Genomic DNA, 43,139 nt, shown 5'->3' with positions numbered 1-43,139 from the left:
TGAACGCGCTCAAGATCGCGTTCAGTGCCAGTGGGGGTTTTTTTTGTCCGCTGCCCTCCGCGCCAAAGGCGGGCTAGAATACCGCATGCGCATACTCATCATCGAAGACAATCCAGACATCCAGGCCAACCTGTTCGATTTCCTCGCGCCCCAGGGCCATGTGCTCGATTCGGCGGCGAGCGGCTACCAGGGACTCGCACTGGCGGCGTGCAATGAATATGATGTCGTCGTCTTGGACGTCATGCTTCCGGGGCTCAGCGGCCTGGAAGTCTGCCAGAAACTGCGCAGCAAACTGAACAATGCGACCCCGGTCCTGATGCTGACCGCGCGCGACACGCTGCAAGACAAGGTGGCCGGCTTCGACAGCGGTGCCGATGATTACCTGGTCAAACCATTTTCCATGATCGAGCTTGAAATCCGGCTCAAGGCCTTGGTGCGCCGCTCGCGCGGCAACAGCGCGGGCGCGGCGCTCCTGCGCGTCGGCGAATTGAGCTTTAATACCGAAACCTACGAAGTGGCGCGCGCGGGCCAGGCGATCGCGCTCACCAAGACCGGCTTTGTCATTCTCAAGTGTCTGATGCGCGAGGCCCCCAAACTGGTGTCGCGCGAGACGCTCGAGCAAGAGGTATGGGGTGACGACCGCCCCGACAGCGACGCCTTGCGCACCCATATCCATGCTTTGCGCCAGGCGTTGGACAAGCCTTTTTCCGTTCCCATGTTGCGCACCGTTTCCGGGGTCGGATTCAAACTGGTCAACACCCATGAGACGCGCTGAATCATTGCGCCGGCGCATCGTAGTTGCCTATCTCGCGTTCGCATCCGGGGCGTCGTTGCTGTTCGCCTTGATTGCCGTGGTGGCCGTCGAAGGGATCGAGGTGCATCTGGTCGACGACCGGCTCGCCGAAATCGCCGCCTGGGCATCGCCACGCCACGCGGGGCGGCTCCCGGTCGAGATGCCGACCGGTCTGAGCTTTCATCACGGCGATGCGATTCCGACCTCGTTGCGGCGCTTGCCGCCCGGCGTGCAGGAAGTCGCGGTCGACGGCATCAGATTGCGCGTCTTTGCCGGCAAGGATGGCGCTGGCGACTATGTGGTGGTCGACCACGAGAGCGATTACGAAAAGGTCGAGCTGGTCGTCTTTTCGCTGTTTGGGCTCGGGTTTTTGGGTTTCCTCGCCTTATCGATGCTCTTTGGCGGCTTTGTCGCGCACCGCGTCGTGACGCCGATCACAACCCTGGCCAGTGCCGTCCTCGCCGGTTCGGACGACCTGCCCTTGCTCGACAGCCATGACGAGCTCGGCGTGCTGTCGCGCGCCTTCGCCGCCCACACGCGCCAGTTGCGCGATGTATTGGAGCGCGAGCGCCTGTTCACGGGCGACGTCAGCCACGAATTGCGCACGCCGCTCACCGTCATCATCGGCGCCGCCGAAATACTGTTGGCGCGGCCGACCACGTCGCCGGCGGAACGGGCGCCGGCCGAGCGCATCCTGCGCGCCGCCAACGAGGCGGCCGAATGCGTCAGCATCCTGTTGCTCCTTGCGCGCTCGCCCGAGCTGATCGCGATGCCGCCGTTGTCGGCGAGTCAGGTATGCCAAGACGAGGTGCTGCGTTTCCAGGGTTTGGTGGTGGCAAAGCCGGTTGTGCTCGGCTTTGCGGGGGGCGACGACTTCACGGTGCACGCGCCGACCGAACTGTGCCGGGCGGTGGTGGGCAACCTGATCAGGAACGCTTGCCAATACACCGAGGCCGGCGCCGTTGTGGTCCGGCTCGGGCCGCGCACCATCGTGGTCGAGGACAGCGGACCCGGCCTGCCCGCGGAGGTCCGCGCCGCCTTGGCCGACGGCCAGCCCGGGCTGGCGCTGCGCGGTTCGGACGGAACCGGGCTCGGCCTGTCGCTGGTCAGGCGTATTTGCGATTTCCTTGGCGCCGTGTTGCTGCTAAGCAGCCGCGCCAGCGGTGAGAGCGTCATCGAAGTGCGCTTCCCGCAGGACTTAACAAAATCCTGACCGTTTCTTGACGAAAGGCTGCACCGCCCTTCGCTATGCTCGGTTCCGCGCGCCGCCATCCCGGTTGGCGCATTGCAACGGGAAACCCGGGTGACCTTCTCCACATTGCGGCGCATCGACGCGCGCCTCCTGACCTTGCTGGCAGCAACGTTCTTGCTGCTGTTCGATAACCTGAATTTTTGGAGCGCCCTCGTGCACGCGACCGGTGGCTTGGCGCTGCGGACCATGCCGCTGCTGCTTGGCACCTTCGTTGTGATCTTGCTCGTCTTCAACGCCGTCCTCACCCTGGTCAATTTTCGGTTTGTGATCAAACCGGTGCTGATCATCCTGTTCATGTTGAGCGCGGCGACCAGCTGTTTCATGAGCACCTACGGCACCCATATCGACAAGGCGATGGTGCAGAATTTATTCGAAACCGATGTGTTCGAAGCACGTGAACTCTTGAACTGGCAGTTGCTGCTCACGGTGTTGCTGCTTGGGGTGGTGCCCTCGCTGGCGGTCGCCTATTGTTCCCAGCCGACCTTCCCGCGCCTGCGGCGCGACTTGTTGGGCAAGGCCACGACGGTCGGCGTGTCGATCGTCATCGCGTCGGCCCTGTTGCTCATTTTTTTCAAGAGTCTCGCCCCCACCATCCGCGAGCACCGCGAATTGCGTTTCTTGTTGACTCCGACCAATTACATCCAGGCCGTGAACGGCTATCTGAAACAGATGGCGCGCCGTCCGCTCGCCGTGGCGCCGCTCGGCACAGATGCCATCAAGGGCGAACACTGGCGCGGCAGCCGGCGCCGCACGGCGACCATCATGGTGGTCGGCGAGACCGCGCGCGCGGATAATTTCTCGCTCAATGGTTACGCGCGCGAGACCAATCCGCTGCTGTCGCGGCAGCGCGACCTGATCAACTTTTCGCAGATGCAGTCGTGCGGAACGGCAACGGCGGTGTCGGTCCCATGCGTGTTCTCCGGTCTGGGGCGGGAACACTACACGGACACCAAGCCCCGCAGTCAACAAGGGTTGCTCGATGTAATCGCGCATGCGGGTTTCAGCGTGCTCTGGCGCGATAACAACTCCGGCTGCAAGGGGGCGTGCGACCGGGTCGCGCACGAGGACTGGTCGACGCCGACGCCGGGCGAGCCCTTGTGCGATGGCGATGAGTGCGATGACGAGCGCATGCTCACGAAATTGCCGGAGCTGATACGGGGCGGCGGGCAGGACATGCTGATCGTACTGCATCAGAAAGGCAGCCATGGTCCGGCCTATTGGCGGCGCTACCCGGGTGCGTTCAAGCACTTCGGACCGGTGTGCGAAACCAATGAACTGGACCAATGCTCGCGCGAATCGATCGTCGCGGCCTACGACAACACAATCCGGTACACGGACTATTTCCGCAGCAGGGCCATCGACACGCTCCGGCAAAGCGCGTCGCTGGACGATGTCGACACGGCGCTGGTGTATTTCTCGGACCATGGCGAGTCGCTGGGCTAGAACAATCTGTACTTGCATGGCGCGCCGTATTTCATCGCGCCGTCGGAGCAGCGCCACGCCCCTTTCATGCTGTGGCTCTCCGCCGGTTTCCGCGACCGTTTCGCCATTGACAATGACTGCCTCGCGGCCAGAAGCGGCCAGCAGTTTTCGCACGATAATGTGTTCCATTCGGTTCTCGGAATGCTGAACATAAACACCGCCGTCTACAACCCCGCGCTCGACATCTTCAATGCGTGCACGAATGGCCATTGAGGCGGCGGCGCAAGCGCCGGCTGCCGGCGCGCAGCGTTCAGCGATCTTGCTGCTGTGCCTGAGCCCGCTCGTGCTGATCGGACTCGACGCCTTCACCAACATTGACCTGATGCTGGCCGACGCCATGTTCGATCCTGCCGGGCGCGCTTTTCCGTGGCGCCACACATGGCTCGCCGAGCGGTTTGGCCATGATTTGTTGAAATTGCTGTTCACCGGCCTGGGCGTTCTCGCCATCGTGCTTGCCGTTGCGCTCGAGGCCTTGGCGGCCCGCAAGCGGTGGCGGCCGTGGTGGCGCCTGCGCATGCGCGTGGTGGCGCTGTCGGCCGTGTTGGTGCCGCTTGCGATCGGCGCGCTCAAACGCGCCAGCGCCTCGCATTGTCCGTGGGACCCGCGGCGCTACGGCGGCGCCGAATCGTATGTCCGCTTGCTCGATGCGCTGCCGCCGGGGGCGCAGGCAGGTCATTGCATGCCCGCCGGCCATGCATCGACGGCATTGTGGATGGTGTCGCTGTGCGTCGTTTTGCTCCCGCACCGGCCGCGCGCGGCACTGTCGATGGCGGGCGCCATGTTGATGCCCGGTATCGCCCTTGGATGGCTGCAGCAAATGCGCGGCGCCCATTTTCTGACGCATACGCTGTGGTCCGTGTGGATCGCTTGCGCGATTGCCTCGCTGCTCTATGCGCTGGTCGTCCGACGCGAGGAGCGGGGCGCTGTTCCGCTTGAAACAGCGCCCCGCCTGCGGCCTTGCCTCCCGCTCAAGAAGCGGGACTAGAACTAGAACTAGAACTTGAAGTTGCCGTCATTGCGTTCAAGAACCGTGCCGCAGCTTGCCGGCGTGGTCAGCTCGCGGTTGCCCGAAGGGGTTGCCTGATTGCCTTCCCAGACCGCGCTGGTGCCGTTCCACTTCGCGTACTTGTATTGCACGGTCGTGTTCACAGGCAAGGTCACCGTTCCGCTCCATGGGACGTTGGCGCCGCTGCCCTGGATCGTCAGCCCGAACCCACCCGCCGGGGCCCAGCTGCCCAGGGCGCCGGCATTGCCGACCACGCGCAGCGATTGCCCCGTCACCGTGGCGGCATTGGCCGTGGTGAAGCGGACCTGGCAGCCGGCAGTGGCCGTCGTCGTCACGCTCAGCGCGCCGCTCGCAGGCGAGGTGTTGCCCGCCGCATCGAAGGCCAGCACGGTGAAACTGTAGCTGGTCGACGCCGCCAGACCGGTGTCAGTAAAGCTGTTGGTGGCGCTCGAACCAACCTGCACCGCATTGCGCAGCACCCTGTAGCCGCTGACGCCGACATTGTCGGTCGACGCCGCCCAGCTCAGACCAAGCGCGCCCGACCCGACGTTATTGCTCGCCAGCGCCGTTGGCGTACTCGGTGGCAGGATATCGCCGCCGGTGCAGGGGTTGGTGGTGGTAAGCGCCGCGCCATTGACCGCGGAGATGCCTGTGCCCATCGCATAGTTGGCGCCCCCCTTGCTATCCCACGTGCCGGCATTGTTGTTGAACGCCGCCTGCAGGCCGCCCGCGGCACCAAGCGCGATCACTTTCGACTTCCACCCGGTGCAAGCCGTCTCCATCACAAGCCCCGGCACCACGGTCCAGTTGCCCCCGGTCGGCGCGTAGTGGATATTTACCGTCGCCCAGTTGGCGTTGTTCCTGTAGTAGACCGTTGCCGAGTTGCCACCGACGGGCGTGGTGGTTACCACCAGCGCCGCGCTGGCCGCCGAGGTGTTGCCGGCCGTATCCTGCGCCTTGACCGTGTAGTTGTAGCTGGTGCCGGCGGCCAAGCCGCTGTCGTTGAAGCTGCGCGCGGCCGTGCTGGCGATCGGCACGCCATTGCGCAATAGCTGGTAGCCCGCGACCCCGACATTGTCGGTCGATGCCGACCAGCTGATGCCGGCCGAGTTTGAGCCGACGGCCGACGCGATCAGGCCCGCCGGCACCGATGGCGCGACCGTATCGGGCTTGACGGGCGTTGTGACGGCGGCCGCGGCACTCATGCCCGAAATATTTCCCGCCGCATCGTATGCCTTGATGGCATAGCTGTAGCCCGTGGCGGGGGCCGCCGTGTTGTCGACGTGTCCGGTCCCATTGACGACGCTCGCGATCTGCACGTTGTTGCGGAAGACGTAGTAACCGGCGACGCGCACATTGTCGGTCGACGCATTCCACGACACCGAGACCGTGTTGGCGTCGATCGCGGCGGCCGCAACAGCCGTGGGAGCGGTCGGCGACTGCGTGTCGATGTCGCATGGGTTGACCCCGCTCGTGACGCCGCCGTTTTCAACGCTGGAGATGGTGCTGCCCAGCGCATAGTTCTTGCCCGCGTTGCTGTCCCAACTTCCGGAGCCGTTGTTGAAGGCGGCCTGGAGCCCGGTCGCACTGCCGAGGTTGACGCTATGCATGGCCCAGCCCGCGCATGCGATCGACATGGGCACGCCGGGAACGGCGGTCCAGGTGCCGCCGGTGGGCGAGAAGTGCATATTCGCCATGGACCATGCGGCCGGCAGCCGGTAGTAGACTTTTGCCACGTTGCCAGGTGCGGTCGTGGCCGCGGTGGACGCCGACTGCGCCGACACATTGCCCGCCGCATCGACCGCCTCGATGGTGTAGTTGTAGACGGTCGCCGGCGACAAGCCGGTGTCGCTGAAGCTGGTGACGGCACTGGTGCCGATCTTGACGCCGTTGCGCAGCACGTTGTATTGCGCGACGCCGTAGTTGTCGGTCGACGCGGTCCAGCCCAACACCAGCGAGCTCGATGTGAAGCCCGACGCGACGGGCTTGCCCGGCACCGTCGGCGGCATCGCATCTGGCGCGCGCGTGGTGATGCTAGCGCCCGTATTCCTTCCCGACTGGTTGCCGGCGGCATCGAACGCCAGCATCGTGTAGCTGTAGGCGGTGGAGGCCGACAGCGCCGAATCGGTGAAGCTGTTGGTCGTCGTGCTGCCGGCCAACACGTTGTCGCGGAACACCTTGTAGCCGGTCACCGCCACGTTGTCGGTTGACGCCGTCCATGCGAGCTTGACCGAGCGATCGGTCAGTTGCGAGGATGTCACGGGCCCGGGCGCGCTCGGCGGCGTCGAATCGACGACCAGGAAGGGATACACTCCTTGCACCGTGCCATTGGTGTTTTCCACGAAGCCCGAGCCGGTGGCGCTCGGCGAATACGTCCCCGCGCCAACATGCACTTGCTGGATCTCGCTCTTGGTGACATTGCCCTTGGCATCGGTCAGCTCGATGTAATAGTCGAGCAATTGGTTACGGTAGTTGGACAGGTAGGTGTAGTACAAATCGCCCGTCTCCTGCGCCGGCAACACGGCGAGCGTGTCACGCGTGGGCGCGTTCCAGGCGACGCCGTTCATGTCCGGCCGCAAGTCGCGCACCTGCATCGGATACGACTGCCACGCGCCGACATTGGCCGGCGTCACCGACAAACCGGGCTTGCCTACCATAGCCGCCGGATCGAAGACCTTGTAGGTGTCGTCGATGGCGCTGATGTTATTGCTGGCGTGAACGCGCACTTTGACCGTCGCGTTGGTTATGCCGGACAAGTCGTAGGCGTAGGTGTAGATCGCGAAATCATTGCTGTAGTGCTGCACGGTCCAGCCCTCGGCCTTCGAGGCATTCACCGAGCCCGGATTGTACGGATAGCGCTGCGGCCACCACATCGACGGTCCGGTCCGGTCCTGCGGCAGCCGCGCAGCCACATAGGGCTTGGAGAACGCCAACGAATTGTTGAAGGCGAGCGTGGGCTTGACCGAATCGTCCTTGTTTTCATCGTAGTAACCGAAACCCGAATCCATCGCCGGCAGCAAGAAATACCAGGCCAGCTCGGCCGGGTTGGCGCCGCCCGCGTAGTCGGCGCCGGCGTTGCCCTTGACCGGATACGACATCATCCACGGGTTGAGCTGGTTGCCCGGGTGGGTCACCTGGTTGTCTAGCGCGGTGGTCGGCGACCAATGTGCCGGGTGGGCGTCGAGCCAGATCTGTTCGGACGTCTTGGCGTAGTTCATCGACGCCTGCAGCAGTGCGAAATTGCGCTCGAGATAATGCCAGCCGTATTCGAACGAGACGGTGGCCCCCTCCTGCAAGCCCTTCAAATTGACCTTCGGGCTCAGGTTGGTGCCGTTGACGCGATTGAACTCGGCGAACTGTCCCTTCCAGATCAGGAACGGCAGGCGCCAGTGGTACCAGGTCGGGTCCGACGAGGAGTCGCGCGTGTCGACCCAGGAACCGTCTTGCACGTGTTGCACGTCGGTGGCGGGGATCGGCTTGGCCTTGAGGTACTCGTCGATGCCGAGGCAGTAGCCGTTGCCGGCGCAGGTTGTGCTGTGGCCGGCTTGCCAGGTCGACAGCGCGCCCGCGCGCCCGCTCGAATTGTCGCCGTCGTGCGCCACCACGAAGAACTGGCGCGGCTCGAGCGCGGCGTACGGGGCGATCTCGTCGACCGTGGTCGAGCCTTCCCAGCCCTCGAGCCACGAACCGTTCTGGCTCACCGGAATGCCGGCGATCTTGCTCACGGCGCCCGTGTGCGGATCGACATGGCGCACCCAGTGCGGGGTCGAGGCGAACGGGAATTTATTGACGATCACTTGCTGCTCGTGCGCCATCTGGGCCGCGACCCAGCTGCCGACGCTTGATGTGTTGCGCAGGTCGGCCCGGTTCGGCGGCGAGACGATGGTGTCGCCGGTCGCGTCGTAGGTGGCGTAGGGGTAGTCCTTGAGCGTGCGCGAAAAATGGTTATTGCCGAGCACCGACCACTGAACGCCAAGCTTGGCCAGCGTCGGAATGAGGCGGTCGGAAAACCCCAGTTCGGTGGGGAAGAAGCCCTTGGAGGAGACGAATTTGCTGCCCAGGAAATGCGGCTGTGCCAGCGTGACGTTCTGGTAGATCAGGTCTTTGAGAAAATAGTCGGCGCCCACCAGCGGCCCCATCGTATGGTGGCCCGTGAAGTGGACGGTGTCGAGCGTGCGCTGGTTGTTGACCGTCTTGAGCGTGCTGAAGGTGTCGGCCCAGCGCTGGCCCCAATTGCTGTCTGAATAGCCGGGCACGTTCTGCAGCGTCGTCAGGCTCTGCACATTGTTGATCACGGCGCCCGACATCGTCACATGCACCTGGCCCTTGGCGCCGGACCAGTTCTGCATCTCGTTGGCCACCTGCATCGGCCAGTATTGGTAGGCACCGGTCTTGGCATCGTGCGAGTAGTAGGCGACCAAGTCGTCGTGCGGCATGATGGCGCCGCCCAGCGAGGCGGGCAGGAAATAGCTGTAGCCGGATGGCGGATTCTGCTTTAGCGCGATGACCTCGCCGTCGTAGAGGTAGCGCACGGGCGCCCCAAGCGCGGTCGCGTTGTATTTGGCCATGACATCGACCGCATAGAAGGGCCAGAAATTGGGCATGTGGTTGTGATACAGGTGCGCGGCCGGGATCGGGCCGGCCCAGCCGGTGCTGCCGATGCCGCCGGCAAAAATGGCGGCTAGGCAAAGCGCCAGCGGCTTTTTACGAAAAACCATGTGAAACTCCTTTAAAGGCATGACCATCAGGGAACTACTCACGAAAAATTCGAAACAGCCGGACGCGCACCGATGGCCGCACAGGCGCCCGAAAAAAGGGCGCGACGGGGCCTCGCGGGCGAATGCGACTTGAAAAACGTGGGGGGTGTCTCCGTCCTGGCTGCCCTTTTCGGGTCTCTGGGCTGTGACGTATTATTACTACCACGGCGCGTGATCGGCGGGCGTCAAACGCGGTGTATAGTCGGATAACGTTACCTTCTCGATTCCTAAATGTCAACAATTGCATTGACTTAGTTGTAGTAATACTACTTTCGGCATGATTGTTTGGGTCTCGCCGCAGCGGGAAAGCGCCGCCCCAAGGCATGCATTGCGAGATGGAAAAAATGTTGGGGCGAAACGAAGGACTGCGGTGTCAAGGCGACTTGTCCGCCCTGTCGGCGCGCGCGGAAAAGCGGAAAAGCGGAAAAGCGGAAAAGCGGAAAAGCGGAAAAGCGGAAAAGTTGAATGGCAAGAAAGTGGTCGGCGTCCCGCGCGGCGGGGCGCCGACGGATGCTTACACGCCCCAGAGGATGTCGTGTCCACCGCTCTTAGCGGCGCGCATCATTTCCAGCAATGGATAGGCGCGCGTCGCAAAGGTGACCATTTCGGCCGCTTCGTGGTCGTTGTCATCGCCGTCCTCGCCGTGGTGGGCGTTGACGTCGCGCGTGACTTCTTCGGAGGCGGCGTGCTTGCGACTTTCGGCCACCTCGTGTTCGAGCAATGCGACAGCATGCGCGGCTTCGGCCGCCGTGATGACCCCACGGTGAAGGTCTTTATTGAGCAGCTCGAGAATGCGTTTCGCGTGTTCTTGGTACATCACGACTTCTGCGGCTGCCTTCGATCTGAACGTAATTAACATGGTAGCTCTCTGAATGTGTTGTTAGTGAAGAAACGATAGCACGAGTCGGCGCTTCAGTCATTTATTGCGTGTGTGCACCTTCACGCGGGACGCAGTCGAAGCAGGTAGCCGAGGCCGAGCATGCCGGCCAGGATCCCCGCGATTGCGCCGGCGACGAACAGGAACGGCATCGGCGCAAGCGCGCCGGTGGCGACGGCCAACACCAGATAGGCCAGGGCTGCCCAGCAGATATTGCCGACCAATTCGAACGCCGTGCACAGCACGTTTCCCTTGCCGCGCGCATTGAAACTGCCGCGCGCGGCGGGGCGCGCGAGCCAGTGGACGATCAGCGGCGCGCTGAGGCTGGCGCCGCCGGCGAGCAAAAACATCAGCGCGCTCGCCAGCGGCTGCGAAAGGCCGGTCCACAGGAGCGGCGGCACCATCAGGGCCAGCGAGGGAAGCGCCGCGGCCGCCAGCTTGGCGCGCCGGATCGTGCCCTGTCCGCAGGGGGCGGCGCGCAGCAAATCCGGCGCGTCTTCGGCCGCGATGGTGACCCATGCCAGCGCGGCGGCCAGCGAGCCGCACAGGAACGCGAGGCCGGCGGCCATGCCCACCAGCGCCGAGCTTCCTTTGACGATCAGCATGCCCCCCAGCGGGAGGATGAACAGCAGTTGCAGCAACACTTGCGAAATGAGCTGCGGGTCGCGCAGGATCAGGCGCATCTCCTTGCGCAGCACGATGCGCGTTAGGCTGGTGTCGAAGTGGAAGCGAAGTTCGCCGGCGGGCCGCTCGGACGCGCGCACGGTGCTGACGGCCTGTTGCAGGCCGCGCACGAAGAAGCCATGGGTCCAGCGCACCGTCAGAAGGAACATCGCCAAGGCGGCCATCACCAGGCATAGCAGCGGCAAGGGCGCGCCCAGAACGGCTTGCCCCGGGAGCCACGCCCAGCTCTCCGGCCCCAGCCAGCGGCCCGGCGCGAGCATGGGCTTTATGCGCGCCATCACGCCAGCGGTGGCGCTTCCAAACGCATCGGAAAACAACTGCGAAAACAAAAATACCATCGTGCCCGACAGCGCGCCGAGCACCTGCGCGACGACGCGCGTGCGCCGCACGCCAAGCGCGCGCACCAGCGCAAGCGTCAGCAGCATCGCGACGGATGCGCTGATCGCAGCCATGCCGATGATCGAAGGGTAGATCGCCAGCCAATGGAACTGGCCGAGCGCCAGGCCGGCGTTGGCAAACGGCGCGAGGAAAAACAGGAACAGGCCCGCCACCCCGCCCGCCACGGCGGCCAGCCGCGCCGTGAAGATGCTGCGCGAGGAAATCGGCGACGACAACAGCAGATCCAGATCGCCGCGTTCGAACAGGGCTTCGACGCTGAACTTGAGGGCGCCCGAGAGCATCAGCGTGAACAGGACGGCGAGCACGAGGGTGGCGACCATCGCCATCTGCGGCGCCAGCGTGCGCCCGCCGCCGCCGTTGAGGGGAAGCAGCATCGCGAAGGCGATGCCATGCAACAGCAGGGTCAGGACGCACCACACCGCAATATTGCGTTTGTTCATGTGGCGTCCGGCGGCGCCCTTGTTGAGGGTCGCATTGAGCCCGTAAAGAAAGATCCGGAACTCGTGCCAGAGCAGCCAAAGCGCGCCGCCCGGTGCCAGCGTCATGGCTGCCCAGTCAGGTGCAGGAACACGTCCTCGAGCGTGCCGCCGTCGGATTGCTCGCGCAACTGCGCCAGCGTGCCCTGCGCAATCAGGCGGCCGTGCTGGATGATGCCGATGCGCTGGGCCAGCCGCTCCGCCACCTCCAGGATATGGGTGGTCAGGATCACGGTGCCGCCGTCCTTGACGTGCGCGAGCAGCAAGTCCTTGACCTGGCGCGCTGCGGCGGCGTCGAGGCCGGTGAGCGGCTCGTCGAGGATCAGCAATTGCGGCGCGTGGATCAGGGCGCCCGCGAGCGCGAGCTTTTGTTTCATCCCGCGTGAAAAGCCCTCGGTCAGCTCGTGCGCGTGCCGGCTCAGGTCGAGCCAGTCGAGCAGTTCGCGCGCGCGCGGCTCGGCCTGCGCCGGCGCGATGCCCCACAGGCCGGCGACGAATTCAAGGTATTCGGTCGGCTTGAGTTTGGCATACAGCATCGGGTCGTCTGGCAGGTAGGCCATCTTGCGCTTGGCCCCGGCCGGGTCGGTGGCGAGGTCGGCGCCGAGCACTTCGATGCTGCCCGCGTCGGGCGCGAGCAGGCCGGCGACCATGCGCAGCGTGGTGGTTTTGCCGGCGCCGTTGGGCCCGAGCAGGGCATACAGCTCGCCGCGCTTGACGCTCAGGTCGAGCCGGTCGACGGCCGGGCGGCCGAAATGCTTGCTCACGCCGCGCAGGCGCAAGGCGTCGTCCTGGCCGTGCTGTGGAAAATCGGACTGGCTGTCGTTCAAGTTCACGGGCGTCCTGTCGACCTATTACTGCAGCTTGAACGATGACATGAACATCTCGACCTGCTCGCGCGGCGCGACTTTGTCCTTGCCCATCACGATGACCTGATAGAAGCGCTTGTCGCGCGCCTCGAAGCGCCCGACCAGCCGCATCGGCACGCCTTTTTGCGCGCCGGTCGCTTCGACGTCGACGCGTGACGAGCGCGTCGGGCCGGACGGCCCCGTCTTTTCTTGCGCGCGCGTGCTTTGCTTCGTGATCTTGGCGTCTATGTTGCGCAGCAAGGCCGTCTGCATCGCTGCCAGGGCCGCCTCGGCCTTGGCCGCGTCGGGCGCCTGCGCGCTGCCGACCGCGAACGTGATGCCGTCGACCTGCGCGGCCGTCATCGTCATCTCGACTTGCATGCCGTCGAGGTCGATCGTGCGTTTGTGGCTGATGGGTTTTTCTGGAAACAAAACGCTGTAAGGGGCGTCGGGACTGGTGTAGTCGCGCCAGTTGTATTTGGGGCTGCAGGCGGCCAGGGCGATGGCCGCCAGGGTGCAGGTCAGGATTGTTCTAATTGAAATTGTGCGCATAGCCAGATGGTAGCAGGATGGCGCGCGCCGCGCCAAGTCGCAGGGAGCGCAGGCATGCCAACGCTAGCGTTCGCGCAGCGCCCTGCGGTAATCGATCGCCCCGGCAACGTGATCGCAATTGACGCCGTGCGCGCCGCCCAGGTCGGCGATGGTGCGCGCCACCTTGAGCACGCGGTGGTAGGCGCGCGCCGACCAATGCAGGTGCAGCATCGTCTTGAGCAACAGTTGGCGGCCGGCTTCATCGGGGCTGCAGTGGAGGTCGATCTCGCGCGTGCTCAGGCGCTGGTTCGATTTTCCTTGGCGCTCGAACTGGCGCGCGTAGGCCACCGCCACGCGCGCCGCGATGACCGCGCTGGTATCGCCGTCGGCGTCCGCGCTGAGCAATTCGGGCGGCATCGCAGCGACCTCGATCTGCATGTCGATGCGGTCGAGCAAAGGGCCCGAGATGCGGTCCTGGTAGCGCAGCACGGTGTCGGGCATGCAATGGCATTTGTTCGATTTATGGCCGAGCCAGCCGCACGGGCAGGGGTTCATCGCCGCGATCAGCTGGAAGCGCGCCGGAAAGTCGGCGTGTTGGGCCGCGCGCGAGATCGTGATGCGGCCCGATTCGAGCGGCTGGCGCAAGACCTCGAGCACGCGGCGGTCGAATTCGGGCAGCTCGTCGAGGAATAGAACGCCGCAGTGGGCGAGCGAGACTTCGCCCGGACGCGGCACCGTGCCGCCGCCCACCAGCGCCACGCCCGAACTGGTGTGGTGCGGGCTGCGGAACGGCCGGGTTTTCCACAACGCGGCATTGAAGCGGCCCGTCAGCGATTGCACCGCTGCCGACTCGAGCGCCTCTTCTTCGGTCATCGGCGGCAGCAGGCCGGGCATGCGCGAGGCGAGCATGGTCTTGCCGGCGCCGGGAGGGCCGACCAGCAACACGCTGTGCGATCCGGCGGCCGCCACTTCGAGCGCGCGCTTGACGTGATCCTGTCCCTTGACGTCGGAAAAGTCGGGGTACTCGGGCGGCGTCGGTTTGTCTTCGCTGGTGTAGCGCGCCAGGCCGGGCTCGCCGCCGGCGGTGGCGAAATGGGCGCACACCTGCAGCAGCGAGGCGGCCGGATAGATCGCCGCGCCGCCGACCAGGGCGGCCTCGGCGGCATTGGCCTGCGGCAGGATGAAAGCGCGGCGCGCGCTCTCGGGGCCGCAGTGCATGGCGTAGGTCATGGCGAGCGCGCCGCGCACCGGACGCAACTGGCCCGACAGCGACAGCTCGCCGGCGAACTCGTAGCGGTCGAACTGGGTCTTGGGAATCATGCCGGCAGCGGCGAGGATGCCGAGCGCGATCGGCAGGTCGAAGCGGCCCGATTCCTTGGGCAGGTCGGCCGGCGCGAGGTTGACCGTGATGCGGCGCGAGGGAAACTCGAAGCCCGCGTTTTGCAGGGCCGCGCGCACCCGGTCCTTCGATTCGCGCACCTCGGCGTCTGGCAGGCCGACGATCGTGAAATTGGGCAGGCCGTTGGCGAGGTGGACTTCGACGTTGACGGGCAGGGCGTCCATGCCGGCGAGTGCGCGACTTCTCAGTACGGCAAGGCTCATGGGCGGATCCTGGAGGGGGCGGAGATAGACCCGGCAGATGGTAAGCGTCGCTTGCCGCTCCCGATTGAGCGTGAGCAAACGTGCGACCGGTGCGGCCGATTGCACGACAGTTTTTAGAACATCAACACCTGATATGTGTGCATAAATTCTTTCTCATAATGCTTTCATTTTGCGGAAAATTTTGAACACCAAATTAGCTCCGTTTCTTCGGAAAAATGTTGCTAAACAACCGAATCCGTTTGGAAATTTCCCTGAGGTATTTTGGTTTTCATCTAGTCTTCAATGCGCGTGCCACAAGCGATCCCCGAACGAAGGCAGGCCCGGCAGTAGAGGGTGGAGCGGTCGCCGCGGCTGTGTCCGCCACCAGATGTCAATCGAGAAAAACCTGAGGAATGAAATGAGGAAAATGCATTCGACCACCCCACCACTGTTGAAAATTTGCGTGGCAGCAGTGATCGGCGCCAGTCCGCTGCTGGCCCTGGCGGCAGCACCGGATATGTCCGCGCAAGGGGAAGCGCAAATGCTGATCGGCCAGACCGATCGCATGATCGTCAAATACAAGGACGGCAAATCGGCACGAAAACATTTCCGGGCGCACGTGCCGTCGATGTCCGAGCTCCGCATGGCGATCCTGAAACGCGCCGGCCAGCAGTTCGGCGTGGCGCTAAAGGCGCTGCACGGCACCTCCACCGGTGCCAACATCGTCCAGATCGGCAGAAGGATGGCGGTGGCCGAGGTGGCGGCCCTGGCGCGCGAACTCGAGGCGCGCGATCCGGACGTGGAGTACGCCGAACCGGACCGCATCATGGTCGCCCAGTTCACCCCCAACGACCCGCGCTACGGCGAGCAATGGCATTACTTCGAAAACACCGGCGGCTTGCGCGCCAATGTGGCCTGGGATGTCGCCACCGGCAGCGGCGTCAACGTGGCCGTGATCGACACCGGCTATCGTCCCCACGCCGACCTCGCCGGCCAGTTCGTCGGCGGCTACGACTTCATCACCGACACGGCGTTGGCCGCCGACGGCAACGGCCGCGACAGCGACGCCAGCGATCCGGGCGACTCGACCATATCGGGCCAATGCGGCAGCGGCTCGGGCGCGTCGAATTCGAGCTGGCACGGCACCCATGTGGCGGGCACCATCGCCGCCAGGACCAACAACGGCGCCGGGGTCGCCGGCGTCGCCTTCAACGCGAAAATCGTTCCGGTGCGCGTGCTCGGCAAGTGCGGCGGCTAAACCTCGGATATCGCCGACGCCATCATCTGGTCCTCGGGCGGCGCCGTCAGCGGGGTGCCGGCCAACGCCAATCCCGCGCGCGTGATCAACATGTCGCTGGGCGGCGGCGGCGCCTGCGGCAGCACGACGCAAAACGCCATCAACAGCGCGCGCTCGCGTGGGGCAGTGGTGGTCGTCGCGGCCGGCAATTCGAGAATGGACGCCGGCGGCGCCTCGCCGGCCAACTGCGCCGGCGTGGTCACCGTGGCGGCGAGCAACCGCAGTGGCGGGCGCGCCTCGTATTCGAACTACGGCGCGGTGGTCGATGTGGCCGCGCCCGGCGGCGACACCGGCGGCGGCGTCCTCTCGACCCTCAACGCGGGCGCCACGACGCCGGGCGCCGACAGCTACGCGTATTACCAGGGAACCTCGATGGCGACGCCGCATGTGGCCGGGGTGGCCGCGCTGATGCTGTCGAAGACCCCGGGCCTGACGCCCGACCAGATCGAGAGCACGCTCAAATCGACCGCGCGCGCCTTCCCGGCCAGCTGCGGCGGTTGCGGCGCGGGGATCGTCGATGCGGGGCGCGCGGTCGGCGCCGCCGTCACGCCGCCAGCGCCGCCGCCGCCCACTCCGAGCGGCAGCAACGAGGTCGAGCCGAATGGCACGCTCGGCGGCGCCAATTCGGTCACGGTCAGCGGTACCGTCATGAACGGCAATATGGGCAGCGCGAGCGACAGCGACTTCTTCGTGCTGCAACTGCCGCCCGGACGCAGGCTGACCGCGGCCCTGGCCATGGCATCGTCCAGCGCCGACTACGACCTGTACGTCTACAGCAGCAATGGCAGCCTGATCGGATCGAGCGAGAACCCGGCGGGCCAGGGCGACACCGTCAGCGTCACCAATCCCTACAGCGCGACCTACGCCCGGTATGTGCGCGTCAGGTACTACAGTGGCGGCACCGGCGCCACCAACGGCAGGTACACGCTCAAGCTGAGCTGGTAAGCGGCCGCTGTTGCAACAAAGCAGGGGACCGGCCAAGCGCCGGTCCCTTTTTTATCGGCTGCATCATTCGCGCGCGCAAGGCCCGGCGTGGTCATCCGCACGCCAGAATGTCGCTTGGATACATGAGGATACAAAACCTTGAGTCTTGGAAATGATCTGGTTACATGGGCCAATTAGGATGGGGGCGATAGTAATATGTCAGCAGCGCTGACCGTCTTTACGCCCGCTCGGAGTTTCCTGATGTTCATTGATACCATTCGCTGGCTCGCCGCCGCGGCGCTGATGTCCACGCCCCTGGCCGCCGCAGCGCAGTCCGCGCCCGAGCGCGCGCGCACCGAGCAGGTCGAGGTGAGGCTGATCAGCGAATTCGCCAGCGTGGCGCCCGGCCAGACGGTGTACCTGGGCCTCGAACAAAAGATCATTCCACACTGGCACACCTACTGGAAAAATCCCGGCGACTCCGGCACCAGCACCAGCATCAAGTGGACGCTGCCAAAGGGCGTGGCGGCAAGCGACATCATCTGGCCCGCGCCAAGCCGCTTCGACATCGGCCCCGTCACCAACTACGGTTACTCCGACCAGGTCGTCTTGCTGACAAAACTGGCGGTGCCGGCGTCGCAGGCGATCGGAAGCGTGATCCCGGTCGAGGCGAAAGCGAGCTGGCTTGTATGCGAGGAAAGCTGCATTCCGCAAGACGCCACGCTGAGGATCACGCTGGCGGTGGCGGCAACGGCATCGGCGAACAGCGAACACAAGCGGATCATCGACGCGGCCCTGGAAAGAATCCCGCCGGCCGTCGGCTGGCCGGCCGCCTACCAGCGCCAGGACGGCAAACTGCAGGCGCGGCTGACCTTGCCGGCGCGGGTCGGCGGCAAGTCCGCGTCGGAATTCGTCGGTCGGCACACCCTGCGCTTCTACCCGGCCGAATGGGGGACGGCGGCCCACAATGCCGCCCAATCGTTCAGGCTCGACGGGCAGCAGCTCACGATCGGGCTTGTCCCCGGCGAGACGCCCCCCGCGCAAGGCGGCCAGGTGCGTGGCGTGCTGGTGGCGGAGGAAAAGACCGCGCCCGGGGGCAAAAGCGCGATCGTCCACGCGGTCGAACTGGGCGCGGGCGCGGCCGCGCCCGGCCCCGGCCCCGGCCCCGGCCCCGGCCCCCACAAAACGGTGGCGCGGGCACCCGCGCCAAGCGGCGACGGCATCACCTTGTGGCGCGCGCTGCTGCTCGCCTTTGCCGGCGGCATCGTGCTCAACCTGATGCCCTGCGTATTCCCGGTGCTGTCGATCAAGGCCCTTGGCCTGCTCAAGTATTCCGAATTGAGCAGCGCGCAGAAACGCATGCAGGGCTTCGCCTACACGGCCGGCGTGCTGGCAAGCTTCAGCCTGCTGGCGCTGGCGCTGATCGTCATCAAGAACCTGGGCGCGCAGGTGGGTTGGGGCTTCCAGTTCCAGTCGCCGTATTTCGTGCTCGGGGTCGCCTACCTGATCTTTGTCGTCGGCCTTAGCCTGTCCGGCGTGTTCGCGCTCGGAGGCCCGGCCAACCTCGGCGCCGGCCTGGCCAGGCGCGGCGGCCACACCGGCAGTTTTTTCACGGGCGTGTTGGCCACCATTGTCGCCACCCCGTGCACGGCGCCGTTCATGGGCGCCGCGCTCGGCTTCGCGCTGGCCCAGCCCTCGCTCGTGCTGTGGCTGGTCTTCATGGCGCTCGGCCTCGGCCTGGCGCTGCCTTACATGCTGATCAGCGCCTGGCCCGCGCTGCACCGGATGCTGCCCAAGCCCGGCCTGTGGATGGAGCGGCTCAAGCAGGCGCTGTCCTTCCCGATGTACGGCGCCGCCGTGTGGCTGGTGTGGGTGCTCGCGCAGCAGGCGGGCGTGAACGCGGTGCCGCTGGCGCTGGGCGGCATGATCATGCTGGCGCTGATCGCGTGGATCTTCGACAGCACCCGCGCCACCAGCGGCGCGGCGCGGCTGGCGGCCAACGGCGTGCTGCTGGCGGCAACCCTGGCCACGGTCGGCCTCAGCTTCCAGGCGGTGGGCTTGCTGGCCGCTTCGCCCGCGCCAACGGGGCAAACGGCGCAAGGGGGCGCGGGGCAGGACTGGGAGGCGTATTCGCCGCCGCGGCTGGCCGCGCTGCGCGAGCAGGGCAAGCCGGTGTTCATCAACCTGACGGCCGCCTGGTGCATCACCTGCCTGGTCAACGAGAAGGTGGCGCTGAGCCAGCCGGCGTTCAAGGAATTGCTGCACAAGGAGGGCATCACCTATTTGAAAGGCGACTGGACCAACCAGGATGCCGACATCAGCGCCTTGCTCAAGCAATACGGCCGCAGCGGCGTGCCGCTGTATCTGTTCTACCCCTCGGGCGCGGGATCTGAGGCAGTTGTGCTGCCCCAGATCCTGACGCATGACATCGTCGGCTCGGCCTTGCGTTCAAAATAGCGCCGGCGCCTTTTTAACTCAACTGAAACTTCAAGGAGAAACGGTATGTCGTCAACAATCAAGCAACTGGTCAAGGCAGCGGTCACCGCCGGTTTTCTGGCCGCGGCATCGGCCGCGATGGCGAACGCCGAACTGAACAAGCCGGCGCCGGCGTTCGACGCGGTCTGGGTCGATGGCAAGCCGCTCAATCTCGACGCCTACAAGGGCAAGACGGTGGTGCTCGAGTGGACCAACCACAAATGCCCGTTTGTTGAAAAGCACTACGAGAGCGGCAACATCCCGAATCTGCAGAAGGACGCCGCCGCCAAGGGCGTGGTGTGGCTGCAGGTGGTGTCGTCGGCGCCGGGCAAGCAAGGCCATGTGGACAGCGAAACGGCCCGCAAGCTCAATGCCGAGCGCAATGCCGCGCCCGCCGCGACCCTGCTCGACTCGACCGGCAAGATCGGCAAGCTTTACGGCGCGCAAACCACGCCGCATATCTTCATCGTCGATGCGGCCGGCCAGCTGGTCTACAAGGGCGGCATCGACAGCATCCCGACCGCCGACAAGGATGACTTGCCGAAAGCCGAAAACTACGTGGCCGCCGCCCTCGCTTCGATCCGCGCCGGCAAGCCGGTCGCGAAGGCCAGCACCAAGCCCTACGGCTGCTCCATCAAGTACGCGGGCTGAACCGCGGACCGCCGGCCCGGCGCCGTCGTCCGGGATTGGAGCATCCGGACGAGCGCGGCCGCGGCACCGAATGTCATGGAGGGTGTCGTCGGTGGACGGTTTGGCCCTGTCCGGCAGCGGCGCGGCTCGCACGCAGTCCGCTATTTCCCACCGCAAAATTATGCAAAAGTGCATAATTGATGTGCATTTTTCAATGCAAGCTTTTTCTCACATCAGCCTCTGGAACTGTTGACCCATGTATTTGCCACGTAAACCGCTTCATCTCCGGCACGTCGCGATAACGTTCGTTGGCACCTTTTTGTTCTTCGCAGCCATCCTCTCCCGGTGGTACGAACCTGCAATTGTGTTGCAAGATCCGCTGCTTGGCTTTGCATGGGCTGGCACCGCGTATCTGGTCGCCTACGCGGTGACGGAATTCGTCCGGATGCCTGGCTTGTTGACTTTCCTTGGGTTGCCCGCCGCCTCGCTACTGTTGGCGTTCGATATTGCACGACACGGCAACCTGATGGCCCAAGGGGGCTTCCTCAATAATTTTGCCTGGGTACCATGGACAAGCGGCACATGCGCCGTTTCAGGTGACCGAGGGCTCATTTGCAAGATGGTTCTGTCGCTGGCCGGCAATCCAGCCATCGTCTTGTGGGTTGTTGTCAGCCTGTTGCTAGTGCCGATGCGCCATAAACTGTCGACGCTGCGCGGTGTTGAAAAACTGCGCGGGGAAAAGTAGAAAATCCGGATTGCCGGGGCCGCGCGTACAAGCGACGCTGCTCTTCAATTCTGCTTGGCATCCCAGTCGCGCCGCAGCAATCCGTAGAGCGCGGAGTCGCACACCTCGCCGCCGACGATCCAGCGTTCGCGCATATAGCCTTCGCTGACGAAGCCGAGCCGCTCGAGGCAGCTTGCCGACTCCGTGTTGCGCGGGTCGATGTCGGCCTCGAGGCGGTTAAGGTCGCGTTCGCGGAAGGCGTAGGCGAGCAGCGCGCCGAGCGCCTCGCCCATATACCCCTTGCCCCATTGCGCCGGCTGCAAGGCGTAGCCGATCTCGGCGCGCCGGTTCTGGCGGTGCAGCGCGTGCAGCGTGCAATTGCCGATCATCTGCTGGGTTTCATCGAGGACGATGGCGAAACGAAAATACTCCTCGCGGTCGAAGGCGCAGGCGTCCTCGTCGATCTGGTGCGCGGCGCGCGCGGGGTCGGTCCAGGGCGGTTCACTGAAATAGCGCATGACGCGCGGATCCGAATGCAGGGCGTGCAAGGCGTCTTTGTCGCCAGGGCGTGGCGGGCGCAGCGTCAGGCGCGCCGTCGATAGGGTCTTGAAATAGGTCATGCAATTCCGGGGATTTTTACCAATAGACACGCTCTATTGTTCCCGGTAATTATAGCCGGCGCCAGACCGGGCCTGGCCCGTCCAACAAGTCAAGGCGGCGCCGCCGCCCGCTTGCTCGGTTCGCTTTTATCGTGCAGGCGCGAACCCCGCCGCACCATCGAGCTTATTGCGCCTGCTGCGCCGCCAGTTGCGATTCGAGTGCGGCCATGCGCTTTTCGAGTGCGTCGAGCTTGCTGCGGGTCTTGGCCAGCACCTGGCTCTGGATGTCGAATTCCTCGCGCGTGACCAGGTCCAACTTGGAGAAGCCCTGGGTCATCATCGCCTTGACGTTCTTTTCGATGTCCTTGGCGGGCGAGCTTTCGATCGCCTGGTTGATCTTGCCCTGCAGATCGTTGAAAAAGCTGTTCATGTCCATCTTGAATCCTTAGTGTAGCCAATCCGCACCATGGTGGTGCATCCGAGCGTTAAAGTGGTGCGAACTTGCGGCGCGTCAAGGTCGGTGCGCCGGAATGACTATTGACATGCATTAATACTACGCTCCTTTCGGCACAACTACCGCAATGCAGCAAATATCGGGGCTGGCATGACTCCTGCTATAGAGGTTCATGAGTGCTTCTGCATGCCGACAACAGATTTTAAACCGCAACTAGAAAATTCGTTCAATCCAAAAGGGAAATCGCCATGAAAAAAATGACCTCCACACTCTCGCTGGCCGCCGCCGTGACCCTCGCCATGGCAACACTGGGCGCCCCCGCCGCCCATGCCCAGACCGAAGCGGCCGCCACGCCGGACAACGTCATCAGCTACAACGCGGCGATCACCTCCGACTACCGCTACCGCGGCCTGTCGCAGTCGCGCCTGAAGCCGGCGCTGCAGGGCGGCGTCGATTTCGTCAACTCCCCGACCGGCTTGTATGTGGGTGCGTGGGCCTCGACAATCAAGTGGACCAACGACTTCGGCGGCGGCGGCAATGTCGAAATCGACGTCTACGCGGGCAAGCGCGGCGAGATCGCCAGCGGCCTCACCTACGACGTGGGCGCGCTCGCCTACTGGTACCCCGAGAACGACCTGAACCCGAGCGCCAACACGGTCGAGGTGTACGGCCAGGTCGGCTACGGCCCGGCCTACGTCAAGTACTCGCATTCGACCACCAACCTGTTCGGCACGGCCGACAGCAAGGGCAGCGGCTACCTCGACATCGGCGCCAACATCGAGCTCATGACCGGCCTCACGCTCAACCTGCACGCGGGCCGCCAGAACGTCAAGAACAACGACCTGTACACCTACAACGACTACAAAATCGGCGTGACCAAGGATATCGAAGGCGTCATGGTGTCGCTGGCCGCGGTCAAAACCAACAGCGACGCCTACCTGAGCCCCGTCAACGGCAAGAACCTGGGCAAATCCGGCGTCGTCCTGTCCATCTCGAAATCTTTCTAACCGAGGTCATTATGAAAATGATCACCGCCATCATCAAGCCGTTCAAGCTCGACGAGGTCCGCGAGGCCCTCTCGGCGATCAACGTGCAAGGCATCACGGTTACCGAGGTCAAGGGCTTCGGCCGCCAGAAAGGCCACACCGAGCTGTATCGGGGCGCCGAGTACGTCGTCGACTTCCTGCCCAAAACGAAGATCGAGGCGGCGGTCGACGACGCCATCGTCGACCAGGCGATCGAGGCGATCGAGACGGCCGCGCGCACCGGCAAGATCGGTGACGGCAAGATCTTTGTCTACAACCTGGAACAGGTGGTGCGGATCCGCACCGGCGAAACCGGCAACGAAGCACTCTAAGAGGGAATCCACATGAAAAAAGCTATAACAAAATGGCTCGCCGGGCTCGCAGTGGCCCTGGCCGTCGGCGCCGTGATGCCGGTGGCCGCCCAAACCGCGCCCGCGCCTGAAGCGGCCGCCAGCGCCGTGGCGCCGGCGTCCACCGACGCCGCCCCGGCCGCAGTGGCGGTCCCGGCCGACGCGCCGGCGGCGCTCGCCGCCGTCGTGCCGGTCCCGGCCGAAGCGGCCGCCGCGCCGGCCAAGCCGACCGCCAACAAGGGCGACATCGCCTGGATGTTCGTCGCCACCATCTTGGTCGTCATGATGGCGATCCCGGGCCTGGCCCTGTTCTACGGCGGCCTGGTCCGCTCCAAGAACATGCTGTCGGTGCTGCTGCAGGTGTTCATGATCTTCGCGGTCGTGATCGTGTTGTGGAGCATCTACGGCTACTCGGTCGCCTTCACTGAGAACAACGCCTTCTTCGGCGGCCTTTCACGCGCCTTCCTGAACGGCATCTGGGATCCGCAGACGGCCACCTTCGCCGCCGCCGCCACCTTCAGCAAGGGCGTGGTCATCCCCGAGTTCGTGTTCGTCGCGTTCCAGGGCACGTTCGCGGCCATCACCTGCGCACTGATCGTCGGCGCCTTCGCCGAGCGCGCCAAGTTCACCGCCGTGCTGCTGTTCGTGGTGTTGTGGTTCACCTTCGGCTACCTGCCGATCGCCCACATGGTCTGGTTCTGGACCGGTCCCGACGCCATCACCGACGCCGCCGCGCTCGCCACCGAAACCGTCAAGGCCGGCTGGCTCTGGCAAAAGGGCGCGCTCGACTTCGCCGGCGGCACCGTGGTGCACATCAACGCCGCCGTCGCCGGCCTGGTCGGTGCCTACATGATCGGCAAACGCGTCGGCTACGGCCGCGAATCGATGGCCCCGCACTCGCTGACCATGACCATGATCGGCGCCTCGATGCTGTGGGTCGGCTGGTTCGGCTTCAACGCCGGCTCGGCGCTCGAAGCGGGCGACGTCGCCGCGCTGGCCTTCGTCAACACCTTGCTCGCCACCGCCGCCGCCACCGTGTCGTGGGTGTTCGGCGAGTGGATCGCCAAGGGCAAGCCGTCGATGCTCGGCGGCGCCTCCGGCGCGGTTGCCGGCCTGGTCGCCATCACCCCGGCCTGCGGTTTCGTCGGCCCGATGGGCGCGCTCGTCATCGGCCTGCTGGCCGGCATCGTCTGCCTGTGGGGCGTCAACGGCCTCAAGCGCCTGCTCGGCGCCGACGATTCGCTCGACGTGTTCGGCGTGCATGGCGTCGGCGGCATCCTCGGCGCCCTCTTGACGGCCGTGTTCGCCTCGCCCGAGCTGGGCGGTCAGGGCGTGTGGGATTACACCACCAACGCGATGAACACCAGCTACTCGATCGGCGGCCAGCTCTGGATCCAGACCCAGGCGGTCGGCACCACGATCATCTGGTCGGCCGTGGTCTCGTTCATCGCCTACAAGCTGGTGGACCTCGTGGTCGGCCTGCGCGTGCCCGAGGAAGAGGAGCGCGAAGGCCTCGACATCACGAGCCACGGCGAGTCCGCCTACCACTCCTGATCCATCCGCAACACCGGCCCGCGCAGGCGGACCACGAAAGGCGCCCCCCGGGGCGCCTTTTTTGCTTGCTTCTTCGTGGCTTTTTCGTTGCTTCTTCGTGGCTTCTTCGTGGCTTCTTCGTGGCTTCTTTGTGGCTTTTTCCTTGATATCGGGCCAGGACCTTTAAAATAGGGGTTCCGCCCCGATTTACGGTTTTCACAACCAAGAAGCCTGAAGGACGCACCCCATGGTTCCCCACCTCGTCACGGCCCTGACTGGCCCGCTGCTCGACCTCGAAAAAAAAATCCTGGCGGCCACCCCCGCCATTGAGCGCTGGTTCCGCATGGAGTGGCAGGAGCACACGCCGCCGTTCTACTGCTCGGTCGACCTGCGCAACGCCGGCTACAAGCTCGCGCCCGTCGACACCAACCTGTTTCCTGGCGGTTTCAACAACCTTGCCCCGGAAATGCTGCCACTCGCGGTGCAGGCCGCCATGGCCGCGATCGACAAATACTGCCCCGACGCGCGCAACCTGCTGCTGATCCCCGAGACCCACACGCGCAACCCGTTCTACCTGCAAAACGTGGCGCGCATGATGCAGATCTTCCGCCAGACGGGCCTGCACGTGCGGCTCGGCACGCTCAACCCCGAGATCACCGAGCCGACGCCGCTGGCGCTGCCCGACGGCAATATGCTCGTGATCGAGCCGCTGGTGCGGTCAAGCAACGGGCGCCGCGTCGGCCTCAAGGATTTCGACCCCTGCACCATTTTGCTCAACAACGACCTGTCGGCCGGCGTCCCGGCCATCCTCGAGAACATCCACGAGCAGTCGCTGCTGCCGCCGCTGCACGCGGGCTGGGCCATCCGGCGCAAGAGCAACCACCTGGCCGCCTACGACGAGGTGGCCAAAAAGTTCGGCAAGCTGATCGACGTCGACCCGTGGATGGTCAACCCCTTCCACGCCAAGTGCGGCGAGGTCAACTTCCAGGAGGACAACGGCTCCGAATGCCTGGCCGACAATGTGTCGATGCTGCTGGCCAAGATCCGCAAAAAATACAAGGAGTACGGCATCAAGGAGAAGCCGTTCGTGATCGTCAAGCCCGACGCCGGCACCTACGGCATGGGCATCATGACGGTCAAGGACGCCAACGACGTGCGTGAACTGACGAGCAAGCAGCGCAACAAGCTGTCGGTGGTCAAGGACGGCGTGGTCATCAACGACGTCATCATCCAGGAGGGCGTGCCGACCTTCGAAACCATCAAGGACGCCGTGGCCGAGCCGGTCGTGACCATGATCGACCGCTACGTGATCGGCGGTTTCTACCGGGTGCACGCCGAGCGCGGGGTCGACCAGAACCTCAACGCGCCGGGCTCGCAGTTCGTGCCGCTCGCGTTCGCGCAGCAGCACGCGGTGCCCGACATGAAGGCCAAGCCGGGCGCCTCCACACCCAACCGATTCTACGTGTACGGCGTGGTCGCGCGGCTGGGCCTGCTGGCGGCGTCGCTCGAGCTCGAACGCACCGATCCGAACCCCGAAGTCTACTGACGGCGGCCAAAAAGCGGCCAAAAAGCGGCCAAAAAGCGGCCGGCCGCGGCCCCTGGCCGGGCCGGGGGCGGCTCCGCCTGCGGCAGAGCCCGGCAAATAACGGCGTTTCCGGCTAAAATCAGGCATTAACCCGAATGGATTCGCCCATGAAAATCGCTTTCCTTGCCGATCCGCTGGCCGGCTTCAAGACCTACAAGGACACGACCTACGCGATGATGCGCGAGGCCGACCGGCGCGGCCACGCGATCTACGCCTTCGAGCAGCGCGACATGGCGCTCGAGGAGGGTGTCGTCACGGCCGCCGTGGCGCGCATCAACCTCACCGGCGAGGCCGACGACTGGTTCCGCGCCAGCCCCAAGATCGAGGCGCGCCTGTCCGAGTTCGACGCCGTCCTGGTGCGCAAGGATCCGCCGTTCGACATGGAGTACGTGTACGCGACCTACCTGCTCGAACTGGCCGAACGCCAGGGCGCGCGCGTGTTCAACAAGCCGTCGGCGATCCGCGACCACAACGAAAAACTCGCCATCGCCGAGTTCAGCGCGTTCACCTCGCCGACCCTGGTCACGTCCGACATGGCGCGCCTGCGCCAGTTCCACGCGGCCCACGGCGACGTGATCTTCAAGCCGCTCGACGGCATGGGCGGGGCCGGCATTTTCCGCATCACCGACAACGGCATGAACCTCGGCTCGGTCATCGAGACGCTCAGCCTCAACGGCGCCCAGTCGATCATGGCGCAAAAATTCATCCCCGCCATCGCCGCCGGCGACAAGCGCATCCTCGTCATCGGCGGCAAGCCGGTGCCGTTCTCGCTCGCGCGCATCCCGCAGGGCGACGAGGTGCGCGGCAACCTGGCCGCCGGCGGGGTCGGCGTGGCGCAGCCCCTGGGCGCGCGCGACCTCGAAATCGCCGAAACGCTCGGCCCGCTACTGGCGGCGCGCGGGCTGTTGCTGGTAGGATTGGATGTGATCGGCGATTGCCTGACCGAGGTCAACGTGACGAGCCCGACCTGCTTCCAGGAGATCGCCGAGCAGGCCGGCTTCGACGTGGCCGCGATGTTCATCGACGCGCTCGAGGCCGGGGCCGCGCAGGCCGCGGGGCAATGACATGGTGGGCATCTTGCTGATGACGCACGCACCGCTGGGCCAGGCGTTCATCGCCGCGGTGGCGCACGTGTTCCGCGCGCCGACCGAGCGCTTCGAGGCGATCGACGTCACGGCCGACCAGGACCTGGCCGAGGTGCAGGCGCTCGCGCGCGCGGCGATCGCGCGCCTCGACGAGGGCGGCGGGGTGCTGGTGATCACCGACATCAAGGGCGGCACGCCGGCCAACTGCTGCAACTGCCTGGCCGACGCCGGACGGGTCGAGGTCATCGCCGGCATCAGCCTGCCGATGCTGCTGCGCGCGATCACCTACCGGCGCGACACGCTCGACGTGGTGGTCGAGATGGCGCTGGCGGGCGGGCAGGGCGGCGCGGTGCGGGTCGACAACAGGATCAGGGTGGGACCGGGGTAGCAGCGCAAGGCGGGGCGGCCGGCAAAGGCGCCTTTCGGGTGGGAGCAACGGCTGGGACAGTGGGACTAAAACAATATGATTCGACAAGAACTTGAGATTATCAACAAGCTGGGCCTGCACGCCCGCGCCTCCGCCAAATTCACCCAGCTGGCCGCCAAGTACCAGAGCGAGGTATGGCTCACGCGCAACGGGCGGCGCATCAACGCCAAGTCGATCATGGGCGTGATGATGCTGGCCGCCGGCAAGGGCGCCAAGGTGGTGCTCGAGGCCGACGGCGCCGACGAACAGGCCTGCGTCGACGCGCTGGCCGGACTGATCAACGACAAGTTCGGCGAAGGCGAGTAATGCCGGAGCTGCGGCCAGAGCCGCGACCGGCGTTGCGCGATCCGGGCCCGAGCCGCCCATACCCAGGACCACCGATGGCATCATTCACGCTTCATGGCATTCCCGTCTCGCGCGGCATCGCGATCGGCCGGGCGCACCTGCTCACGCCGGCCGCGCTCGACGTCAAGCACTACCTCGTGGCCGAGGAGCACATGGAGGCCGAGGTGCGCCGCCTGCAGGAGGCGATCGCCGAGGTGCACCGCGGGCTGCAGGCGCTGTGGACCGACCTGCCCAAGGACGCGCCGACCGAGCTGGGCGCCTTCATCGACGTGCACGCGCTGATCCTGTCGGACCCGATGATCTCGGAGGCGCCGCTCGACATCATCCGCACCCGCCACTACAACGCCGAATGGGCGCTGGTGACGCAGATCGACGAGCTCTCGGCCCAGTTCGACGAGATCGAGGACGCCTACCTGCGCGAGCGCAAGGCCGACATCCAGCAGGTCGCCGAGCGCGTGCTCAAGGTCCTCATGGGCAGCGCGCAACTGGTGCCGCCGCCGCTGTCGGAGGGCGAGTACCAGCCACCCATGATCGTGGTCGCGCACGACATCTCGCCGGCCGACATGCTGCAGTTCCGCGACCGCTCGTTCATCGGCTTCGTCACCGACGTCGGCGGCCAGAACTCGCACACCGCGATCGTCGCGCGCAGCCTCGACATCCCGGCGGCGGTCGGCATGTCGCAGGCCTCGAGCCTGGTCGAACAGGACGACTGGGTCATCATCGACGGCGACGCCGGGGTGGTGATCGCCAATCCGAGCCCGCTGGTGCTCGAGCAGTACCGCGCGCGCCAGGCGCTCATGCTCAAGGCGCGCAAGAAGCTGCTCAAGCTCAAAAAGACCCCGGCCGTCACGCGCGACGGCACCGCGGTGACGTTGCTGGCCAACATCGAGCTGCCCGACGACTGCCCGGGCGCGCTCGAGGCCGGGGCCCAGGGCGTGGGCCTGTTCCGCTCCGAATTCCTGTTCATGGGGCGGGCCGGGCACGCGCACAAGATCCCGACCGAGGACGAGCAGTTCGAGCAGTACAAGAAGGCCGTGCTGGCCATGAAGGGGCGCCCGGTGACCATCCGCACGCTCGACATCGGCGCCGACAAGCCGCTCGACCAGGCCGAGCACACGGCGCTCAACCCGGCGCTCGGGCTGCGCGCGATCCGCTACTGCCTGGCCGAGCCGGCGCTGTTCCTGACCCAGTTGCGCGCGATCCTGCGCGCCTCGGCCTTCGGCAAGGTGCGCATGCTCATTCCGATGCTCGCGCACGCGTTCGAGATCGACCAGTCGCTGGCCATGATCGAGCAGGCCAAGGCGCAGCTGCGCGAGGCCGGCGTCAAGTACGACACCGGCATCGAGGTCGGCGCCATGATCGAGATCCCGGCCGCCGCGCTGTCGCTGCCGATGTTCGTCAAGCGCATGGACTTCCTGTCGATCGGCACCAACGACCTGATCCAGTACACGCTCGCGATCGACCGCGTCGACTACGAGGTGGCGCACCTGTACGACCCGCTCCACCCGGCCGTGCTGCAGCTGATCGCGATGACCATCGCGGCCGGCAAAAAAGCCGGCATCGACGTCGCCGTGTGCGGCGAGATGGCGGGCGACACCAAGCTCACCCGCCTGCTGCTGGGGATGGGGCTGCGCGAGTTCTCGATGCATCCGGCGCAGCTGCTGTCGGTCAAGCAGGAGATCCTCAACAGCGACCTCGGCGCGATCATGGCGCAGACGCGCAAGATCATGCGCACCTGCGAACCGGGCGCGATCGCCGAGGCGGTCGAGCAGCTGCGGATCGGCTAGCCGGCATGCGCACCACGGGCGGCCCGGCCGGCGGCCCCTGCGGGCCGCCCCCTCACACCACATCCTATACAGAAGCAGAAGCGCAATGACGCACAACCCCATGTCCTCCATCGGAATCGTCTCACCCCAATCGATGCACTTCGCCGCGCCGCTCAAGCTGCAAAGCGGCGCGCAGCTGGCCGACTACACGCTCGTCTACGAGACCTACGGCACCCTCAACGCCGAGCGTTCCAACGCGGTGCTGGTGTGCCACGCGCTCAACGCCTCGCACCACGTGGCCGGCATGTACGTGGGCGACCCGAAAAGCGTCGGCTGGTGGAACAACATGGTCGGCCCGGGCAAGCCGCTCGACACCGAGCGCTTCTTCGTTATCGGCGTCAACAACCTCGGCTCGTGCTTCGGCTCGACCGGGCCGATGCACCGGAACCCGGCGACCGGCAATCCCTACGGCGCGGCGTTCCCGGTGGTGACGGTCGAGGACTGGGTGGCGGCGCAGGCGCGGCTGGCCGACGCGCTCGGGATCGAACAATTCGCCGCCGTCATGGGAGGCTCGCTCGGCGGCATGCAGGCGCTGGCTTGGAGCATGATGTACCCGGCGCGGCTGCGCCACTGCATGGTGATCGCCTCGACCCCCAAGCTGTCGGCCCAGAACATCGCCTTCAACGACGTCGCGCGCCAGGCCATCCTGTCGGACCCCGACTACCGCGGCGGCGACTTCTACGCGCACGGCGTGGTGCCAAAAAACGGGCTGCGGGTGGCGCGCATGGTCGGCCACATCACCTACCTGTCGAATGACGACATGGCCGAGAAATTCGGCCGCAAGCTGCGCAACGCGGCCGCCACGGCCGACTACAAGTTCGACTTCGGGATCGATTTCGAGATCGAGTCCTACCTGCGCTACCAGGGCGACAAATTCTCGGAGTACTTCGACGCCAACACCTACCTCCTGATCACCAAGGCGCTCGACTATTTCGACCCGGCGCGCGCCTTCGACGGCGACCTCAAGGCGGCGCTGGCCAACACCGAGGCCGAGTTCTTCGTCGCCTCGTTCTCGACCGACTGGCGCTTCGCGCCCGAGCGCAGCCGCGAGATCGTGCAGGCCTTGGTGAGCAACCGGCGCCGCGTGACCTACGCCGAAATCGACGCCCCGCACGGCCACGACGCCTTTCTGCTCGAGGACGCGCGCTACATGAACATGGTGCGCGCCTACTACCAGCGGATCTGGGACGCCACCCCGGGCAAGGAGCAAGCATGAATTTCGAAGACCTCAGCCGGCTGCGCGCCGACCTCGCCTTCATCGCCCACTGGGTGCCCGACAACGCGCACGTGCTCGACGTCGGCTGCGGCGACGGCGCCATGCTGCGCTACCTGCAAAGCGGCAAGGGCTGCAGCGGCTACGGCATCGAGATCGCCGACGACAAGCTGTTGGAAAGCACCAGGCGCGGCATCAACGTGATCCAGCAGGACATGGAGAAGGGGCTGGCGCTGTTTAGCGACAACTCCTTCGACACCGTGCTGTGCCTATCGTCGCTGCAGATGATGAAGCACGTCGAGCCGCTGCTGCGCGACATCGTGCGCGTCGGCGCCGAGGCGATCGTCTCGTTCCCCAATTTCGCCTACTGGCCGCACCGGGTCGCGCTGCTGCGGGGCCGCATGCCGGTGTCCAAAACGCTGCCCTACCAGTGGTACGACACGCCCAACGTGCGCTGCGCGACCATTTACGATTTCGAGGAACTGGCCGCCGAATGCGGGCTCGAAGTACTCGAGCGGGTGGCGCTGGCCGATGGCGCGCCGGTCGCGTTCCTGCCGAACCTGCGCGGCAGCCTCGCGGTGTTCCGTTTGCGCAAAAAGGCGCTCGCGTCCTGACCGGTTTGCGAGGCGTGTGCGCAAACGGCGCGATTGCTGCCATGATGATGTTGTTAAAACGGAATTTTGGAGCTTGAACCCCATGAAAATCAAAAAAATCGCCCTCGTTGTGTCCCTGAGCGTGTTCACCAGCGTCGCCGCGGCGAAGGACGCGCAGGTGGTGGTGCAGGACGGCATCGAGGTCAAACCGATCCCGGGATACTACAAGCTGGCGTCGAAGGAGAAGATCGACCACGAGGCGAGCCTGCAATACGCGGGCATGTTGCAAAAGGCCGAGCAAGCCGGCGCGCTGGTGCCCGACGACCATCCCCAGGTGCGGCGCCTGCGCGCGATCGCCGCGCGCATGATGCCCTACGCGAGCCGCTGGAATCCGGACGCCGCCCAATGGAAGTGGGAGGTCAACCTGTTCAACTCGAAGCAGGTCAACGCCTTCTGCATGCCGGGCGGGCGCATCGGCTTCTTCAGCGGCATCCTGACCACGCTCAAACTGACCGACGACGAGGTCGCCGCGATCATGGGGCACGAGGTGGCGCACGCGCTGCGCGAGCACAGCCGCGGGCAGATGCTCAAATCGACCGGCACCTCGGTGCTGGCGCGCCTGGCCGGCGCCGGCGCCTCGGCATGGTTCGGCATCGATCCGCGGGTCACCGACACGATCGCGCAGTATGGCTCGCAGGCGGCCTCGCTCAAATTCTCGCGCGACGACGAGCGCGAGTCCGACCTGATCGGGCTCGACCTGGCCGCGCGCGCCGGCTTCGATCCGCGCGCCGGGATCGTGCTGTGGAAAAAAATGGCATCGCTCAACAAGGGCCAGCCGCCGGCTTGGATGTCCACCCATCCGGGCGGCAAAGAGCGGATCGCCATCATGAACCAGCACATGAACGTGCTGCTGCCGCTGTACGCGCGCGCCAAGGGCACCACGCCGGCGCGCCTGCCGCCGTACCGCGGCGCGCCCGCCGCGGCCAGGTAGCCGGCGCGCGCATGGGCAGGCAGGCCGAGGCCAACGCGGTGGTGCCGCTGGCGCCGCGCGACGGCGTGGCGCCGAGCTATCTGTGGCTGCCCGACGGCCGGTGGGACGGCATGCTCGCTTTCCTGGTCGAGCGCTTTCCCGATGTCGACGCCGAGGCGTGGCGCGCGCGCATGGCGCGCGGCGACGTCGTCGACGGCGCGGGCAAGCCGCTCGGACCGGGCAGCCCGGTGCGGCGCGGCGCGCGCATCTGGTACTACCGCGAGCTCGCGTTTGAGACGCCGATCCCGTTCGAGGTCGAGATCCTGTACCGCGACGAGCACCTGCTGGTGGTCGACAAGCCACATTTTTTGCCGGTCATACCGTCGGGCCGCTTCCTGCACCAGAGCGCGCTGGTGCGGCTCAAGAAAAGCACCGGCCTGGCCCACCTGACCCCGATCCACCGTCTCGACCGCGAGACCGCCGGGGTGCTGATCTTTTCGCACAATCCGGCCAGCCGGGGCGTCTACCAGTCGCTGTTCCAGAAGCGCGAGATCGGCAAGGTCTACGAGGCGCTGGCCGCGCCGCTGGCGGGCGTTTCGCTGCCGCACGTGCGCCGCAGCCGGATGGTCGAGGGCACGCCGTTCTTCCGCATGCGCGAGGTGGAGGGGGAGCCCAATTCGGAGACCCTGATCGAGGCCATCGAGGCGCGCGGGGAGGCCGTGCTGTACCGGCTGCGCCCGCACACGGGGCGCCAGCACCAGCTGCGCGTGCACATGTCGGCGCTGGGCGCGCCGATCATCAACGATGCTTTTTATCCGCTGGCGCTGCCGTGCAAGGGCGACGATTTCACGCGGCCCCTGCAGCTGCTGGCGCGCTCGATCGGGTTCACCGATCCGCTCACGGGCCAGCCGCGCTTTTTTGAAAGCGCGCGCCGGCTCGGCGGCGCTTAGAGCGTCTGCTTACGTCTGGTTCAGACCGTGTAGTCGATGATCAAAGGCGCGTGGTCGGAGAAACGCTCGTCCTTGTAGACCGCCACCGTCCGGGCCTGCGCCGCGATGCCGGGCGTGGCGACGTGGTAGTCGATGCGCCATCCGACGTTCTTCGCGTAGGCCTGGCCGCGGTTGCTCCACCAGGTGTATTGCTCGGGGCGCTTGTCGATGCCGCGGTGGACGTCGACCAAGCCGACTTCGTCGAAAACGCGGGTCAGCCAGGCGCGCTCCTCGGGCAAAAATCCCGAATTTTTCTTGTTGCCCTTGTAGTTCTTCAGGTCGATCTCCTGGTGCGCGATGTTCCAGTCGCCGCAGATGACCACCTCGCGGCCCTCGGCCTTGAGCTCGAGCAGGTGCGGCAGGAACAGCTCCATGAAACGGAACTTGGCCTCCTGGCGCTCGGGCGAGGACGAACCGGACGGGCAGTACACCGAAATGACGGTCAGATTGCCGAAATCGCAGCGCACGTAGCGCCCCTCGGCGTCGAATTCGGGGCTGCCGAAACCGGTGCGCACCGCGTCCGGTTTGACGCGGCTGTAGATGCCGGTGCCCGAATAGCCTTTTTTCTCGGCGTAGTGGAAATGGCCGTGGTAGCCGCCGGGGGCCAGGAATTCCTCGGTCATGTCGGGCAGCTGGGCTTTGAGCTCCTGGACGCAGATGAAATCGGCCGTTTGGGTGGCCATCCAGTTGAAGAAGCCCTTTTTGTGCGCGGAGCGGATTCCGTTGAGGTTCGCTGAAATAATTTTAGGCATAGATCCAGGGGGAAGTGGCGGGGCGGATTAAAATACGGGCTATTCAAACCATGTGTCAGACAACGGGGGTCATCGTGAACAATTTGCGCCAACAGTTTATCGCGTTTTCAGTGTCGGCGGGCGTGTTGCGCTTCGGCGAGTTCACGACCAAGGCCGGGCGCCAGTCGCCGTACTTCTTCAACGCTGGCCTGTTCCACGAGGGCGCCACGCTGGCCCAACTGGCCCAGTTCTACGCGCAGACCCTGCTCGACTCGGGGGTCGAATTCGACATGCTGTTCGGGCCGGCCTACAAGGGCATCACGCTGGCCTCGGCCACCGCCGTCGCGCTCGCCGGCAAGGGCCGCAACACCTCGTTCGCCTTCAACCGCAAGGAGGCCAAGGACCACGGCGAGGGCGGCACCATCGTCGGCGCCAAACTGCGCGGCAAGGTGGTCATCATCGACGACGTGATCTCGGCCGGCACCTCGGTGCGCGAATCGGTCGACATGATCCGCGCCGCCGGCGCCGAGCCGTGCGCGGTGCTGATCGCGCTCGACCGCATGGAGCGCTCGGGCAAGGACGGCGCGCTGTCGGCCAGTTCGGCGGTGCAGGAGGTCGGCCGCGAGTTCAACATCCCGGTGATCTCGATCGGCAATCTCGAGGATTTGTTCGGCTACCTGTCGGGGCCGGGCGCCGATCCGGAACTGGCCAAGCACACCGACGCCGTCGCGGCCTACCGCGCCCGCTATGGCGTCGAATCGGCGTGAGCCGGCGCGGGCGGCCTTGACCGGCGGCGGGCCAGGCGGTATTGTGGCCCTGGACCTGGACCTGGAGCCGGAGCCGGAGCCGGACCCGGACCTGGCCGGCAGGGGCTGACTGGCGACGCTCGCAAGGGACTAGGATGGCGTATCGGAAGGACATACAGGTGCTGCGCGGCGTCGCGGTGGCGCTGGTCGTGCTGTTCCACCTCGGTGTCGGCGGCTTCGAGGGCGGGTTTTTGGGCGTCGACGTGTTCTTCGTCATCAGCGGCTATCTGATGGCCACGATCTACGACCCGCTGCGCAAACGCGATTTCTTCATCAGGCGCGCCACACGGCTGCTGCCCGCCTATTTCGCGGTGATCGGCGCGACCCTGGCCGCCGCGCTGTTCGTCACGATCCCGAACGAACACGCCCAGATCGCCACGCAAGCCTGGTTTGCCGTGCCGTTCGCGTCGAACATCGGTTTCTGGATGGACGAGTCGTACTTCGACAAGTCCCTGCTCAGGCCGCTGTTGCACCTGTGGTCGCTCGGGGTCGAAATCCAGTTCTACGCGGCGGTGCCGTTGTTGGCCTGGATCTTCCACAAGGCCAGGGGCGGCTTCACCCTGATCCTGCTCGGCTCGGCCCTGCTGTGCTTCATCGCGCTCGGCAGTTCGCCCAAGACCGCGTTCTACTGGATGCCGTGCCGCCTGTGGGAGTTTTTGCTTGGCTACGGGGTCGCCAAATTCGTCTACCGGCCGGCGCCGGCCGCGGCGCGGCGGCGCTGGCTCGGCGCCGCCGCGCTGCTGGCGCTGGCCTGCATCGCGCTCGCCGCGCCCGGCAGCGGGGGCCTGGGCTTCCGCGCCGGCCACCCCGGCCTGGGGGCGCTGCTGATCGCCATCGCCTGCGCCACGGTGCTGGCATGCGGGCTCCCGGCGCCGCTCGAGCGCAGCGGCGCCGCGACCGTCTTCGAACGGCTCGGCCGCTACTCGTATTCGATCTACCTGGCGCATTTTCCGGTGATCGTCCTGTTCCTCTACCAGCCGTTCGCGGGCACCGTGCTCAAAGCCGGTTCGGCGCCGCAGCTGGCGGCGCTGGCGCTGCTCGTCGCCGCCGCCTCCGCCTTGCTCTACCGGTGTGTCGAGCTGCCGCTGCGCACGGCCGGGCGCGCCACGCCGCGCCTGGCCTTGTTCTCGGCCCTGGCCGTGCTCGGCATCGCCGTCGGCGGCGGCCTGGCGCAAAAGGCGCTCACGCCGGAGCGCGAACTGCGCGTGCTCGACGCCTACGCCGACCGCGGCGTTTTCCGCTGCGGCAAACTGAACAACCTGCTGGCGCCGCGGGCGCGCTCGTGCGAACTGACGCGCCCGATCGCGCGGCCGTCGCATCGCCTGCTGCTGGTCGGTAACAGCCATGCCGATGCGATCAAGGACGGCCTGGCCGCGGCGGCCCAGGCGCGCAACGCCTCGCTGCGCCTGATCGCCGAGAATAACCCGCTGTTTTCGAACGGGATGGACCCGGAGGCGGTGCTCGCCGAGGCGCGCGCGCATGCGGTCGACACGATCGTGCTCCATTTTTCGCCGCGCGTCGATTTCAAGCTCGAACAGGTGCTGGCGCTGGCGCGCAGGGACGGGGTGCGGGTCGCGCTGATCATGCCGGTGCCGACCTGGCCGGCGCATATTCCGCAGGCGCTGTGGGACGCCATGCAGGGGCGCGCCGCGCCGCCGGTCCAGCACCTCGAGGACTACCTTGCCTTCAATGCCGACCTGATCGGCCTGCTCGGCAGGATCGACGACGACGGCCTGCGCGTCTACCACAGCGGCGCCGTCCTGTGCGACCGGGCCTGCCGCTACCTGTCGGCCGACGGCCGCCCGTTCTACTACGACTCCAACCACCTGACGCTGACCGGCAGCGCCCAATTGCGCGGCCTGTTCGCGCGCCTGGTCGCGGATCTGCGCCAGGGGCGCGCCGCCGCCGGTTTTCCCGCAGCCGGCAAATAGGGAGCATCGAGGGAGCATCGAGGGGCCATCGCGGGGCCATCCCCGCCACCCTGGCGCCAACCGCCGCGCGGGATCGAAGGCTGCCGATCCGGCCCGAAAAAAAAGCCGCGCGGTTCGCACCGGGCGGCTTGGCGGTCATGCAGCCAGTTTCTTCTTCAGCAGTTCGGTCAGCTGGGCCGGGTTGGCCTTGCCTTTCGAGGCCTTCATGGCCTGTCCGATCAGCGCGTTGAGCGCCGCCTCCTTGCCGGCGCGGTACTGCTCGACCGACTTGGCGTTGGCGGCCAGCACCTCGTCGACGATCGCCTCGAGCGCGCCGCTGTCGGAGATCTGGCGCAGCCCCTTCTGGTCGATGATCGCGTCGGCGACATGCTCGTCGCCCGACTTGGCCTCCCACATCGCCGCGAACACCTCCTTGGCGATCTTGTTGGAGATCGTGCCGTCGGCGATGCGCGCCAGCAGCAGCGCCAGTTGCGACGCCTCGACCGGCGAGTCGGCGATGTCGACGTTCTCGCGGTTCAGGGTCGACGCCACGTCGCCCATGAGCCAGTTGGCGGCCGCCTTCGCGTTGGCCTTGCCGGCCTTGCTGACGACGGCCTCGAAGTAGGCCGCCATCGCTTGCGACGACGTCAGGATCAGCGCATCGTACTCCGACAGCCCGTAGTCCGACACGAAGCGCGTGCGCATGGCGGCCGGCAGTTCCGGCATGTCGGCCTTGACGCGCGCGATCCACTCCTCCGAGATCAACAGCGGCGGCAGGTCGGGGTCCGGGAAGTAGCGGTAATCCTGCGCGTCCTCCTTGCTGCGCATCGCGCGCGTCTCCTTGCGGTCCGGGTCGTACAGGCGCGTGGCCTGGACCACCTTGCCGCCGTCCTCGATCAGTTCGATCTGGCGCCGCACCTCGACGTGCACCGCCTCTTCGATGAAGCGGAACGAGTTGAGGTTCTTGATCTCGCAGCGGGTTCCCAGCTCCGTGGAGCCGGCCGGGCGCACCGACACGTTGACGTCGCAGCGGAACGAACCCTCCTGCATGTTGCCGTCGCAAACGCCGAGCCACACCACCAGCGAGTGCAGCGCCTTGGCGTAGGCGACCGCCTCGGCGGCGCTGCGGATCTCGGGCTCGGAAACGATTTCGAGCAGCGGCGTGCCGGCGCGGTTGAGGTCGATCCCGGTCATGCCCGCGTAGTCCTCGTGCAGCGACTTGCCGGCGTCCTCCTCGAGGTGGGCGCGGGTCAGGTTGACGGTCTTGGTCTCGAACTTGCCGTCCTTTTCAAAACCGAACGTGAGCTGGCCGCCGATGACGACCGGGTCGGCGAACTGGCTGATCTGGTATCCCTTCGGCAGGTCCGGATAAAAGTAGTTTTTGCGCGCGAACACCGAGTGCGGCGAGACCTTGGCGCCGACCGCGAGGCCGAAGCGGATCGCGCGCTCGACCGCGCCCTTGTTCATCACCGGCAGCACGCCCGGCAGCGCCAGGTCGACCGGGCTGGCCTGGGTGTTCGGCTCGGCGCCGAAGCGGATCGCGCTGCCGCTGAAAATTTTGGAGTTGGTCGTGAGCTGCACGTGGTTCTCAAGACCGATGACGACTTCCCATTGCATACTGTTCTCGCTTTTTAAATATTGTCAGACGCGGTGAATGGTTTGACCGCGTGCTCAGACGCCCTCGGGCGCGCGGGTGTGCCAGTCGGTCACCCGCTGGTACTGGTGCGCGATCCCGAGCAGCTTCGCCTCGCTGAAATAATTGCCGATGATTTGCAGGCCGACCGGACGCCGTCCGTTGACCGCGCCCTGTCCGAAGCCGCACGGGACCGACATGCCGGGCAGGCCGGCCAGGCTGGTCGAGAGCGTGAAGATGTCGGCCAGGTAGTTGGCCACCGGGTCGTTCGACTTGGCGCCCAAATCCCACGCCACGGTCGGCGCGACCGGACCCATGATGACATCGCATTTTTCGCCCAGCGCGGCCTGGAAGTCGTCGGCGATCAGGCGCCGGATTTTTTGCGCCTGCAGGTAGTAGGCGTCGTAGTAGCCGTGGCACAGCACATAGGTGCCGACCATGATCCGGCGCTGCACCTCGGGCCCGAAACCCTCGGCGCGCGACTTGCGGTACATCTCGGACAGGTCCTTGTATTCGGCCGCGCGGTGGCCGTAGCGCACCCCGTCGAAGCGCGACAGGTTCGACGACGCCTCGGCCGGCGCGATGATGTAATACACCGGGATCGAGAGCGCCGTTTTGGGCAGCGTGATGTCGACCAGCGTCGCGCCCAGCTTGACGAATTCGTCGAGCGCGGCGCGCACCGCCTGCTCGACGTCGGCCGCGAGGCCCTCGCCGAAGTATTCCTTCGGCACGCCGATGCGCAGGCCGGTCAGCGGGACGTTCAGATCGCGCGTGAAGTCCTCGCGCACATTGCCCTGTTCGGCCGTCAGGCAGGTCGAGTCGCGCGCGTCGAAGCCGGCCATTTCGCCGAGCAGCATGGCGCAGTCCTCGGCGCTGCGCGCGATCGGCCCGCCCTGGTCGAGCGAGGACGCGAACGCGATCATGCCGTAGCGCGACACCCGGCCGTAGGTCGGCTTGATCCCGGTGACTCCGCAAAACGCGGCCGGCTGGCGGATCGAGCCGCCGGTGTCGGTCGCGGTGGCGGCCGGCGCGAGGCCGGCGGCGATCGCGGCGGCCGAGCCGCCCGACGAGCCGCCCGGAACGGCCAGCCTGTCCCACGGATTCTTGACGGCCCCGAAGGCCGAGTTCTCGTTGGCCGAGCCCATCGCGAATTCGTCGCAATTGAGTTTGCCCAGCGTGACCATGCCGGCCGCGCCGAAGCGCTCGACCACGGTGGCGTCGAACGGGCTGGTGTAATTGGCCAGCATGTTGGAGCCGGCCGTCGAACGCCAGCCGCGCGTGACGAAAATGTCCTTGTGCGCGATCGGGATGCCCGTCAGCGGGCCGGCGCCGCCATTGGCGAGGCGGGCGTCGGCCGCGGCCGCCTGCGCCAGGCTTTGGGCCGGGTCGATGTGCAGGAACGCGTTCAGGTCGCTGGCCCCGGCGCGCGCGAGGAAGTGCCGCGTCAGCTCGGTGGCGGAGATCTGTTTGGCGTGCAGGAGCGTGGAGAGCTCTTTGATGGTCTTTGTGTGCATGTCGGTGTCGGGTTTGATGGTTTGCGCGCGGATTACTCGATGACCTGCGGGACCAGGTACAAGCCGTCCTGGGTCTTGGGCGCGGGCGCCTGGTAGGCCTCGCGCGCGTTCGACTCGGTCACGACGTCCTCGCGCAGGCGCAGCGGCAGGGTGCCGAGCACCACGTCGAGCGGGTGCGACAGCGGCGCCACGCCGGTCGTGTCGACCGCGGCCATCTGTTCGGCCAGGGCGAAAATGCCATTGAGTTCGCCCAGCGCGGTCTCGGCGCTGGCCTCGTCCATTTCGAGCTGGGCCAGTTTGGCGATGCGTTTTACGTCAGAAAGTGTGAGGGACATGGCATTGGCGCGGCGCGGACCGCGTGTGGGTGTGGTGGACGTATGTTGGACAATGTTGAATTTTGCCTAATGATGGCACAAGCGCGGCATAACGGCCCGCTAAAGCCGGTAAAACCGACCGAAAGCCGCCGATCCGGCCGTGCACAACAGCGCGCAATTGAACGGTTTTTCAGCATATAAGGCGCAAATTATAAGGTAGAATGGCGGGCTAATGCGTTGTCGGCGCCGAATACGGTCCGCCGCAGCATATAAAAGTGACAGCGCCGCACCATTCGAGGCGCGCGAAATCCGTTCCCTATTAATGTTTACGCGCCCCCAAGCGCTTCAGGACACACATGTTTGGTTTTTTACGCAGTTATTTTTCCTCTGACCTCGCCATCGACCTCGGCACAGCAAACACCCTGATCTACGTGCGCGGCCAAGGCATCGTCCTTGACGAGCCGTCGGTCGTCGCGATCCGCCAGGAGGGCGGCCCGAACGGCAAAAAGACGATTCAGGCTGTCGGCAAGGAGGCCAAACAGATGCTCGGCAAGGTGCCGGGAAATATCGAGGCGATCCGCCCGATGAAGGACGGCGTGATCGCCGACTTCACCGTCACCGAACAGATGCTCAAGCAGTTCATCCGCATGGTGCACGACTCCAAATTCCTTCGCCCCTCGCCGCGCATCATCATCTGCGTGCCGTGCGGTTCGACCCAGGTCGAGCGGCGCGCGATCCGCGAATCGGCGCTCGGCGCCGGCGCCTCGCAGGTCTACCTGATCGAGGAGCCGATGGCCGCCGCGATCGGCGCCGGCCTGCCGGTGTCCGAGGCGACCGGCTCGATGGTGGTCGACATCGGCGGCGGCACCACCGAGGTCGGCATCATCTCGCTCGGCGGCATGGTCTACAAGGGCTCCATCCGCGTCGGCGGCGACAAGTTCGACGAGGCCATCGTCAACTACATCCGCCGCAACTACGGCATGCTGATCGGCGAGCAGACCGCCGAGGCCATCAAGAAATGCATCGGTTCGGCGTTCCCGGGCTCCGAGGTCAAGGAGATGGAGGTCAAGGGCCGCAACCTGTCCGAGGGCATCCCGCGCTCGTTCACGATCTCGTCCAACGAGATCCTCGAGGCGCTGACCGACCCGCTCAACAACATCGTTTCGGCCGTCAAGAACGCGCTCGAGCAGACCCCGCCCGAGCTCGGCGCCGACATCGCCGAAAAGGGCATGATGCTGACCGGCGGCGGCGCGCTGCTGCGCGACCTCGACCGCCTGCTGATGGAGGAAACCGGGCTGCCGGTGCTGGTCGCCGAAGACCCGCTGACCTGCGTGGTGCGCGGCTCGGGCATGGCGCTCGAGCGCATGGACAAGCTCGGCTCGATCTTCTCGTACGAGTAATGCCCGACCCGCGGGCGCGGGTCCGGCCTGGTCGCCGCTAAGCGCGGCGGCCTCGTCGCATGTGTCGCATGTGTCGCATACCTCGCCGGGCCGCCGCCGGCCCCGCATGGCCCTTTGTGTGAGTATTGGAAGTCATGGAATACAGTCCCCCGCCCCTGTTTAAGCAAGGCGCCCCGGCGCGGGTCAAAGTGACGGTGTTCGCATGCATTTCGATCGCCCTGCTGATGCTCGACGCCCGCCTGCAGGCGCTCGCGGCGCTGCGCACCGGGGCCGGCACCATCCTCTACCCGTTCCAGATGGCGGCCCTGATGCCGCGCGACGCGATCGCGCTCGGCGGCAGCTATTTCTCCTCGCTGGCCGCGCTGCAAAAGGAGGTGCGCGACCTCAAGGGCGCCGAAGTGGCCTCGGCCCAGGCGGTGCAGCAGGCCCGGCTCCTGCTGGCCGAAAACGCCCACCTGCGCAAACTCATGGGCGCGCGCGCGAACATCCCCGTCAAGTCGATCATGGGCGAGATCCTGTACGACGCGCGCGACCCGTCGACGCGCCGCGTGGTGCTCGACCGCGGCACCCGCGAGGGCATCGAACTGGGGCTGCCGGTGATCGACAACGCCGGCGTGGTCGGCCAGATCACGCGCGTGTTCCCGTTCACCTCCGAGGTGACCCTGCTGACCGACCGCGAACAGGCCATACCCGTGCAGGTGCTGCGCAACGGCCTGCGCAGCGTCGCCTACGGGCGCGGGCGCTCGGGCTACCTCGACCTGCGCTTCGTCGCGCCCGACGCCGACATCGTGGTCGGCGACGTGCTCGTCACCTCCGGCATGGACGGGATCTACCCGGCCGGGCTGGCGGTGGCCAAGGTGGTGCAGGTCGAGAGCAGCGCCAACGGCGCGTTCGGGCGCGTGCTGTGCCAGCCGCTGGCCGGCATCGACCGCAACCGCCAGTTGCTGGTGCTGTTCGCGCAGCCGCGGCAGCGCCTGCCGCGCCCGCCCGAGGCGGTGGTCAAGCAGGTGCGCCGCAGCGCGCTCAAGCCCATGGCCCCGCTCAAACCTGGCGCCGCGCCGCCCGCGCCCGCACCCGCGCCGGCCGCGCAAGGCACCACGCGGC

The 43,139-nt window shown here is 66.0% G+C and carries 36 protein-coding genes and 1 pseudogene; 25 read left to right on the top strand and 12 right to left on the bottom strand.

The genetic code is table 11. The annotated features are described in order from the left end of the window. Window positions 1–85 precede the first annotated feature (85 nt). From C7C56_RS16010 to C7C56_RS15995, 5 genes are all read left to right on the top strand, one after another. Window positions 86–775 (top strand): response regulator transcription factor, encoded by a 690-nt coding sequence (locus tag C7C56_RS16010; RefSeq protein WP_106758371.1) that lies wholly within the window; start codon window positions 86–88, stop codon window positions 773–775. After that, complete coding sequence (locus C7C56_RS16005; RefSeq protein WP_106758370.1) at window positions 762–2,006, top strand: sensor histidine kinase; 1,245 nt, start codon at window positions 762–764, stop codon at window positions 2,004–2,006. Before C7C56_RS16010 ends, C7C56_RS16005 begins: the two co-directional genes overlap by 14 nt. Window positions 2,007–2,096: 90 nt before the next feature. Further along, window positions 2,097–3,488 carry a phosphoethanolamine transferase gene (locus tag C7C56_RS16000; protein WP_229458809.1) on the top strand — a complete coding sequence of 464 codons (1,392 nt, stop codon included), beginning with the start codon at window positions 2,097–2,099 and terminating at the stop codon, window positions 3,486–3,488. Between the two features lie 12 nt (window positions 3,489–3,500). Then, window positions 3,501–3,740 carry a hypothetical protein gene (locus C7C56_RS29955; protein WP_229458808.1) on the top strand — a complete coding sequence of 80 codons (240 nt, stop codon included), beginning with the start codon at window positions 3,501–3,503 and terminating at the stop codon, window positions 3,738–3,740. Beyond that, window positions 3,730–4,512 (top strand): phosphatase PAP2 family protein, encoded by a 783-nt coding sequence (locus tag C7C56_RS15995; protein ID WP_229458807.1) that lies wholly within the window; start codon window positions 3,730–3,732, stop codon window positions 4,510–4,512. Before C7C56_RS29955 ends, C7C56_RS15995 begins: the two co-directional genes overlap by 11 nt. Before the next feature lie 8 nt (window positions 4,513–4,520). On the opposite strand, the gene C7C56_RS15990 is transcribed toward C7C56_RS15995, so the two are convergent. The 6 genes from C7C56_RS15990 to C7C56_RS15965 form a co-directional block, all read right to left on the bottom strand. Next, window positions 4,521–9,251 carry a carbohydrate binding domain-containing protein gene (locus C7C56_RS15990; protein WP_106758375.1) on the bottom strand — a complete coding sequence of 1,577 codons (4,731 nt, stop codon included), beginning with the start codon at window positions 9,249–9,251 and terminating at the stop codon, window positions 4,521–4,523. A gap of 553 nt (window positions 9,252–9,804) precedes the next feature. Next, on the bottom strand, window positions 9,805–10,149 hold the full coding sequence (locus tag C7C56_RS15985) for a DUF1840 domain-containing protein (protein ID WP_106758369.1): 345 nt from the start codon (window positions 10,147–10,149) through the stop codon (window positions 9,805–9,807). Window positions 10,150–10,229: 80 nt separating this feature from the next. Beyond that, the gene (locus tag C7C56_RS15980) at window positions 10,230–11,795 is read right to left on the bottom strand and encodes an ABC transporter permease (RefSeq protein WP_106758368.1); all 1,566 of its coding nucleotides are present in this window, start codon (window positions 11,793–11,795) and stop codon (window positions 10,230–10,232) included. Then, on the bottom strand, window positions 11,792–12,559 hold the full coding sequence (locus C7C56_RS15975; RefSeq protein ID WP_229458806.1) for an ABC transporter ATP-binding protein: 768 nt from the start codon (window positions 12,557–12,559) through the stop codon (window positions 11,792–11,794). The genes C7C56_RS15980 and C7C56_RS15975 overlap by 4 nt, the downstream gene beginning before the upstream one ends. Before the next feature lie 18 nt (window positions 12,560–12,577). After that, complete coding sequence (locus C7C56_RS15970) at window positions 12,578–13,123, bottom strand: hypothetical protein (RefSeq protein WP_106758367.1); 546 nt, start codon at window positions 13,121–13,123, stop codon at window positions 12,578–12,580. A gap of 63 nt (window positions 13,124–13,186) precedes the next feature. Next, entirely contained in the window at window positions 13,187–14,704 is a 1,518-nt protein-coding gene (locus C7C56_RS15965; protein WP_106758366.1) for a YifB family Mg chelatase-like AAA ATPase, read from the bottom strand. Between the two features lie 367 nt (window positions 14,705–15,071). Between C7C56_RS15965 and C7C56_RS15960 the strand changes: the two are divergent. The 4 genes and pseudogenes from C7C56_RS15960 (at window position 15,072) to C7C56_RS15945 (ending at window position 20,754) form a co-directional block, all read left to right on the top strand. Further along, a pseudogene (locus C7C56_RS15960) lies at window positions 15,072–16,925 on the top strand (S8 family peptidase). A 240-nt stretch (window positions 16,926–17,165) separates the two neighbouring features. Then, complete coding sequence (locus tag C7C56_RS15955; protein WP_219933169.1) at window positions 17,166–19,361, top strand: protein-disulfide reductase DsbD family protein; 2,196 nt, start codon at window positions 17,166–17,168, stop codon at window positions 19,359–19,361. A 45-nt stretch (window positions 19,362–19,406) separates the two neighbouring features. Continuing rightward, window positions 19,407–20,030 (top strand): redoxin family protein, encoded by a 624-nt coding sequence (locus C7C56_RS15950; RefSeq protein ID WP_106758365.1) that lies wholly within the window; start codon window positions 19,407–19,409, stop codon window positions 20,028–20,030. 235 nt (window positions 20,031–20,265) lie between these two features. Next, complete coding sequence (locus C7C56_RS15945; RefSeq protein WP_106758364.1) at window positions 20,266–20,754, top strand: hypothetical protein; 489 nt, start codon at window positions 20,266–20,268, stop codon at window positions 20,752–20,754. Between the two features lie 44 nt (window positions 20,755–20,798). On the opposite strand, the gene C7C56_RS15940 is transcribed toward C7C56_RS15945, so the two are convergent. After that, window positions 20,799–21,353 carry a GNAT family N-acetyltransferase gene (locus C7C56_RS15940; RefSeq protein WP_106758363.1) on the bottom strand — a complete coding sequence of 185 codons (555 nt, stop codon included), beginning with the start codon at window positions 21,351–21,353 and terminating at the stop codon, window positions 20,799–20,801. Window positions 21,354–21,516: 163 nt separating this feature from the next. After that, on the bottom strand, window positions 21,517–21,768 hold the full coding sequence (locus tag C7C56_RS15935; RefSeq protein WP_106758362.1) for an accessory factor UbiK family protein: 252 nt from the start codon (window positions 21,766–21,768) through the stop codon (window positions 21,517–21,519). 266 nt (window positions 21,769–22,034) lie between these two features. On the opposite strand from C7C56_RS15935, the gene C7C56_RS15930 reads away from it, so the two are divergent. The 12 genes from C7C56_RS15930 to C7C56_RS15875 all read left to right on the top strand — a co-directional run bounded on the left by C7C56_RS15930 (window position 22,035) and on the right by C7C56_RS15875 (window position 33,688). After that, window positions 22,035–22,793 carry a TorF family putative porin gene (locus C7C56_RS15930; RefSeq protein ID WP_106758361.1) on the top strand — a complete coding sequence of 253 codons (759 nt, stop codon included), beginning with the start codon at window positions 22,035–22,037 and terminating at the stop codon, window positions 22,791–22,793. Window positions 22,794–22,804: 11 nt separating this feature from the next. After that, on the top strand, window positions 22,805–23,143 hold the full coding sequence (locus C7C56_RS15925; protein WP_106758360.1) for a P-II family nitrogen regulator: 339 nt from the start codon (window positions 22,805–22,807) through the stop codon (window positions 23,141–23,143). A 12-nt stretch (window positions 23,144–23,155) separates the two neighbouring features. Next, a complete protein-coding gene (locus tag C7C56_RS15920) occupies window positions 23,156–24,715 on the top strand; it encodes an ammonium transporter (protein WP_106758359.1) in 1,560 nt (519 codons plus the stop codon). Window positions 24,716–24,941: 226 nt separating this feature from the next. Further along, window positions 24,942–26,240: a glutamate--cysteine ligase gene (gene gshA, locus C7C56_RS15915; protein WP_106758358.1), complete on the top strand. Its 1,299-nt coding sequence runs from the start codon at window positions 24,942–24,944 to the stop codon at window positions 26,238–26,240. 146 nt (window positions 26,241–26,386) lie between these two features. Then, complete coding sequence (gshB, locus tag C7C56_RS15910; protein WP_106758357.1) at window positions 26,387–27,343, top strand: glutathione synthase; 957 nt, start codon at window positions 26,387–26,389, stop codon at window positions 27,341–27,343. A gap of 1 nt (window position 27,344) precedes the next feature. Then, complete coding sequence (locus tag C7C56_RS15905) at window positions 27,345–27,752, top strand: PTS sugar transporter subunit IIA (protein WP_106758356.1); 408 nt, start codon at window positions 27,345–27,347, stop codon at window positions 27,750–27,752. A gap of 75 nt (window positions 27,753–27,827) precedes the next feature. Then, window positions 27,828–28,097 (top strand): HPr family phosphocarrier protein, encoded by a 270-nt coding sequence (locus C7C56_RS15900; RefSeq protein WP_106758355.1) that lies wholly within the window; start codon window positions 27,828–27,830, stop codon window positions 28,095–28,097. 74 nt (window positions 28,098–28,171) lie between these two features. Continuing rightward, window positions 28,172–29,923, top strand: coding sequence for a phosphoenolpyruvate--protein phosphotransferase (ptsP, locus tag C7C56_RS15895; RefSeq protein ID WP_106758354.1), 1,752 nt, complete (start codon window positions 28,172–28,174; stop codon window positions 29,921–29,923). A 133-nt stretch (window positions 29,924–30,056) separates the two neighbouring features. Beyond that, window positions 30,057–31,178 (top strand): homoserine O-succinyltransferase MetX, encoded by a 1,122-nt coding sequence (gene metX / locus C7C56_RS15890; RefSeq protein ID WP_229458810.1) that lies wholly within the window; start codon window positions 30,057–30,059, stop codon window positions 31,176–31,178. Next, a complete protein-coding gene (gene metW / locus C7C56_RS15885; RefSeq protein WP_106758353.1) occupies window positions 31,175–31,789 on the top strand; it encodes a methionine biosynthesis protein MetW in 615 nt (204 codons plus the stop codon). Before metX ends, metW begins: the two co-directional genes overlap by 4 nt. An 82-nt stretch (window positions 31,790–31,871) precedes the next feature. Then, window positions 31,872–32,759, top strand: a complete 888-nt coding sequence (locus tag C7C56_RS15880) for a M48 family metallopeptidase (protein WP_106758352.1) — start codon at window positions 31,872–31,874, stop codon at window positions 32,757–32,759. An 11-nt stretch (window positions 32,760–32,770) separates the two neighbouring features. Beyond that, the gene (locus C7C56_RS15875) at window positions 32,771–33,688 is read left to right on the top strand and encodes an RluA family pseudouridine synthase (protein WP_106758351.1); all 918 of its coding nucleotides are present in this window, start codon (window positions 32,771–32,773) and stop codon (window positions 33,686–33,688) included. 20 nt (window positions 33,689–33,708) lie between these two features. On the opposite strand, the gene C7C56_RS15870 is transcribed toward C7C56_RS15875, so the two are convergent. Then, on the bottom strand, window positions 33,709–34,479 hold the full coding sequence (locus C7C56_RS15870) for an exodeoxyribonuclease III (protein WP_106758350.1): 771 nt from the start codon (window positions 34,477–34,479) through the stop codon (window positions 33,709–33,711). 74 nt (window positions 34,480–34,553) lie between these two features. Between C7C56_RS15870 and pyrE the strand changes: the two genes are divergently transcribed. Together pyrE and C7C56_RS15860 are read left to right on the top strand one after the other, a co-directional pair. Continuing rightward, entirely contained in the window at window positions 34,554–35,225 is a 672-nt protein-coding gene (gene pyrE, locus C7C56_RS15865) for an orotate phosphoribosyltransferase (RefSeq protein ID WP_106758349.1), read from the top strand. A 134-nt stretch (window positions 35,226–35,359) separates the two neighbouring features. After that, a complete protein-coding gene (locus C7C56_RS15860; protein ID WP_106758348.1) occupies window positions 35,360–37,195 on the top strand; it encodes an acyltransferase family protein in 1,836 nt (611 codons plus the stop codon). 135 nt (window positions 37,196–37,330) lie between these two features. On the opposite strand, the gene gatB is transcribed toward C7C56_RS15860, so the two are convergent. The 3 genes from gatB to gatC are packed head-to-tail and all read right to left on the bottom strand — an operon-like array spanning window position 37,331 to window position 40,656. After that, window positions 37,331–38,791: an Asp-tRNA(Asn)/Glu-tRNA(Gln) amidotransferase subunit GatB gene (gene gatB, locus C7C56_RS15855; RefSeq protein ID WP_106758347.1), complete on the bottom strand. Its 1,461-nt coding sequence runs from the start codon at window positions 38,789–38,791 to the stop codon at window positions 37,331–37,333. Window positions 38,792–38,845: 54 nt separating this feature from the next. After that, window positions 38,846–40,321 carry an Asp-tRNA(Asn)/Glu-tRNA(Gln) amidotransferase subunit GatA gene (gene gatA / locus C7C56_RS15850; RefSeq protein ID WP_106758346.1) on the bottom strand — a complete coding sequence of 492 codons (1,476 nt, stop codon included), beginning with the start codon at window positions 40,319–40,321 and terminating at the stop codon, window positions 38,846–38,848. A 32-nt stretch (window positions 40,322–40,353) separates the two neighbouring features. Further along, window positions 40,354–40,656, bottom strand: a complete 303-nt coding sequence (gatC, locus tag C7C56_RS15845; RefSeq protein WP_106758345.1) for an Asp-tRNA(Asn)/Glu-tRNA(Gln) amidotransferase subunit GatC — start codon at window positions 40,654–40,656, stop codon at window positions 40,354–40,356. A gap of 335 nt (window positions 40,657–40,991) precedes the next feature. On the opposite strand from gatC, the gene C7C56_RS15840 reads away from it, so the two are divergent. Both C7C56_RS15840 and mreC read left to right on the top strand, forming a co-directional pair. Continuing rightward, window positions 40,992–42,035, top strand: a complete 1,044-nt coding sequence (locus C7C56_RS15840) for a rod shape-determining protein (protein ID WP_106758344.1) — start codon at window positions 40,992–40,994, stop codon at window positions 42,033–42,035. A gap of 134 nt (window positions 42,036–42,169) precedes the next feature. Next, window positions 42,170–43,139: rod shape-determining protein MreC (gene mreC / locus C7C56_RS15835; protein WP_106758343.1), on the top strand; the 970-nt coding region annotated here is incomplete at its 3' end.

Source organism: Massilia glaciei (assembly GCF_003011895.2).
Classification (GTDB): Bacteria; Pseudomonadota; Gammaproteobacteria; order Burkholderiales; family Burkholderiaceae_D; genus Telluria_A; species Telluria_A glaciei.
The sequence above is the reverse complement of the archived record's forward strand: the minus strand, read 5'-3'. Positions and strand labels throughout refer to the sequence as shown.

Bases quoted from the DNA above. Each gene is read 5' to 3' on its own strand.
- C7C56_RS15990 (WP_106758375.1), bottom strand. From the start codon at position 9,251: ATGGTTTTTCGTAAAAAGCCGCTGGCGCTTTGCCTAGCCGCCATTTTT.
- C7C56_RS15935 (WP_106758362.1), bottom strand. From the start codon at position 21,768: ATGGACATGAACAGCTTTTTCAACGATCTGCAGGGCAAGATCAACCAG.
- C7C56_RS15870 (WP_106758350.1), bottom strand. From the start codon at position 34,479: ATGCCTAAAATTATTTCAGCGAACCTCAACGGAATCCGCTCCGCGCAC.
- C7C56_RS15945 (WP_106758364.1), top strand. From the start codon at position 20,266: ATGTATTTGCCACGTAAACCGCTTCATCTCCGGCACGTCGCGATAACG.
- C7C56_RS15930 (WP_106758361.1), top strand. From the start codon at position 22,035: ATGAAAAAAATGACCTCCACACTCTCGCTGGCCGCCGCCGTGACCCTC.
- C7C56_RS15900 (WP_106758355.1), top strand. From the start codon at position 27,828: ATGATTCGACAAGAACTTGAGATTATCAACAAGCTGGGCCTGCACGCC.
- C7C56_RS15880 (WP_106758352.1), top strand. From the start codon at position 31,872: ATGAAAATCAAAAAAATCGCCCTCGTTGTGTCCCTGAGCGTGTTCACC.
- ptsP (WP_106758354.1), top strand. From the start codon at position 28,172: ATGGCATCATTCACGCTTCATGGCATTCCCGTCTCGCGCGGCATCGCG.
- C7C56_RS15950 (WP_106758365.1), top strand. From the start codon at position 19,407: ATGTCGTCAACAATCAAGCAACTGGTCAAGGCAGCGGTCACCGCCGGT.
- C7C56_RS15965 (WP_106758366.1), bottom strand. From the start codon at position 14,704: ATGAGCCTTGCCGTACTGAGAAGTCGCGCACTCGCCGGCATGGACGCC.
- gshB (WP_106758357.1), top strand. From the start codon at position 26,387: ATGAAAATCGCTTTCCTTGCCGATCCGCTGGCCGGCTTCAAGACCTAC.
- C7C56_RS15920 (WP_106758359.1), top strand. From the start codon at position 23,156: ATGAAAAAAGCTATAACAAAATGGCTCGCCGGGCTCGCAGTGGCCCTG.
- gatC (WP_106758345.1), bottom strand. From the start codon at position 40,656: ATGTCCCTCACACTTTCTGACGTAAAACGCATCGCCAAACTGGCCCAG.
- C7C56_RS15840 (WP_106758344.1), top strand. From the start codon at position 40,992: ATGTTTGGTTTTTTACGCAGTTATTTTTCCTCTGACCTCGCCATCGAC.
- C7C56_RS15925 (WP_106758360.1), top strand. From the start codon at position 22,805: ATGAAAATGATCACCGCCATCATCAAGCCGTTCAAGCTCGACGAGGTC.
- gatB (WP_106758347.1), bottom strand. From the start codon at position 38,791: ATGCAATGGGAAGTCGTCATCGGTCTTGAGAACCACGTGCAGCTCACG.
- gshA (WP_106758358.1), top strand. From the start codon at position 24,942: ATGGTTCCCCACCTCGTCACGGCCCTGACTGGCCCGCTGCTCGACCTC.
- C7C56_RS15980 (WP_106758368.1), bottom strand. From the start codon at position 11,795: ATGACGCTGGCACCGGGCGGCGCGCTTTGGCTGCTCTGGCACGAGTTC.
- gatA (WP_106758346.1), bottom strand. From the start codon at position 40,321: ATGCACACAAAGACCATCAAAGAGCTCTCCACGCTCCTGCACGCCAAA.
- C7C56_RS15985 (WP_106758369.1), bottom strand. From the start codon at position 10,149: ATGTTAATTACGTTCAGATCGAAGGCAGCCGCAGAAGTCGTGATGTAC.
- metX (WP_229458810.1), top strand. From the start codon at position 30,057: ATGCACTTCGCCGCGCCGCTCAAGCTGCAAAGCGGCGCGCAGCTGGCC.
- C7C56_RS15970 (WP_106758367.1), bottom strand. From the start codon at position 13,123: ATGCGCACAATTTCAATTAGAACAATCCTGACCTGCACCCTGGCGGCC.
- C7C56_RS16005 (WP_106758370.1), top strand. From the start codon at position 762: ATGAGACGCGCTGAATCATTGCGCCGGCGCATCGTAGTTGCCTATCTC.
- C7C56_RS15995 (WP_229458807.1), top strand. From the start codon at position 3,730: ATGGCCATTGAGGCGGCGGCGCAAGCGCCGGCTGCCGGCGCGCAGCGT.
- metW (WP_106758353.1), top strand. From the start codon at position 31,175: ATGAATTTCGAAGACCTCAGCCGGCTGCGCGCCGACCTCGCCTTCATC.
- C7C56_RS16010 (WP_106758371.1), top strand. From the start codon at position 86: ATGCGCATACTCATCATCGAAGACAATCCAGACATCCAGGCCAACCTG.
- C7C56_RS15955 (WP_219933169.1), top strand. From the start codon at position 17,166: ATGTTCATTGATACCATTCGCTGGCTCGCCGCCGCGGCGCTGATGTCC.
- C7C56_RS15875 (WP_106758351.1), top strand. From the start codon at position 32,771: ATGGGCAGGCAGGCCGAGGCCAACGCGGTGGTGCCGCTGGCGCCGCGC.
- C7C56_RS15860 (WP_106758348.1), top strand. From the start codon at position 35,360: ATGGCGTATCGGAAGGACATACAGGTGCTGCGCGGCGTCGCGGTGGCG.
- C7C56_RS15940 (WP_106758363.1), bottom strand. From the start codon at position 21,353: ATGACCTATTTCAAGACCCTATCGACGGCGCGCCTGACGCTGCGCCCG.
- C7C56_RS15905 (WP_106758356.1), top strand. From the start codon at position 27,345: ATGGTGGGCATCTTGCTGATGACGCACGCACCGCTGGGCCAGGCGTTC.